Origin of the sequence: Pseudomonas marincola (genome assembly GCF_900116605.1) — a bacterium.
In the GTDB taxonomy this organism is placed as follows: Bacteria; Pseudomonadota; Gammaproteobacteria; order Pseudomonadales; family Pseudomonadaceae; genus Aquipseudomonas; species Aquipseudomonas marincola.
In genome coordinates this window covers 1-57,281 of the sequence record NZ_FPBC01000010.1, presented here as the reverse complement: position 1 = coordinate 57,281, position 57,281 = coordinate 1, and the positions used below count along the sequence as shown (strand labels likewise).

Below are 57,281 nucleotides of genomic sequence, written 5' to 3'. Positions count from 1 at the left end.
CCGTTACGCTGGTTGCTGGCGTACGGCCTGACCATCTCGTTTGGCCAGTTCGCCTTTCTGTTTTCGGCCATGTCTGTGGGCATGCCCGCAGGTCTGGCCTCGTTGGTGTTGCAGTCTCAGGCTTTCTTCACCCTGTTGTTCGCCGCGATGGTGTTGGGCGAGCGGGTGCGTCCGGTTAACGTGCTGGGCATGCTGATTGCCGCTGGCGGATTACTCTTGATCGGCGCACAGAGCGGCACCAGCACGACCCTTGCCGGCCTGTTGCTGACGCTCTGCGCCGCCGCCATGTGGGCCATGGGCAATATCATCACTAAGCGCGTCGGTCAGGTTGATCTGGTGGCCTTGGTGGTGTGGGGCAGTTTGGTGCCGCCATTGCCATTCTTTGCTATGTCGCTATGGGTGGAAGGGCCGGAACTGATCGAAACGTCTCTGCGCAATATCAGTCTCAGCTCGATTGGTGCGCTGGCGTATCTGGCGTTCGCCGCCACGCTCATGGGTTACGGGCTCTGGAGCAAATTGCTCTCGCGTTATCCGGCCAGCCAGGTCGCGCCGTTCTCGATGCTGGTGCCCATTATCGGCCTTAGCTCATCGGCGCTGCTGCTCGGCGAGCGCCTCACACATTGGCAAATGGCCGGCACGGTTCTGGTGATGGCAGGGCTGGCCATCAACGTATTCGGCGGGCGTTTCATCAGCCGTTTCAGCGCTGCTCGCGGTAATGCCCTGTAGCCGGTTAAACAACGCGCAGATGCTTGGCCTGCGCTGACACGCAAGTTCGTAAACACGCCCCTCATACACCCGCTCAACATTACGCGGCGCTCATATCAGCCGCCGTGATAATCACAATCGTGACCATTTACTTCTGCAGATTCAGGCGCCGGTGGATTATCGCTCCACCGGGCAACGCCCGCTCCTACAGAAGGAATATCAGCATGAATCGTTTCGCCGCTATTGCCAGTCTGCTCGCCGCTTCGGCATTCACCACAAGTGTCAGCGCAGAAAGCCAGCGCCAGCTCGATAAGGCGCGTGCCAGCTCTGTGAAAACTCAACCGGCCAGCGAAGCTGCGCGCCCATAAGCGCGCAAACAGCTTCGCCAGATACTGGAGTGCGAGATGACAACTGCCCAATGGTTTGCCGCTAAAGACGTGTATGGCGTGACCTACGCAACGATTAATGAGTGCGGCATTCACTATGAGTCCGAGCTGGCGGTGCAACTCAGTGACGGCCAACTCACCACGCTGAGCATTCCTACTCAACTGAGTGAGCGGTTGGCCATCGAGCAATTGGTTTGCCCGCGCACATGTCAGTAACCGCAGCTTCAGCAACCTCAACCCAACCCTGACCAAGGCCCTTTGAACATCGTCTGGCGCGTGCATCATGAAACTGAAAAATCGCAACATGCTGGTCATCGCCGCACTGGCGATCATGACCAATGGTCTGTCTTTACTCGGCCTGGATTACGGCTCTGCCGGCGCACTGGCGCGCACGATTGAGTGCAAGTCGAACATTGCGCGCAATATCGAGGTCGCCGACCGCCTGAAGAAATTGCTTGGCCAGCCGCCGTGCCGCCCTGAGACTGAATTCGCGCCGCGCTTCAGCCTCGTGTGAGACGCGTGCTCAGGCCCTGTATACGCCTCTGGCTGGCGCGCTGAAGCTGCTGCTTTAGTCGAGATCACGTGGCGTAAATTTGCAGTGCAGCTAATCTTTCTCCTGATATGTCCGGCAACGTCCCGGACATCACTGCCTGATGCAGGAGAGTCATGATGGATATGAACCGTCGACAGTTCTTCAAGGTCTGTGGTGTAGGTCTTGGAACATCGAGCCTGGTTGCGCTGGGAGCCGCCCCAACGGCTGCTTACGCCGATCAGGTCAGACACTACAAGCTCACCCGTACCATAGAAACCCGCAACACCTGCCCGTATTGCTCCGTTGGCTGTGGCCTGCTGATGTACAGCCAGGGCGATGGCGCGAAGAACGTTGCGCAGAACATTATTCACATCGAGGGCGACTCCGATCACCCGGTCAACCGCGGCACGCTGTGCCCTAAAGGTGCCGGCCTGCTCGATTTCGTCCACAGTCCCAGCCGCCTGCAATATCCGCAGGTGCGCGAAGCGGGTTCCACCGAGTGGAAGCGCGTCGAGTGGGATGATGCGCTGGACCGCATCGCCAAGCACATGAAGACCGACCGCGACGCCAACTTTATCGAGCGCAACGAGCAGGGCCAAACGGTCAATCGCTGGTTGAGCACCGGTTTCCTCGCGGCGTCGGCCTCGTCCAACGAAGCGGGCTACATCACTCACAAAGTGGTGCGTTCACTCGGCATATTAGGATTCGATAACCAAGCACGTGTCTGACACGGCCCGACGGTGGCAAGTCTTGCCCCGACGTTTGGCCGCGGCGCCATGACCAATCACTGGACCGACATCAAGAATGCCGATCTGGTTTTGATTATGGGCGGCAATGCTGCTGAAGCGCATCCGTGCGGCTTCAAATGGGTGACCGAAGCCAAGGCGCACAACAACGCCAAGCTGATTGTGGTCGATCCGCGCTTCACCCGTTCTGCCTCGGTGGCAGACTTGTACGCGCCGATCCGCACCGGCACCGACATCGCGTTCCTCGGCGGGTTGATCTACTACCTCATCGAGAACGACAAGTACCAGCACGAGTACGTGCGTAACTACACCGACGTCAGCTTTATCGTGCGTGAAGGTTACGACTTCGAGGCCGGCTTCTTCAGTGGTTACGACGAAGCCAAACGTGGCTATCCGGATAAATCTGGCTGGGGCTACGAGATTGGCGAAGATGGCTATGCCGTGGTCGATCCAACGCTGAGCCACCCGCGCTGCGTATTCAACCTGCTGAAGAAACACTACAGCCGCTACACGCCGGATATGGTCAGCAGTATTTGCGGCACGCCGAAAGCGCAGATGTTGCAGGTATGGGACACCATTGCCGAAACATCTGCACCGGGCAAAGTCATGACCATCATGTACGCGCTCGGCTGGACGCAGCACTCAACCGGCTCGCAGATGATCCGCACTGGCGCAATGTTGCAGTTGCTGTTGGGCAATATGGGTATGCCCGGCGGTGGCATGAACGCCTTGCGCGGCCACTCCAATATTCAGGGGCTTACCGACCTCGGCTTGCTCTCCAACTTGCTGCCTGGCTACCTGACGCTGCCCAGCGATGCTGAGCAGGATTACGCCGCGTACATTGCCAAACGGGCGAGCAAACCGCTGCGTCCGGGGCAGTTGTCTTACTGGCAGAACTACGAGAAATTCCACGTCAGTTTGATGAAGGCCTGGTACGGCAAAAACGTCAGCGCCGAGAACAACTGGGGCTACGACTGGTTGCCGAAACTCGATGCGCCGGCACCCGGTTACGACGTGTTGAAAGTCTTCGACATGATGTACCAGGGCCAGGTCAACGGTTACTTCTGTCAGGGCTTCAACCCGATTGCCTCGTTCCCCAACAAGGCCAAGGTTGGCGCGGCACTGGCCAAGCTCAAGTATCTGGTAATCATGGACCCACTGGCGACGGAAACGTCCGAGTTCTGGCGCAATGTCGATGAGTTCAATGCGGTCGACACCGCCAGTATCCAGACCGAAGTGTTCCGTTTGCCAACGTCCTGCTTTGCCGAAGAAGACGGTTCGCTGGTCAACAGCGGTCGCTGGTTGCAGTGGCACTGGAAGGGTGCCGAGCCACCGGGCCAGGCACGTACCGACATCGCGATCATGTCCGGTTTGTATCACCGCTTGCGCACCATGTACGCGCAGGACGGCGGCAAATTCCCCGACCCGATCCTCAATCTCGACTGGCCGTATTTGCAGCCCGACGAACCTTCACCCGAGGAGGTGGCGAAGGAGTATTCAGGCAAGGCCCTGACTGATCTCAACGATCCAGCTACCGGCGCATTGTTGGTCAAGGGTGGCGAGCAATTGGCCGGTTTTGCCCAATTGCGTGCCGACGGCAGCACCGCCAGCGGTTGCTGGTTGTTCTGTGGTTCATGGACCCAGCAAGGCAACCAGATGGCGCGGCGCGATAACGCTGATCCGTATGGCATCGGTCAGACGCTCGGCTGGGCGTGGTCCTGGCCTGCCAACCGGCGGATTCTCTACAACCGCGCTTCGGCAGACGTTTCCGGCAAACCGTGGGAGGGCCTGAAAAAACCGTTGGTGTTCTGGAATGGCAAGTCGTGGACCGGCGCGGATGTGCCGGACTTCAAAGCCGACTCGCCACCGGATGCGGGGATGAATCCGTTCATCATGAACCCGGAAGGGGTAGCGCGTTTCTTTGCCGTCGACAAGATGGCCGAGGGGCCATTCCCTGAGCATTACGAGCCGTTCGAGACGCCAATCGGGCGCAACCCGTTGCATCCGGATGATCCGCGCGTCACCAGCAATCCGGCGGCGCGGGTGTTCAAGGGCGACATGGAATTGTTCGGCACCGCCGAGGAGTTCCCGTACGCGGCAACAACCTATCGCCTCACCGAACACTTCCACTTCTGGACCAAACATTGTCGACTCAATGCAATTGTGCAGCCTGAGCAGTTTGTCGAAATCAGTGAAGTGTTGGCCAAGCAGCTGGGAATCGGCGTTGGTGATCGGGTCAAGGTGTCGTCCAACCGTGGCTACATCAAGGCGGTTGCGGTGGTCACTAAACGCCTGAAACCGCTAACGGTGGATGGCAAGACCGTGCATCAAGTCGGCATTCCGCTGCATTGGGGATTCTCCGGCTTAACGCGTAACGGTTACCTGACCAACACTCTGACTCCCTTCGTCGGCGACGCTAACACCCAGACGCCGGAATTCAAATCCTTCCTCGTTAACGTGGAAAAGGCATAGGAGCTGACGCATGGCTACTCAAGACATCATCGCCCGCTCCGCCACGACCACCCCCTCATCGTCTGTCCGGCATGTGGACGAGGTGGCAAAACTCATCGACGTATCCAAGTGCATCGGCTGCAAGGCCTGCCAGGTGGCGTGCTCGGAATGGAACGAACTGCGTGACGAAGTCGGCCATAACCACGGCACGTACGAAAGCCCGGCAGACCTCTCGTCCGAGTCATGGACACTGATGCGCTTTGCCGAACACGAGGATGAAGCCGGCAAGCTTGAATGGTTGATCCGCAAGGATGGCTGTATGCATTGCGCCGAGCCGGGCTGCCTCGCGGCATGCCCGAGCCCTGGCGCAATTGTTCAGTACGCCAACGGCATCGTTGACTTCAATCAGGACCATTGCATCGGTTGCGGCTACTGCATCACCGGTTGCCCGTTTGATGTGCCGCGTATCTCGCAAAAAGATAACAAGGCCTACAAGTGCACCCTGTGTTCAGACCGCGTCGGGGTGGGGCAGGAGCCTGCCTGCGTGAAAACCTGCCCAACCGGCGCCATCGTGTTCGGCACCAAGGATGACATGAAAGAGCACGCCGCCGAGCGTATCGTCGACCTCAAATCACGTGGCTATGAAAATGCCGGCCTGTACGACCCCGCCGGGGTTGGCGGCACGCACGTGATGTATGTGCTGCACCACGCCGACTCACCCACGCTGTACTCGGGTTTGCCGGCTAATCCATCGATCAGCCCAATGGTGCAAGTGTGGAAGGGCGTCGCCAAACCGCTCGGTTTGCTGGCGCTCGGCGCAACTGCACTGGTCGGCTTCCTGCATTACCTGCGCGTAGGTCGCAACGTGGTTGAGGAAGACGAGCCGGTAACGGTTGGCGAAGCGGAAACCGTGGTGCACAAGGTTGATCCGTCTGTGCATGAATTTGACCCCAAAGCGCCGCGTTGAAACGGCGCGCAGGAGTTCAAGATGAAACATGACATTCAACGTTACGGCGCAGGCGACCGGACTAACCACTGGCTGGTGGCGCTGCTGTTCATATTGGCCGGGCTTTCCGGGCTGGCGCTGTTTCATCCGGCGCTGTTCTGGCTGACCCATCTGTTTGGCGGCGGGCCGTGGACGCGCATTCTGCATCCGATCATGGGTGTGGCGATGTTCGTGCTGTTTGCCTGGCTGGTGCTGCGTTTTATCGGCCACAACATGATCGACGCTAATGATCGCAAATGGCTCAGCCAGATTGGCGACGTAGTAAACAATCACGAAGAAATGCTGCCGCCAGTCGGGCGTTACAACGGCGGGCAGAAGCTGCTGTTCTGGGTGCTGTTGCTGTGCATGCTGGTGCTGTTGGTCACTGGCGTGGTGATCTGGCGCGAGTACTTCAGTCACTTGTTTGGCATTGAGCTGATTCGCCTGTCGGTGCTGCTGCATGCCCTGGCGGCGTTTGTGCTTATCGCCAGCATCATCATCCACGTGTACGCCGGTATCTGGGTCAAGGGTTCGATGGGCGCGATGCTCACCGGCTGGGTCAGCCGGGGTTGGGCGCGCAAGCACCATGCCCAATGGTACAAGGAGCAGGTCAGTAAGCAGGAACAAAAGCCCTGAGCAATATCTACGGCTCAGGCACTGCTTTATGTGCTACGGCGGCCATTGAGTCACCGACGCCCGCGCAGGGTGAAGTCCCTGCGCGGGCGTAATTTTGAGCTATACCTATGGTTGCAGTTACGGCGAGTTGCCTGCATTAAACTGATCAAGGAGTCCTGCGTGCCAGGCCAGATATTACAACCCGGTCAGATCGAATCTTCGGCGAATATTCCGCCGTTCCTGAATCCCCCCACCGAGCAGTTATTCAAACGTCGAGCCGAGCGTTTCAGCCGATTAGCTGAAGGCCATCCGGTGGCCGCCTACTTGTTGCTGATGGCCGATTTGTGCAGCGCCCAGCAACGCGCGCTGGATGGATTAGCGCCATTGCCCGGGCCGGATGAAGCCGCCGCCCGGCTCAGCATTGAGCACCACATGCCGCCACTGGCCTATGACACGCTGGTGCGTGGCGGTAACTGGCTACCGGCGGTGGATGCGCTGCTTGAGCAGCTGCCCGCGCCGCAAAATCCAGCCGTTGAAGCCGCCCTTGCACAATTGCGCGAGGCCGATAACGGCCAGCGCAAAGCCTGGGCAATTGCATTGCTCAGCGGCCAGTTCGATTTACTGCCGCCCGCTTTAGTGCCTTATCTTGGCGCTGCCTTGCAAGTGGCGTTCAGCCAGTGGCTGCTGGGTTTGCCAGAGGGCCTGTTAACCGAGAGCGAAAGCCGAACCTTGTGTCCGGCGTGCGGTTCGCCGCCTGTTGCGGGCATGGTGCGCCATCGCGGCAAACAGATTGGCCTGCGTTATCTGACCTGCTCGCTGTGCTCGTGCGAGTGGCATTACGTGCGGGTCAAATGCAGCCATTGTGAAGAGAGCAAGCAGCTCGGCTATTTGTCTCTGGAGCAGGCCGCCGATAAACCGGAGAAGGCCGCCTTGCGCGCCGAGGCATGCCCTAATTGTCAGGGTTACCTCAAGCAGTTCTATCTGGAGTACGACAGCGAAGCCGAGGCGATGGCGGATGATCTGGCCAGCCTGGATCTGGACATGCGTCTGGCTGAGGAAGGTTATCAGCGCCGCGCACCCAATCTGCTGTTAGCGCCGGGCAGCGAGTAACTGCCGCCACTCCATGTGCTCAAGGACATGCCATGAACGCCATCCGACTTCCTTCGGTCGATCGCCTGCTGCGCAGCGCGGCGATTGAGCCGTTGCAACAACGCTATGGCCGTGAGGCCATTGTTAAAACCCTGCGCGACCTGCTTGATGAATTACGCGGCCCCGCGCAACTCGGCAGCCTGACTGCCATTGAATTGAGCGAGGCGGTTATCGCCGGGCGAGCCGGCGAGCGGCTGGCTCAGGCGCATTCGAGCAAGGTGCGCCGCGTGTTCAACCTCACCGGCACCGTGTTGCACACCAATCTGGGCCGCGCCTTGCTGCCCGAAGAAGCCATCGAGGCGATCACTCAGGCGGCACGTTATCCGCTTAACCTGGAGTTCGATCTGGCCACCGGCAAACGCGGCGACCGCGATGACCTTATCGCCGGATTGATCCGCGAGCTGACCGGCGCCGAGGCGGTTACCGTGGTCAACAACAATGCCGCTGCGGTGTTGCTCGCGCTCAACAGCCTAGGCGCGCGCAAGGAAGGTGTGATTTCGCGTGGCGAGTTGATCGAGATTGGCGGAGCATTTCGTATTCCCGACATCATGGCCCGCGCCGGGGTAAAACTGGTCGAAGTCGGCACCACCAATCGCACCCACGCCCGTGATTATGAGGCGGTGATCAACCCGCGTACCGGCCTGCTGATGCGCGTGCACACCAGCAACTACAGTGTGCAGGGTTTCACCGCCAGCGTGCCGACTGCCGAGCTGGCAAAGATTGCCCACGCCAACAACGTGCCGCTGCTTGAAGACCTCGGCAGCGGCACGCTGGTTGATCTTACGCGCTGGGGATTACCCAAAGAGCCTACCGTGCAGGAAGCGCTGGCCGATGGCGCGGATATCGTCACCTTCAGCGGCGACAAACTGTTGGGCGGCCCGCAAGCCGGGATCATTCTTGGCAGCCGCGAGTTGATCGGCAAAATCAAAAAGAACCCACTGAAACGTGCGCTGCGTGTGGATAAGTTGACCTTGGCCGCGCTGGAAGCAGTACTCGGTTTATACCGAGATCCGGACCGGCTCGCCGAGCGACTCACCAGCTTGCGCCTGCTCAGCCGTGCGCAGGCAGATATCCACCAGCAGGCCGAGCGCATTGCGCCGCTACTGCGAGCGCAACTCAATGAGCATTGGCAGCTCAGCGTGGAACCGCTTCTGGGCATGATCGGCAGTGGCGCGCAGCCCGTGGCACGGCTGGCCAGCGCGGGGCTATGCGTGCGCCCGCTGCAATCCAAACGCCTGCGCGGACGCGCGTTGCGTGGGCTTGAGGAATGCCTGCGAACGCTGCCGATTCCGGTTCTCGGGCGCATTGATGATGACGCCCTGTGGCTCGACTTGCGCCAACTCGATGACGAGCCCGCATTCATCGCGCAACTGCCGGTGCTGGGCGATTACCTGACGCAAAGCCTATGACTATTCAGCTCGCCGCAATTTCTGCCGGTGTTGGAGCGCGCCCATGATCATCGGCACGGGCGGGCATATCGACCACGGCAAAACCGCCTTGCTGCAAGCGCTCACCGGTATTGCCGGAGACAAGCGCCCGGCAGAGCGTGAGCGCGGCATCACCATCGATCTGGGTTACTTGTACGCCGATTTGGGTGACGGCCAGCTCTGCGGTTTTATCGACGTGCCCGGCCATGAGCGTTTCGTGCACAACATGCTCGCCGGCTCCAGCGGCATCGACTTGCTGTTGCTGGTGGTGGCCGCTGATGATGGTGTCATGCCGCAAACGCGCGAGCATCTGGCCATAGCCGGGCAACTGGGTATTCGCCGGGCATTGGTGGCGTTGAACAAGATTGATCGCGTCGATCCCGAGCGCGTCGTAAATGTGCAGCGGCAGATACGCCAACTGCTGGCAGACGGGCCGTTCAGCGCGGCGCCAATCCTGCCGGTTTCAAGTATCACCGCCAGCGGCATAGAAGAGCTGCGCAGCGCATTACTCAGCGCCACAAACGAGGTGCAATCGCGCAGCAATAGCGGCTACTTCCGTTTGCCGATAGACCGGGCGTTCTCAGTGGCCGGCGCGGGCGTGGTCGTTACCGGAACCGCCTTTGCCGGGCGGGTGCAAGTAGGCGATGAATTGCTGCTCAGTCCCAGCGGCCGCCGCGTGCGAGTGCGTGGCCTGCATGCGCAGAATCAGCCTGCCGAACAGGCAAAGGCAGGGCAGCGCGTAGCCCTCAACATTACTGGCGAGCGACTGGCGTTGGAGCATGTGCGCCGTGGTGACTGGCTGCTGACCGCGGAGCTGCATGCACCCACCACGCGGCTCGACATCCAACTGCAATTGCTGCCCAGCGAGACGCGCGAATTCAGCCACTGGACGCCGGTGCATGTGCACCTCGGCGCACAGGATGTTACCGGGCGGGTGGCGCTGCTTGAAGGCAGTAGCCTGCAACCGGGCCAGCAGGGTTTTGCGCAACTGCTGCTGAATGCGCCGGTGCATGCCGTGCACGGCGATCGTCTGGTTTTGCGTGATCAAGCGGCGCAGCGAACCCTCGGCGGCGGGCGCGTACTTGACCCATTTGCCCCAGCGCGCAATCGACGTTTGCCTGCACGTTTGGCGCAGCTGCAAGGCCTACAAACCGATGTGTTCGAACAGGCGCTGCAAAGCCTGCTGAAGAATGCGCAAAACGGCCTCGATCCGGCCCTGCTCGAACGTCAGTTCAATCGTCCGCGTGCGAGTTGGCAATTGCCGGCAGACACCGTGGAAATCAGCACACGGCTTGGCCCACGGCTATTCACCCAAAGCCACTGGCAAGCATTGGCGGCGCGCCTGCTGGCGGGGCTTGAGCGATTTCATCAGCAATCCGCCGACGAACTCGGGCCAGACCGTGACCGACTGCGCCGCTTCGCACTGGCCGATCTGGAACGACCGATATTTATCACCCTGCTTGAGCAGGCGCTGGCCAGCGGAAATGTCGGCAGCAGTGGGCCGTGGTTGCATCTGCCTGATCACAGTGTGCAGCTTGGCGTCGATGATGAAGCCCTGCGCGACCGGATATGGCCATTGTTGCTGAGCGGAAACTTCGACCCACCGTGGGTACGCGACATCGCCGCGAACTTACAAACCGATGAGGCCGCTACGCGCTTATTGCTGCGCAAACTGGCGCGCCTTGGCGCACTGCATCAAGTAGTCAAAGACCTCTTCTACCCCGAGCAAACCATCCGCCAACTGGCAGCAATCGGAGTTGGCTTGCAACAACAAAACGGCTCGATAAAACCCGCCGTCTGGCGCGACAGCCTGGGCATTGGCCGCAAACGCAGCATCCAGATACTCGAATACTTCGACCGCATCGGCTTCACCCGCCGCTTGGTAGGTGAACGCAAAGTTCGCGAGGAGTCAGCCCTGGCCAATTCAAAACCATCCGAACCAACCACCCAACCGGAGGATGGAACCCCGCAGGGTTTCCGTCACGAAGCCAAACCCGCAAAACAATAACCAGCCCCGCCCCGAATCACCATGACGGAAGCCGCTGCGCAGATTCCATCCTCCATCAAAACCACCAAGCCCAACCGGAGGATGGAACCCCGAAGGGTTTCCGTCACAAGGCCAAACCCGCCAAACAATGACCAAGCCCCGCCAAAATCGCCATGACGGAAGCTGCTGCGCAGATTCCATCCTCCACCCAAAACTCCAAGCCCAACCCGGAGGATGGAATCCCGCAGGGTTTCCGTCACAAGGCCGAACCCGCAAATCAATAATCAAGCCCCGCCCCAAATCGCCATGACGGAAGCAACTGCGCAGATTCCATCCTCCACCTCAAATCTCCAACCCAACCCGGAGGATGGAACCCCGCAGGGTTTCCGTCACAAGGCCAAACCCGCAAAACAATGACCAAGCTCCACCCCAAATCGCCATGACGGAAGCTGCTGCGCAGATTCCATCCTCCACCCAAACCTCCAAGCCCAACCGGAGGATGGAACCCCGAAGGGTTTCCGTCATTGAGGCACCCCAGTTATATTCATGTTGCCCAAGATTGCCCTGCGTAACGGCTCGCACCTTCACCCAAGCAACGGTCAATCTTGAACTCTGGATTAGGCGTCATTCATTAAGGGAATTTCATGGTCACTTGCCATCTGCGCTACATCATCGATGCATACAAACTCAAAGAGTTTGAACATTACGCAAAGCTCTGGATTCCACTGGTAGAAAAATTTGGCGGCCAACATCACGGCTACTTTCTTCCTTCCGAAGGCGCCAACAATGTAGCGCTGGCCATGTTCACATTCCCAAGCCTTAGTGCTTACGAGCAATATCGAGCAGCATCAATGCAAGACCCAGAATGCATCGCCGCCTTCAAATACGCCGAAGAAACCCGCTGCATCATCAGCTACGAACGCACCTTCTTCCGCCCCCTGTTTAACGAAAACGCCAAGCCGTAGACCGGCGAGCACATCACCAAACCAAGGGACAAATCGGCTAAACCTGTTACCCACAAGCTTATGATCATGGGCTATGCTGATCGGGCGTCGAGCCTCACCAATGCCATTGCTGCTAAGGAAGGTTTCACAGGTTTAATCCTCAATACGGAAGGCAATCACGCCCGGTGGCGTGGCCGGGCTTCAAACCCGGTAGGGGACGGCAGCCGTTCCTAGGTAAGTTCGACTCTTACTGCCTTCCGCCATTTACGCCTCCTTTTCCGTACAGGTCGTTAATCCGTACGTTATTCAAATCCTTTGAAACTTTACTGCAGTCCTGTTTTGGATTTTTGCTGCAAATCAGTGTGGCTAATTTTCTAGAGGCTAGTATCAGTGGACCTACTACAAGGAGCAGTTTATGGATTTTTTAGAGCGATTGAATACCTTGTCGGCCAAAATACGCCAGCAAGGTGCCTCAATAAAAACGGAAGAAGCTACAAAAAACGCTTTCGTCATGCCATTTATTAACGCTGTCCTTGGGTATGATGTTTTTGATCCATCTGAGGTGACCCCAGAGTTTGTTTGTGATGTAGGCACTAAAAAGGGTGAAAAAATTGACTACGCAATTCTTAGCAGTGGCGAGGTACAAATTCTAATCGAGTGCAAAAAGATTGGTGAGTCGCTAAGCCTGAATCATGCAAGTCAACTGTTTAGATATTTTCACGTTACTAATGCGCGCATATCGATTTTAACAAATGGTCAGATTTTCAAGTTTTATACTGATTTAGACGCACCGAACAAGATGGATGAAAAACCCTTTCTTGAGTTAGATCTTCTGGATATTGATGAGCATGTGGTTCCAGAACTCCAGAAGCTTACAAAATCTGCTTTCGACGTCGAATCGATCATCAGTGCTGCGGGTGAATTGAAGTACGTCAGCCAGATTAAGAAAGAAATTGGAACTCAGCTGACTAATCCAGATGATGAGTTTGTAAAGTTTTTTGCTACTCGAGTTTATGATGGAATGATCACGCAAAAGGTGAGAGACCAGTTCAGCGTTTTGACACGTAAGGCTGCTTCCCAATTTCTTAGTGATCAAGTTAACGACCGCTTGAAGTCTGCCATGAGTGGCGCGGTGATGCCTTCATATGCACTTGAGGATGCCGGCCCTAAGAGCTTGGATAAAGACTCAGAGGATGCTACAGAGGTTGACGATACTCGAATTGTTACCACGCTCGATGAACTAGAAGGCTTTCATATCGTTAAAGCTATAGTACGCGCAGTTGTTGATGCTAAGCGAATAATCCACCGAGATACGCAAAGTTACTTTGGTGTGTTGCTCGATGATAATAATCGTAAGCCCATCTGCCGTCTTCACTTCAATCGGACCCAAAAATATTTAGGTATTTTTGATAATGAGAAAAATGAAATTCGTCATCCGATTGAGACGCTAGATGATATATATGAATTTTCTCAGCAATTGAAAGACACTGTGGCTTACTACGATTAGACATGTGCAACTGCCCCAATAACAAAAGACCCGGCACTGAGCCGGGTCTTTTGTTTGAGCTGTTTACCGCTGCGTTAGATCTGGAACTGGCCGACCAGTTTTTGCAGGCGGCCGCCGAGGCCGCCTAGTTCGCGGGCGGTGTTGGCGCCTTGGGTGGCGTCGTTGGAGACGACTTCGACGCCTTGGGCGATTTGGTGGACGCTGCGGTTGATCTCTTCGGCGACGGCGGTTTGCTCTTCGGCGGCGCTGGCGATTTGCGCGTTCATTGAGCTGATGGTGCCGATGAGTTCGGCGATGACATCCAGCGATTTGCCGGCCTGATTGGCTTGCTCGGTGGTGTCTTCGCCCATGGCGCTGGCGCGCTGCATGGCTTCTACTGCGTCTTCGGTGGTGGTTTGCAGGCGGTCGATCATGCCCTGGATTTCGCCGGTGCTTTGTTGGGTGCGGCTTGCGAGTGCACGAACCTCGTCGGCGACCACGGCAAAGCCACGGCCTGCTTCACCGGCGCGGGCGGCTTCGATGGCGGCGTTGAGTGCCAGCAGGTTGGTTTGGTCGGCGATGGCGCGGATAACTTCGAGAACGCCGACAATGCCTTGCACGTCTTGGCGCAGGCCATCAATCGAGGCGCTGCTGGTGCGGATTTCGCCGACCAGTTTGTGTGTGCTTTCTACGCTGCGCTCGACCACTTGCTTGGCCGATGCACCTTCCTGATCGGTTTCGCGGGCGGCGTCTGCAGCGCGCTGGGCGCTGGCGGCAACTTCCTGTGCAGCGGCCGACATTTCGTTGATCGCGGTCGCGACCTGATCGGTCTCGTGGCGTTGGCCTTCCATTGCCTGCTCAGAGCGCTGCGCCTGGCTGGATACTTCGCCGACCAGACCGTGCAATTGCGAGGAGGTTGTCGCGACTTGTTGCACCAGCCCGTGAATTTTCTCAATGAAGCGGTTGAACGATGACGCCAGTTCGCCGAGTTCGTCGTGGCTGTCAACGGGCAGGCGATGATTGAGGTTGCCATCACCGGCGGCCATGTCGTCGAGGTTGCTTTTGATGTGCATCAGCGGGCGCAGAATCGAGCCGCTGACGACGCTGGCGAGTAGGCCCATGACCACGAACAGGCCAACGGCTGAGCCAATCATGATCCACAGCAGGCGGTCGATTTGTTCTTCGAATTCGGCACGCGCCGCTTGTACGTCGTTCTCTACGCCGTCGAGGTTGATTGAGGTGCCGAAGGCCATGTCCCACTTCGGCAGGAACTCGGCGTAACCGACTTTGGGCACGACCTTGCTGTCTGCGCCGAGCACGAAGCTGTAATCGACAAAGTGGCTGCCGTCTTTACCGGCGGCAACCAGGTTGCGGATGGCGAAGTCGCCGCTGGAGTCTTTGTAGGTTGAGAAGTCCTGGCCAATCTTGTCTTCGGTGTCGCCCTGAAACAGGCGAATGCTGGCACCGTCGTAACCCCAGAAATACCCATCCTTGCCGTAATTGAGGTGCTTGAGTATTTCGACCGCCTGAGCACGTGCAGCGGTGTCGCCTTGGGCAGATTGCTCGTAGAGCGGGGTGATGGCGCGCTTGGCCAGGGTCACGTAATTTTGAATATTGTTGCGATGTTCGCTGATCAGTTTGCTGCGCGTGTGTTGTTCTTGATCATTGGCGAGGTTTTGCAGGAGGACTACCGAGATCGCACTGATCATCAGGCACAGCAATAAAATGGGCACTAATGTGAGCAGCAGCAGTTTGGTCCGAAGCCGGAGGGACGATAGCACGGCGGTAAATCTCCTAAAAAACCAAGAAGCGAGAAATATCTGACGCCAATTTGTCGACCAATAATTCCGATACTTGAGACTTTCTAGCATTAATTTGCCATCACTCACTCCGAAACCATCATTTCGGGGGTTGTGCTGGCGCCTCGGATACTTTTTCTGCCGGGTAGTGTTGCCCTAAAAACGCCAGCAACCGGGCGTTGACCTCGGCAGCTTTCTCGCTCTGTATCCAGTGACCGCAGTCGGTCAGTTGATGCTGTTCAAGGTTGCTCACCCGGCTTGGCATCTTGCTGATGGTGTAAGCCTCCAGTGTGGCCACCGGGTCTTGCTCGCCGACCATGAACAGCGTCGGTTGGTGGATGACAACATCCTGCAGGAAATCGGTGCGCTGCCAGTTACGCTCGAAGTTGCGATACCAGTTGATCGCGCCTCTGAAACCTTTGTCGGCAAAGGTTTCGACGTACACGGCGAAGTCTTCCGGAGCGCACCATTCGGGTAGCTGTGCGGGCGTCTCGATACCGGCAAACAGTGTTGAGTCCTTGCTGCGCGGTTGCAGCAGTAAGTCGCTCGAGCTGGCGCCTTGCATGAATATGCGCAGGCTGCGGGCAATGTCGGCATCCAGTTCCTGTTCGGCAACGCCCGGTTGCTGGAAGTAGACGATGTAGTTGAAACGGTCGCTGAAGACTTCGCGCATAATTTCAATGGCCGGGCGTTTGCCGCGACCGGCAAAGGGTACCGACAGGGTCACCACGGCGCTGATGCGTTCCGGCTCAAGTTGCGCCAGGTGCCAGGCAATCATGGCGCCCCAGTCGTGGCCGATCATGCACACGTCGTGCTGGTCGAGTGCGGTCATGCTGACCTGAATGTCTGCGCAAATGGTCAGTACGTCATAGGCTTCGATGTCTGCCGGTGCGTCGCTGGCGCCATAGCCGCGCATTTCGGGGACGAACACCCGGTAGCCAGCGGCTGTAAGCGCAGGGATCTGCTCGCGCCATGAGTGCCAGCATTCGGGGAAACCGTGCAGTAACCACACCGGCCGACCTGTTTCAGGGCCTGCGACGTGCACGCAAAGGCGGATGCCATTTACCGAAAGGAACTGCGTGTGAAGTGCTTGCATGGTTTCGCCCTTAGCTGTGGATAACCCGAACTTAGCAGAGCGGGCCACTCACGCTAAGCAGCATTCATCAGGCGAATAGAGGCTGCTTGCGAGGCGCTGGATGCTCTGGAATGGCTGTTTTGGCGCGCTGATCAATCGTGCAGCGGTTGTTCGTCGGTTTTAACCAGCTCGTATACTCGTGACTGAGGTCAGTCCTTGACAGGCCTGCGCTCTGTAGTCTTTTGTCATTACAGGTTATGGGGCCATTAGGGCGCCTGTGCAGGGACTGGCTAAAGGGACGCGCCATGACTTTCATACGGATTTTTCAGGCAACGCTGGGTGCGCTGGTGATGCTTGCGGCTCATGCGCAAGGCAGTGAAACCGCAGCAGGCACAGACTCTGCGCAGATCAAACGCGGGGAATACATTGCCCATCTGGGTGATTGCGTGGCGTGCCACACCGCGCCCGGCGGCAAGCTCATGGCCGGTGGCCTGGAGCTGAAAACGCCGATGGGCACAATCTATTCGAGCAACATTACCCTGGACCCTGAAACCGGCATCGGCAAGTACACCTTTGAAGAGTTTGCTCGCGCGATGCGTGAAGGTGTGAATGCTCAAGGGCAGAATTTGTACCCGGCGATGCCTTATCCGTCTTACGCGAAGATGACGGACGATGACCTCAAGGATTTGTTCGCTTATCTGCTGGGCGGTGTGCCGGCGGTAAAAGAGCCGAATATCGACGCAGACATGAGTTTTCCATTCAACCTGCGCTGGGGCTTGATGTTCTGGAACATGGTGTTTGTCGACAGCGAGCCATTCACCCCGGACCCGAACAAGGATGCGGTGGCCAATCGCGGGGCGTATCTGGTGCAGGGCCTGGGGCATTGCGGCTCATGCCATACGCCGCGCGGGTTGGCGTTTCAGGAGAAGGCACTGAGTGATACCGACAGCCGCGGCGAATACTATCTGGCCGGTGAGAATGTCGAAGAGTGGCGTGCGTTGAGCCTGCGCAATTTGTGGACGGTCAAAGATACCGTGCAGTTGCTGAAGACCGGGCAGAATCGTTTCGCCACGGTGTCTGGCAACATGGTTGATGTGATTCACCACAGTACCCAGCACTTTACTGATGATGATTTGGTGGCGATTGCGACCTATTTGAAGTCGCTGCCGGCGGGTGAAAACGATCTGCCGATGCCGTCAGTTGCCAAGGGGCCGGCAGCATTGCCGGACACATTGTTCAGCAGCCGAGGCGGGTTGGCGTACACGCAATTCTGCGCCGATTGTCACCGCCCTGATGGCGGCGGCGTGCCGGGTATCTTCCCGGCGCTGGCGGGTAACCCGACCACCGCCTCTGAGGTGCCGACGACTCTGTTGCATATCACCCTCACAGGCTGGCAGACGGCCAAGACTGCTGAGCATTCGCGGGTCTACACCATGCCTGGATTCTCGCGGCTGGATGATCAGGAAGTCGCTGAAATTCTCACGTTTATTCGCAGCAATTGGGGCAATAACAGCTCCGCGATATCGGCGGATCAGGTCAAGGAAATGCGCGATCAACTCGACCCGCAGACCACCGATAACTCGACCTTTGAAACACCGCGTCTGGCGAAAATGCTTGATGAGCCGAATGCCGAGCAAGTTGTGCGCGGCATGCGTCTGCATCTGGATACGCGGGCGCTGTTGCCGGATAACGTCGGTGATGTGCTCAACTGCACCAGTTGTCACCTGAATGCCGGCACTGTGGCCGAGGGCTCGCCATTTGTGGGGCTGAGCTCCAAATTCCCGGCGTATCAGGCGCGCTCCGGCAAGGTGATCACGCTGGAGGAACGGATTAATGGCTGCTTCATGCGCTCGATGAATGGCAAGGCGTTGCCAGTCGATTCAGCTGATATGCAGGCGATGGTCGCGTACTTCGACTGGATGCGGATGAACATCAAACCGGATGACAATATTGAAGGGCGCGGGGTCGGCAAGATTGATACCTCGATCCAGCCAGACATGGCCAACGGCAAAAAGGTCTACGACCAGCAGTGCTCGGTCTGTCACGGCAAGGACGGCGAAGGCTTGGCCCGCGCCGACGGTACGCCGATTTATCCACCGCTTTGGGGCGAGCACTCGTTCAACGTGGGGGCCGGTATGGCGCGTACCTACACGGCTGCGGCGTTTGTGAATCGCAATATGCCGGTGGGTTTCCGCGACAAGTTCCCGTTGGGGCAAGGCGGATTGTCGGTGCAGGATTCGGTTGATGTCGCCGCGTACTTTTCTCATCAGCCACGGCCGGATTTCCCGGGCAAAGACAAGGACTGGCCAAAGGATAAAAAACCGGTCGATGCGCGTTACTGATATGCGCTAAGGAAGGTCAGGTACATCATCTCTGCGATGTACCTGATTGCCGTGTGATTACTCGTCGCGCGTGAGGACTTCGAGCAACTCGATTTCAAAAATAAGATTGGAGTTCGGCTTGATAAACGGGCCGAACTCACTCTCGCCGTAAGCCAGATGCGCCGGTACGAAGAGCTTGCGTTTACCGCCGACCTTCATGCCCATCATGCCTTGATCCCAACCCTTGATGACGCGGCCGGTGCCGATCACGCACTGGAAGGGTTTGCCGCGTTGATAGGAGGAGTCAAACACGCGGCCGTCTTCGAGAAAGCCGTTGTATTGGGTGGTGATTAACGCGCCTTTGACCACGGCTTTGCCGTCGCCGACCTCGATGTCTTCAACTATCAGTTCTTTGTTCATGATGCGCTCGTGCTCTTGGCTGTCGGGTTACGGTGGTCTGCAGGCTTTCGCTCAGACGAATCGGCGTGCGGTGTGTTTGTCAGCGCGTGTGGCTGAAGGTTCGCCGGCGATTGTATAAACCCTGTGTATTTGAAACTAGGCGAGGCTGGGCGATTTTGCCATTCGCCTGTTGTTTGCAGGGCTCAATGCGGATTGCCGCGCAGCGCCTGTACGCCATCGTCGTGCGGGTTGTAGTCGTCCAGACGCATGCGTTCGGCAAACGCCTCAGCCGCTGCCTGACCGCTGAGCAAGCGGGCTTGGATGGCGGGCCAGTCATCCGGCTTGATGCGGATCAGCCAGCCGCTGGCGTAGCAGTCCTTGTTGATAAGCGCGGGATTGCGCACCACGTTGTGATTGCTGGCCAGCATAATGCCTGCCAGCGGCGAGCGCGCCGATGAAGCTGCCTTGGCGAACTCGACCACACCAAAGCTGCGGTCACACTCGATGTGTGCGTTGTCGCGCTTGGGCGTGAAGGCGAATATCTGCCCGTAGAGTGCACAGCCATAGGCGGTTAGACCAAGGGTGACACTGCCATCGGGTTCTTCGCGTAACCACAGGTTGTGTTCGGCGGCGTAGAGCAAGTCGTCCGGGAACTCGAGTCCGTTGACGTTCACAGGCTCACGACCCGGTCGTATTCGAGAATCATCTGCGCCAGTTCGCCGCCGCTGGCAATCTCGTCGAGTTCAGGAATCAGGCGTTCGGGTTCAAGCGTAACGCCAGGCGCCCGGCATAACAGAATGCGTACGCCTGCTTGTTTGGCTTGTTGAATGAAGTGGCGAACGGGCTCGCCGCCGGCCACTGCACACAAGTTGTCGGCCACCTCGGTGATCGCCAGTTGCCCGGCTTCGCCACTGAGAAACAGGGTGACTTCGGCCTCCATGCAGGCCAGCAATGTGGCAGTGTAAAACGGCGCAGCGCAGCGGGCCGGGGTACTCGGGCCGCTGCTGACCAAAACCAATACTCGCTGAACAGGTGTTGCCGTCATGTCAGTCCAAAATCAAGTTCCGGGCGCGCGTGGGCTTGTCCCTGCGCAGGCAGCTTAAGCCTAGCGAGCGGCCCATGCTCTGGCAAATACGCGGCGCTCAGCAGGCGACATAAATCGGCGCTGGCACCACCTTGAGCTAGAGTTGATTAGGGCGGGTGTTAAGGCGCTCAGGCAAGTCCGGGCTAAAGATGTGCCTGGGTCAATAAGGTTGGTCTGCGCGGCCTAGTGTTTTACCCTGCAACGCGTACATGGAGTGTCAGGCTGAAACGCGTGGGGGTAAACGCTCGCGGATTCGGCGCATTTGGCATCCTTTATTTCAGCAGTGTGGCCGGTTGTCACGCTCAAGATGTCTAGGTAACAAGGGGTCGTACATGTCATTTTCCGAGGGTTATCGCCGTCGACTAACGCGTCTGGTTGCGGGCGTGTTTTTGTGTCTGGGCATGGGCAGTGCTCATGCGGATGAAGCGGTTGTGGTCTCGTCGAAGATCGACACCGAAGGCGCCGTGCTGGGCCAACTGATTGCGCAAACGCTAAAGCGCGGCGGTGTGCCGGTTAAAGAGCGCCTGCAACTCGGCGGCACGAGCATTGTGCGCAACGCCCTGATTGCCGGTGAAATTGATATTTACCCGGAGTACACCGGCAATGGCGCGTTCTTCTTCGACCGTGGCGACAGTCCGGTGTGGAAGGATGCGCAAAAAGCCTATGACACGGTGAAAAAACTCGACGCCGAGGCCAACAAGCTGGTCTGGCTGCAACCGGCAGACGCCAATAACACCTGGGCCATGAGTATTCGCGGAGATGTTGCCCGCGCCAATAAGCTGGTCACGCTGGAAGATCTGGCCAAGTACCTGAATGACGGTGGCGAGTTCAAGTTTGCTGCAAGCTCCGAGTTCGTCGAGTCGGCCAGTGCCTTGCCAGCATTTCAGAAAGCTTATGGTTTCAAGCTCAGCCCCGAGCAGCTGGTTATTCTTTCGGGCGGCAACACAGCGGCCACCTTACGCGCTGCGGCGCTGCAAACCAATGGCGTTAACGGCGCCATGACTTACGGTACTGATGGCGGCCTGAGTGCTTTGGATTTGCAGGTGCTGGAAGACACCAAAGGCGTGCAGCCGGTGTATCAGCCTGCGCCGCTGGTGCGTACCGAGGTGCTGAAAAAATACCCGCAGATCGAAACCTTGCTGGCGCCGGTGTTTGCCAAACTCAACCTGCAGGTGCTGCAAAAACTCAATGCCGATGTTGCGGTGAATGGCGCCGACCCACGACAGGTCGCCACTTTGTTTCTGGACGGCATCAAACCCTGAGTGAGCGGGCTAATGGAGTCTCCCCGCTCGACGCCTAATCGGGTGGTTCTAACCTTGGTGTGTATTGTGCTGGCGGTGTTGCTGCTGGCGGACTTTGCCAGTGTGCAGGCCAATCGCATTGTGCCGGGCCAAGGCCTGGGGTTGTTCAAGGCATTGGGCTCTGTGTGGGCCAGCGGCTTGATCGCAGGCTTGCTGGCTATTGCCGCCCTGGCTTGGCGGCCCAATCCACTGCGCTATCGCCTGATGCTGGCGCTGGTCGTGCTGCTGCTGTGCCAGTTACCCCTGAGTCTGGCCTGGTTCATTCATCTGCATATCGCTGACGATCAGCCGTACGCGCGGGCGGGTATTGCCGCAGGCGGTTGGACCTTGCTGTTTATCGGCTCTTTGCTGCTTATCGAGTGCCGCCAACGCATGCAGCCCGCGCCCTTTTGGTGGCGCGCGGCCCCGTTGGGTCTGGTGTTGATCAGCGCCTGGCTGATTTATAGCGGCGATCTGGCCGCGTTATCGTTGTTGCGCGAGTACAGCAGCCGCCGTAGTGAGTTCTGGCAGGCGCTTGCCGGGCACCTGAGTCTGGTCGGCGGTGCATTACTTGGCAGCCTGATTATCGGCCTGTTGCTGGCGTGGCTGACGCTGCGAGTGCCGCGTTTGCAGCGGCCAATTTTTGGGCTGCTGAATTTCTTTCAGACCATCCCCAGCCTGGCGTTGTTTGGCTTGCTCATCGCGCCGCTGAGTTATCTGGCCAACAAGTACCCGGTGCTGCAGGGACTCGGTATTCATGGCATTGGTTGGGCGCCGGCGATTATTGCGCTGGTGGCTTACAGCCTGCTACCGGTGGTGCGTAATACCAGTGTCGCGCTCAGCGGGGTAGCGCCTGCAGTTATCGAGTCTGCCCACGGCATGGGCATGAGTTCATGGCAGGTGTTGCGTCAGGTGCGCGTGCCGTTGGCCCTGCCGGTGATTATCGAAGGTATCCGTATCACCACCATTCAGGCCATCGGTCTGGTGGCAGTTGCCGCCCTGATTGGCGCCAGTGGTTTTGGCAGCTTTATCTTTCAGGGGCTGGGGCAGGGGGCAATGGATCTGGTGCTGCTGGGCGCCCTGCCGACAATTTTTCTAGCACTGTTGGCCGACGCACTGTTCAGCGCGCTGGCCAGACACTGCCAACCAGGAGTCCGGGCATGACGCCGACCCCGATGATCGAGTTAAGCCACGTCAGCCGCCTGTTTGATAACGCGGTGGCGGTGGATGATATTTCCCTGCAAATCAACAGCGGCGAATTGTGCGTGATCGTCGGCACATCGGGGTGCGGCAAGTCGACAACCCTGCGCCTGCTGAACAAATTGATCAGCTGCTCCAGCGGCAATATCCGTATCGACGGCGAAGACATTGCCGGGCTCGATGCCAAATTGCTGCGTCGGCGCATGGGCTACGCCATCCAGAACACGGGCTTGTTCCCACACTGGAGTGTCGAGCGCAATATTGGAGTGGTGCCTACGCTGCTGGGCTGGTCACCGGAGAAGATCAAGGCACGGGTGCATGAGCTGCTGGAATTGCTGTCGCTGCCTTACGCCGAGTTCGCGCACAAGTTTCCCAGCCAATTGAGCGGTGGTCAGGCGCAGCGGGTTGGGGTTGCCCGGGCGCTGGCGGGCGATCCGGATATTTTGCTGATGGATGAGCCGTTCGGTGCGCTCGACCCGATTACCCGCGACTCGTTGCAAAACGAGTTGCTGCGCATTCAATCGCAGATCAACAAGACCATTGTGTTTGTCACCCACGATATTGATGAAGCGCTGAAACTGGCGACGCGGATTGTAGTGATGGACAAGGGCCGTATCGTTCAGCATGACACGCCGGCCAATCTGCTCGATCGTCCGGTGAATGAGTTCGTGCAGAGTCTGCTCGGGCAGAACGAGCGCGGCCTCAAACGTGCCAGTCTGGAACCGGTGAAAACCCACATGCAAGCACTAAGCGGTGATCTGCCGGAGCATTCGGTGAACGTCGATGACACGCTGCGCCAAGCCATGTCGCTGATGTACTGGCATCGCACCGACATTCTCTGTGTGCGCGATGCCGACAACCACGCGGTGGGGCTGCTGCCCATGCGCGCCTTGCTCGACAGCCCGACTGCATGAGGCGGTTGCTGGCGATGCTACGCAATGGTTGGGTGCCGCTCATGTGGTTGCTGCTGTTGCTGGTGGCGGTGTTTTCGATGGATCAGTTCGAGGGCTTTTTTCGCCAGATCGAACCGGATGCCCGCGCGGTAATTTATCAGCGCAGCAGCTTTGCGCAATTGCTGGGTAAGCACCTGCTGATTGTCGGGGCTGCGTCGCTGGTGTCGGTTATCGTCGGGGTTGCAGCCGGAATTCTCGCGACGCGGCGCTGGGGCCGCGACTTCCTGCCACTGGTGAGTCAGGTGGCGTCTATCGGTCAGACATTCCCGCCTGTTGCGGTATTGGCATTGGCCGTGCCGCTGCTCGGCTTTGGCAGCCTGCCGACCATATTTGCGCTGGTGCTGTATGGCTTATTGCCGGTGCTGCGCAACACCCTCGCCGGGCTGCAGGATGTTTCACCAACGGTGATCGAAGCGGCGCGGGGCATTGGCATGAGCCCATTGCAGAGCTTGTTCAAGGTCGAATTGCCGCTGGCAAGTGTGGTAATTCTGGCGGGCATTCGCACCTCGGTAACGGTGGCGATTGCCACTGCCGCAATCGGCTCGACCATCGGCGCCAGCACGCTGGGTGATCCGGTGATTGCCGGGTTGGTGAATGGCAACACTGCCTACGTGTTACAGGGCGCCATCTTGATTGGCCTGCTCGCGGTGTTGATCGACAGCCTGTTTGAATGTGTGCAGCAGTGGTTTGCTGTACGGCAAGGGCGGGCGCAATAGCTGGCAATTACGCCGGCTCATGATTGCGCTCAGCGGTATCGGGTTTTTGCGGGCGCTTGGGTGATGACATAACGGTGCAGTTGCGGCCGTTGAACTTGGCTTGATACAGCGCCTCGTCAATGCGCCGGACAAACTGATTCGGGCTTGAATCGAGTTCAATCTCCATGCAGCCAACGCCCAGGCTTGAGGTGATGCGGATGGACTGCTCGCCAATCGGCATATCATGCTCACTCAGGGCTTTGCGGAAATTCTCGGCCAGCACATAGGCGTTGTTATGCGAGGTGTTGTGCATGAGCACCGCAAACTCTTCGCCGCCCAAGCGCAGCAGTGTGTCGCTCTCGCGGCGGAAAACATTGCGCATTACATCGGCAAATCCGACCAGGCAGATATCCCCGCACGAATGACCGTAGCGATCATTCACTGACTTGAAATGATCGATATCCAGCATCACCAGCGACAGCGGCACCCCCTGACGTTTGGCGTTGTTCATCATGTTCGCCAGCAGGCTGTCGAACTTCAGCCGATTACCAAGCTGCGTGAGGCTGTCGGTCAGGCTCAGGTGTTTAAGCGCTTCCTGACGTTTGATCAATTGCAACTCGATAGCCAGAGTATGCCGATACTCGCGGTGGCTACTGCTGAGCAGCAACAGCAAAAAACTCAGGTAGAACATCAGTGTGATCAGGGTCGAGAGGTTCTGCTGTCCCTGATGCAACATCACCAATAATGTCGGTATATAGAGCATCAGCAGGGCGAGTCGCGCGCGCCTCAGGTTCATGGAAAAACTGAAGGCGTGAACAGTGCTGAAGGCGATGGTCATCAGCGTAACCAGAGCCCAGGTTTCATCAAAGCTGGGTTGCAGGCGCGCCCACGCAGCCGTTGCTCCCCACAAAAAGGCGCTGGCCAGAATGATCGCCCAGTGCAGGTTCAGCCAACGCTTGAGGTTTGGTACTGTCAGCTCGACCGGCAGGGTGTGGCGTTTGCGTAATTGCATCAGGCCGAAAAACAGAGCGCTACCGGTCAAGCCTGCCAAGGTGTGATCGCTCATGCCCGGGCCTAGCAGCCAAACCAGCAACCATGCGCTCAGGTAATAACAGCCGCCGAGCCGGGCTCGGAGTTGGGTGTCTTTGGCTTCACGCCACAATACGAAAACCCGTGGGCTGCTGGGGACGTCGGGCTCTTTCATTGGCGTCAAATACTTGTGGTCAATAAGGCGATAACTATGACCACTGTGCTATGACGCTGCTCAGTGCTTTTGTTGTAGTCCCGGCCCAAACTTGTCTTTCTGAACGAAAGTTAGGCTACAGAAAGCGCCGGTTGCGCCGGTGTACCGCTCAACCACAGGCCCGCTGTGATTGGCGGCGCAGTTATCTAGCGCAGTATCAGCAGGGCGCTGGTGCTGGAACGGAGCAAATTGGTCGTGGTGCTGCCGACGAAGAACTGACGGATTCTTGAGTGGCCATAAGCGCCCATCGCCAGCAGGTCGATGTTGTGCTCGGCCTGATACGCGTGCAGAGCCGGTTCAACCTCGCCTGCGACAATCGCCAGATGCACTTCACTGGCTGTCTTGAGCAAGCGATGCTGAGCGGTTTTCAGTTGTTCGCGCGTGGCATGGCTGTCTGCGCCGACCATTACCAAGTGGCAAGGCAGACCTTTGATTAGCGGGCTGTCGGCGAGCATTTCAACGCTCTTGTGCGCAGTCGCGCTGCCGTCGAACGCCAGCATGATTTGCTGGGGTGCCGTGAACGTGTCGCCAGCCACCAGAATCGGTTTGTGCAGGGTGCGGATTACGCTTTCAAGATGGCCGCCCACCTGATGCTCGGTGCTGGCACTGCGTTCGCCCTGGCGGCCGATGACCAGCAGGCGCATCTCGTTTTCGAGTTCGCTGAGGCAGGCGATCAGGTCGCCGTGACGTTGGCGCAACATCGGCTCAGTGATGCCTGCTGCCTGCACGCGGCTTTGCGCCGCCTGAAGAATAATCCGGCCTTCCTCAAGTGCGACCTTGCTGCGCTGCTGATCAAGTGCTGCCAGTTCAGTCAGCAAATGCTCGCGGCTGCCCAAGCCGATAGTGCCGCTGAGATCGCCCGCTTGTGGATAAAGCGTACGGTCGAGAATATGCAGCAGGGTCAGCGGCGCTTGCAGGCGCTGGCTGGCCCATGCGGCGTAATCACACACGCTTGGTGCTGCGGCTGATCCATCGATGCTGGCGAATACTTGGCTCATCTGACGTGTCCTTGTGGTTGGCAGCCGCTTCGGGCTGCGCAGCGTATTTCGCGACTTTTTAGTGGCCCATCAGGTTATCCACGGCATCGGGTTTGTCATGCACGCCAAACCGGTCGACGATGGTGGCGCTGGCCTGATTGAGCCCGATTACTTCAACTTCGGTGCCTTCGCGGCGCAATTTCAGCACCACTTTATCGAGCGCCGCTACGGCGGTGATGTCCCAGAAATGTGCGCGGGACAGGTCTATACAGACCTTATCAAGCGCCTCGCGGAAATCAAATGCATTGATGAATTTGTCGGCGGACGAGAAGAACACCTGGCCGACAATGTTGTAGGTGCGTTGCGTACCGTTGGCATCAATTTCAGAGCTGATGAACAAGAAGTGGCCAATTTTGTTGGCGAAGAACATCGCCGCCAACAGCACGCCAGCCAGCACCCCGAACGCCAGATTGTGGGTAAACACCACCACCGCGACGGTCACCAGCATGACGATATTGGTCGAGAGCGGGTAGTGCTTGAGGTTACGAATCGAGTCCCAGCTAAAGGTGCCGATCGACACCATGATCATCACCGCCACCAGCGCAGCCATCGGGATCTGGCTGACCCAGTCACTCAGAAATACCACCATGATCAGCAGCACCGAACCGGCGATCAAGGTCGACAAGCGGCCACGGCCACCCGACTTAACGTTGATTACCGACTGGCCGATCATTGCGCAACCAGCCATGCCGCCGAGCAGGCTGGAGGCGATATTGGCTACGCCCTGACCCTTGCATTCGCGGTTCTTGTCGCTGGAGGTGTCGGTCAGGTCGTCGACAATGGTCGCGGTCATCATCGACTCAAGCAGGCCCACCACGGCCATCGCGGCGGAGTAAGGGAAGATGATCTGCAGGGTTTCGAAGGTCAGCGGGACATCCGGCCAGAGGAAGATTGGCAAGGTGTCGGGCAACTCGCCCATATCGCCCACGGTGCGAATGTCCAGGCCCAGGGCAATGGCCACGGCGGTCAGCGTGAGAATGCACACCAGCGGAGACGGGATAACCTTGCCAATCACCGGCACATACGGGAACAGGTAAATAATGCCCAGTCCAGCGGCGGTCATGGCATAAACATGCCAGGTTACGTTAGTCAGTTCCGGCAGCTGCGCCATGAAAATCAAAATCGCCAGCGCGTTGACGAAGCCGGTCACCACCGAGCGCGAAACAAAACGCATCAGCGAGCCAAGCTTGAGGTAACCCGCCCCGATTTGCAGGAGGCCGCAAAGCAGCGAGGCCGCCAGCAAATACTGCAACCCGTGATCCTTGACCAGCGTCACCATCAGCAGCGCCATGGCTCCGGTGGCGGCTGAGATCATGCCCGGGCGGCCGCCGACAAAGGCGATAACCACGGCAATGCAGAAAGAGGCGTACAGACCTACTTTGGGATCAACGCCGGCGATGATCGAGAACGCAATGGCTTCCGGGATCAGTGCCAGTGCAACGACCAGCCCCGCCAGGACATCGCCGCGTAAATTAAAAAACCAGGTGTTCTTGAGTGACTGCAGCATGCTGTTTTCCACAATGGTTGTGAGCCTGGCCGGTGGGCACGACGTCGGTTCGGGTAAGCGTAGCGTTAGCGGTGCGCCGTTGACCTCGGCGGCCATGCGCAAGGTGCACAAGGCACGTTGGTGGTTTAACGCAGCGAATGGCCAAGCGGGCTGGCCGCACAGGCGAGGCGAGGCTCGCGCGGCTGCCGAGCGTTGCGCGGCAGGTGCAAAAAAGGCGGCAAAGGTAACACGATATATCTTTGAGATCACCCCGCAGGCCTTGCCAATACGGGGTGTGGCGGTTATCCGCGACGAATGAACCAGATGCCGCCAACGATCAGCAACAAACCAATGACCTTGCTCGCGCTGATGGGTGCTTCACGAAAACCAGCCCAGCCGAAGTGATCCAGGGTCACGGCCATGGTCAATTGCCCGGCGATCACCAGCACCATGAACAGAAGTGCACCCACTCTGGGACCGGCGAAGGCGGCGGTGGCGATAAACATCACACCGAGGAAACCGCCACACCAATGCCACCAGGTCAGGCCTTTGAGGCTGGCAAAACCGGGAAGCTCGCGCTGGATCAACACCAGCAGGAACAACGCCACGGTGCCCACCCCGAAGGAAATGAGCGAGGCGGCCAGAACGCTGGAAACTTGCTTGGCCAGTTGGCCATTGATCCCGGCTTGTAGGGGCAGGCAGGCGCCTGCGACAAATGGCAATGCAAGTAACCACCAGATAGGGGCGGGCATGGCTGACTCCTGATTATTTCAGCCGCGCATTATGCCGCAAAACGCGAAGTATTGGGGCGCGAATCAGTGAGACAACGAAGAGTCGGCTGTTTATAAATTATTGTTTTGAATAACGGCACCAATAATTAGAGTGTTCCTGTTCTGTTGTCGCCAAATAAAGACGAAATACAATGAGTAGGTATTATAACTTTGTAATTATTGTGCTCGGAATTTATGCAGGATATATAAAGGGTTAATACCAAGTTCAGGGTTGTAGCCAGTTAGTCGTTGATCTTTGATGTAGACACATTAAACGTTGCAATTGTTGATTGAGTTAATTGCATTCAAGCGTCTACAAGGATTGAGAAAATGAATAACACAACCCGGATCACGTCGTGCACAGCTCTCGCATTAGTCATGTTGGTTTCAGTAGTAGGTTGCAGCAGTGGCGGTGGTGGATCAAAGAGCTTTGTCGACAGCGCCTCGAGTGACGGTACTGCCGTTGATGGCACTGCAACCGATGGAACCGACGGTACAAACGGCGGTACTGGTGCAACGGGGGGCACCGATACTTCGGGCGGCACAGCTGGGACTGGCGGCAATGGCGGAACTGGCGGTGACGGAACAGGTGGCGACGGAACCGGCGGCGGTGGTACTGAGCCGCCAGTCGATCCGGGTGAAGTAACGCCTCCCGGATCGACCGTGACCCCGACCGTCACGGGCCAGACTATAGGCACTGTGGGCGATACGGTTACGGCGGCAGGTGATGGTGTGAGCCAAATTGGTGGAACAGTCAAAAATATCAAGGTTCTGGGCAGTAACGATCTGACCTCGGGGGTCGGTGATCTGGTGACCTCGACCGGCAACGCGGTTAGTTCGGTGGGCGATGGCCTTAATGACGGGCTTGGCCAATTGGGCACCGGCAACAATTCACTCGGTGTTACGGCGGCGAGCGTTGGCACTGCGACTAACGATCTGGGGCAGGGCGTATCAAGCGTTGGCGCCTCTCTTGCCGCCGTGGGTGGCAGCGAAAAAATACAGCGGTTGCCTCTGGTTGGCGGCGTGGTCACCCACGTTGGCAACTTGGTCGATGGCACCGGTGAGCGCGTCAGCATGCTGGGTGACACGCTGAGCCAAGTGACGACTCAAGGCCCGTTGGGTGATCTGACCGACTCGGTAAGCAACGATCTGCTGGTGCCGGTCATCCGAATAGTTGAAGGCACAACCCAGCAGGCGGGTCATACCACCAAGCTAGGTACGCCAGTTGATCAGGTGTTGGATAAAGCCGGCAACACGCTCGCCGTGGTGGGCGGCAAGGTGATTGGCGCGGGCAATGGCAATCCGTTGACCAATACCGTTGGCGGCGCACTGGCTAATGTCGGCGGCACGCTCGGGGTTTCTGGTGGATACCTGCAAACCTCGGAAACCAATGAGTCCGGCGCGCCTCTGGCCGCCAATGGTCTGGGTGCGCTGACAACAACGGTGGGCGGGCTGACCAATAGCGTTGCCGATAAAACCAAGTTGGGTACGCCGGTGTTTGGCGTGGTTGAAACAGTCGGCGGTGTGGTTGCAGGTGTAGGCAGCGGCCTCACCGCAGGGACCAACAATGCGGTGCTCGGGTCTGCCGGAGTGAACGCCGCAGCGGTGGGCGGCACAGTTGCATCGCTGGGCACGCTGGTTGGTGGAACTGGCGCGCCGAACACCAGCGCTGGGGCGCCATTGGCCGCGGTAACCAGTTCGCTCGGAACGGCAGTAACGCCGGTGGTGAATACAGTGGGCGGTTTGACTCAGAAGGTCGGAGCGGCAACCCAGCTCGGCGCGCCAGTCAGCGGCTTGCTTAATCAGGTGGGCGGTGTGGTGACCAGCCTGGGCAACCAAATCAATGCGGGGACCCCCAATCCGGTTATCAGTCAGGTGGGTTCAACGCTCGGCACTGTCGGTCAAACAGTCGGACAGGCAGGCACGCTGGTCAATGGCGCCACGGGAGGTACTGGCTCGGGTGTGCTGAACGGCGGTGTTGCCGATGCCACGCAAACAGGCGGTTCGCAGCGCGGTGGTTTGCTGGGAGGGTTGCAAGGCTTGCTCCGCAAGTAATGGTGTTCCCTTTCGCGCCGGGCTTCATGCTGACCCGGCGCGCTTTTTTTTGCATAAAAACGTGTCAGCAGTTTGGTCAGGGAGTGTCCTATGCGCGCTTTAGTCGTTATGTCTGCACTGGGGTTGGTTTGCGCTCAAAGCGTTATGGCGCAGCAATTGCCCGGATTTCTTAATAGCAATGACAATCAGCAGAATCTGCCGCTGCCCAACTTGCCGGCCGACGCCTATCGCCCGTCTTCGGTCGACATGAAGTTGCCTGAGCCGGCGGCGGACTCACCGCAGCAAGCCTTGCTGATGAGTACTCCGGTGGAGGTGCGCGGCATCGGGATCGAGGGCGGTACGGTTTACTCGCTGGAGGAGCTGGCGGCGGTCTATCAGCCTTTGATTGGGCGCAGCGTAAAATTGGCAGACCTTATCAAGGCCACCCGCAAGATCACCCAGCGTTATCAGGCTGATGGTTATCTGCTCTCGTACGCCTACTTGCCGCCGCAGGACTTTACTCAGGGCCAGATTCGCGTCGTGCTGGTTGAGGGTTACGTTAAAGACAGCGAGTTGCGCGGCGACCTGGGTTCGGTCGCAAGCTACGTTGAGCAGTTGATGGCCAAAATCGAAGCCGAACGCCCACTCACGCGCAAAACATTCGAGCGTTACACCACACTCATGAGCATGATTCCGGGCGTAACCCTGCAAGCTCAGGTCCCGCCGCCAGGCACCACCGACGGCGCCAGTCACCTGATCGCCAGCGCATCGCGCAAGCCCTTCACCAGCAGCCTCAACTTGAGTGATAGCAGCCGCGATGAGCTGCAAGCGGTAGTGTCTGCCAGCAGTAATTCACAGACTTCCTTCGCTGAGCAGGTCACCCTGAGCGCGCTGTTCCCGCCGGGCGAAGATGACGAGCGTTACTACAGGCTCGATTACTCGCAGTTCATTGGTACTGAAGGCACGCAGTTGAGCTTGTTTGGCTCGACCTATTCGAGTGAGCCAAGCGAGCGGATTAATCTGGGCAATGGCATTGAGCTGCGCAACAAACGTGACAATCAGCGGGTATCCGTTGGCTTGAGCCATCCATGGATCGCCTCGCCCAATCATTGGCTGGGCACTACCGCGCGGGTTTATGCGGTGGACGACAAAACTGAGTTCGACGTTGTCGGTTATCCGCTGAGTTTTGAGAGCAACACCGAGATGCGTGCATTGGCACTTGAGGCGGACTGGCGTCAGGCTGACGAGTCGCAATTGCGCATTCTCAGCGGCGGCCTGTATCAGGGCATCGACAGCTGGGGCGCAGAAACGGACAACCCGTTAATCGACCTGGACTTCTTCCGCCTGCGCGTTTCCGGGGTGCAGAGTGACAAGTACACGGTGGCGCTGCAGGGCGTTGTCTCGGCGGCGCTGTACTGGAGTGATGACTCGCTGCCGGATGCCGAGCAAGCGGTGTTTGGCGGCCAGAACTTTGCCCGTGGCTACCCAGGCGATCAGGCATCGGGCGATAAAGGCTGGGGCGCGTCCTACGAGCTCAACTACAGCTTCACGCGAGACAGTAACTGGCTGCGGTTGATGCAACCCTACGCCGTAATTGACGCGGCGCGTACGCGTTTCAATGCCTCGCAGTTGCCTGAGTCTAAGTTGTCCTCGGCGGCATTGGGCCTGCGTTTCGGTGATGCGCGTTACTACAACGTCTCGCTGGAAGTGGCCAAGCCAATGTCTGATATCGCCCTCGACAGCCGCAGCCGCGACCCGCGCATCAACCTCAGTTTCAGCTACCAGCTGTAAGGCCAGATCAGCACCGTGCAGCAATTGCACGGTGCTCAAACAGGTTGATCAATTGCGGGAGTGGGCTGTTTCTGCGGCGCAACAGGCGTTGTGGGGGGGGGCTTACTTGGCCAGGTGCAAGAGCGTGGAGGGGAACAGGCGCTCGATGCTTTCGAGCAGGCGCTCGTGGTAAATCGGCTTGATGAAGAAATCGACTGCTTGCAGGCGCATGGTGTCGATCACGTCATTCATGTCGGCGTGGCCTGACGCCACAATCACCGGGAGTTGTTTGCGGCTGCTGCGAGCGCGCAGCTGCTGAATCAAGCGCAGCCCGCTTTCTTCGGGCATACGCAGATCCGTGATGATCAGCGCAATATCAGGATGCTGGCTGAGTTGCTCAAAGGCTTGAGCAACCGAATTGGCCAGGATACAGCGATACCCTTCGAGCTCGAGCATCTCGGCCAATTCAAGAAGAATGTCCTGTTCATCGTCGACCAGAAGAATCGTCTGGCGGGTTGCTAACTTCGAGGACATATTGATTCCTTAGTTCTTAAACTAATGAATGCAAGTGGTGTTAATTTTTAAGTGTATTTACTTATGCGGGGTTGGCCGCAGACGATAGCTCATTTTTTATTGACGTGAATATTGAAGTGATGCTCGAGCTGATGTCCGGTATGAACACAGCTAAAACAACAGCAACCATTGCCGCAATGATTGCGTACTCGATCCCCGAGGCGCCTTCATTGTTTTTCAGGAATATATAAACTTTCAGCATTGCATCATTAAGGGACATCGCAATCTCCTTGCGTGAGGATGTGTTGGCGATCTCAGGTTTGATCAGAAAGTTCAACGCTTCAATCATTAAATATGACTAATCAGCAATGACTATTACTTTGTATATAGTCGTTTGGAAATAGTTGTAAGTGCCTAGTGGCGATTCGCTTTTGTTCAAGTTAACAATGCAGCAAGACCGTTGTAATGCTGAGCCAGTCAGGTATTGGCGATGCACGTTGGTTAGCTGCGAAGGCTTGTGCAACTGACCTTCCGGCAGCGCCAGTGATTCGTTGTAGAGCCGCCGCCTATCGAGGCTGGCTGCTCTGAGTTTCAGGGCAAGGGAGTAGGCCGAAATGGATAGCCGGGTAACCATGGCATTGGCTGCAGTGATGTTGCTGGGCGCTGTTGCTGCGGGGTATTGGGGGGTGGTAATGAGTTCGCCACCTGCCACCGAGAGCGTTGCCGCAAACAGCGCGCCTGCAGTGTCGCCAGTCACGCAGCGCGTCAGCAAACTCGCGGACGACGTTAAACGTTCGCCGGTGGTTGTGGCCGTGCGTGAAATCTCACCGTTTGTGCCGGTGGTTGCCGAAGATCTGGCGATTGAGCAGCTGCAAGTTGCGCCGGCCGGTAGCTTTTCCAGCATCGAAGAAGTCGTTGGTCGCAAGGCCTGGAATCCAATTCCGCCAGGTGATTGGCTGGATCAGGCCAGTTTTGAAGCCGGTGGCCCGCTGGCGCAAATGATTCGTCCCAATGAACGCGCCGTTGCGGTGCCGGTCGACGAGGTAGTTGGCGGCGGCGGTTATCTGCGTCCAGGCGACTTCGTTGATGTGTTGCTGTTCATGCAGGAAGACGGCGACCAACGCTTGCGTACCGCTCAGGTTGCGCTGCCCGCCGTGCGTTTGTTGAGCATGGGCAAAACCCTCGGCCCGAGCAACGAAGGCCACGCGACTCAAAGCAAAACCGACGACGATAAAAAGACTCGCGAGAAACCCGCGCGTACGGCTGTGCTGGCAGTGCCTGAGCAACTGGTCACGCGCCTGCTGCTGGCGAGCCAGGCAGGCACTTTGCGTCTGGCGGTGCGCAGCGCCGATGAGCAATTGCAGAAGCGTTATCTGGATGGCGAAACCACGCTGGTCGCGCTGAATGAGCAAACCCGCAGCCTGATCCCGCTGGACAAACTCGCAAGTCAGGTAGCGCCGCAACCGGGCGTGGCCGCAAAGCCACGCCCGCGTGCAGTGGCAACCTCGCCGAAAATAGAAATTTATCGTGGTGTGCAAAGCACCTGGCAAGCCCCATAACTGACAAGGACGTTAAAGCATGGTCTGTATCAGCAGTCGGATCGTAGGTGGTGTGGGATCTGTGGTCATAGGTGCTTTGCTCAACTCAACTGCAATGGCGGCAACTCCTTCGGCATGCTCGACATTGCAACCTGCACCCGCGGTGCTCGAAGTGGCTCAGGGCACACAGCAGCAATTGCAGTACCCGGTTTCGATCAAGCGCATGGCCGTCGGTGATCCGGCCGTGGCCGATGTCAGCTTGACCGGACGCGATGGTTTTCTGATTGTCGGCAAGAAAGCCGGCACCACCAGCTTGATGGTCTGGACAGCCTGCAGCAACGAGCCACGGCGCAGCATGGTTTACGTCCAGGGCCTGGCAACCGGAGCGCTCGGGCAGGCCACTCCAGCGCTGATCGACACGCTACCCATTGCGCAAGTTCAGACCGATATCCGCTTTGTGGAAGTCAGTCGCGGCAAGATGAAGCAAGCGAGCACCTCGATATTCGGCACCGGCTCCAACAACTTCCTGTTTGGCGCGCCGGGCACCACGGGCGGGATCAATGTTTCACCGGGACAGGTCGGCGGCATCAACGCGAGTATTCCGTTGGTCAATGGCGGCTTCAATATTGTCTGGGGCGGCGGCAGCAGCAAGGTGTTGGGGATTATCAACGCGCTGGAAAACAGCGGTTTCGCCTACACCCTGGCCAAGCCCAGCCTGGTGGCCCTGAGCGGGCAGAGCGCGAGTTTTCTTGCCGGTGGCGAGTTTCCGATTCCGGTACCCAGCGGCAATGGCGAGAACATTGGCATCGAGTACAAGGAGTACGGCGTGCGCCTGACGCTGACGCCGACTGTTGTAGGTTCCAGTCGGATCAATCTCAAGGTGGCGCCAGAAGTCAGCGAGCTGGACTTTAACGCCGGCGTCAGAATTGCCGGCACTGCGGTGCCGGCTCTGAATGTGCGCCGCACCGATACCAGCATCACCCTGGCCGACGGTGAAAGTTTCGTCATCAGCGGCTTGATCAGCAGCCGCAATAGCGCCGCTGTGGATAAGTTTCCGGGCTTGGGTGACATCCCGGTGTTGGGCGCATTGTTCCGCTCGACGCAGATAGATAGAGAAGACAGTGAGCTGCTGATGATTGTCACCCCGCATCTGGTTCAGCCGTTGGCCGCCGATGCGCGCCTGCCAGAGTTGCCGGGCGAAGGTCTGCGCAACTACGACCCGAATTTTTTCAAGATGTACCTGTTCGAAAACGGTCGTTTCGACCGCCGTTCCGGTCTGTCCCAGTGAGGTTCGCATGAGTCAGACATTTCTTGCCCTCACCCGTAACTCAGCTGATCTTGAATGGTTGCAAGGATCGCTCAGCAGCCTCGGGCATGTGTTGCAGGCCGGGCAGGGCGCGCTCGACGAGTTGCTCGCGTTGGTTGATGTGACCGGCGCCGGTCTGCTTTTTGTCGGTCTCGACCGCGACAATCTGATGAGCCAGAGCGCGCTGATTGAAGGCGTGTTGGCGGCCAAACCGATGCTGGCGGTGATTGCGCTGGGAGATGGCCTGGACAATCAGTTGGTGCTCAGCGCCATGCGTGCCGGTGCCCGCGACTTTATCGCTTACGGTGCGCGCACCAGTGAAGTGACGGGGCTGGTGCGGCATATGAGCAAGCGCATGCCGAATCTGCAGCCAAGTGCTGACAGGGGCAAACTCAGCGTGCTTTATTGCCGCCAGCAAGATGCCGACGCCGGCATGCTGGCCGCCCATTTGGCGCTGGCCATTGAACAAAATGGCCGGCGCACCTTGTTGCTGGATCTGGGCTTGCCCTATGGCGAGAGCCTCGGTCTGTTTGCGCTGGAGTCATCGTTCAACTTCAGTGATGCCCTGCGCAATTTGCGCAGGCTCGACTCCAGCCTGATTGACAGCGCCTTCTGCGAAACACGCGGCGGCCTGCGTGTGCTCTCGCTGACTGAGCAAGAGCAAACGCTCGAAAAAGTCAGTGCCGCCGAGCTGTATCTGCTGATGGGCACTTTGCGCCAGCATTTTCAGCACATCGTGGTTAATCTCGCCGGCCAGCCGGACAGCGAAGCCTTGCGCTGGTTTGCCACCCACGCGGAGCAATTGCTCTGGTGCAGCGACCAGAATGTGCCGAGTTGCCAGCGCAATATCGAGCTGCTGGAACAGTGGCGCGAGAGCGGAATGAAACTGGCACACGCAAGCCTGTTGGTTGATCGGTTTCTGCGCAACGTGGCACCGGACAGCCCGACGCTGGGCAAGTCGTTCGGTTTGCCGGTGATTGAGACCCTGCCGTTCAACCCTGAGTTGCGCATGAATGCGCGTAATCAGGGCCGCAGCCTGTTTGAGATTGCCCCGCGTGATCGTCTTTCGCAAAGCCTCAAGCAGTTGGGCTGTCGGTTGGCGGACCGACGCAAAAAAAGTTCGGCCTGGCGTTGGCCCTGGAAACAGGCTGAGCGGCGTGAGCAGGAGGAACTGGCATGAGCGGCGAGGCGCTGTTTGGCGGAGCCGTTCGCTACACCGCGGATACCGAACAGGACAGCCGCGGTCTCAAGCTGACGTTGCACCGCTACATCATTGATTCGATCGACGATGAGCAAGTGAATATTCTTGAAGGCCCGCGTCCGTCGGTTTCGCGCTTCGTCACCGATCAGGTGGTGGATTACATCAACCGCCATCACTTGCCGGTTTCGCGATACGAGATCGAGCGCTTGGCCGAAGAACTGGTCGATGAATTGACCGGGTTCGGCCCGCTTGAGGTGTTGCTGCACGATGCCTCGGTCAGCGAGATTCTGGTTAACGGGCCGGATCGCATCTTCATCGAGCGTGCAGGTGTGCTGTACCAGAGTGACCTGCGATTTATTGACGACCAGCATGTGCACCGGGTGATTCAGCGTATTCTCGCGCCCTTGGGACGGCGGCTCGATGAGTCGTCGCCAATGGTCGATGCGCGCTTGCCCGATGGCAGCCGGGTTAACGCGATCATTCCGCCAATCGCATTGGATGGCCCGTGCATTTCAGTGCGTAAATTTCATAAGGATGTGCTCAAGAGCGCCGACCTGCTGGCCTATCAAACGCTCGATGAAAGCATCCTGCAGTTCATCAACATGGCCGTTGCCCAGCGCTGCAACATCATGGTCAGCGGCGGCACGGGGACCGGCAAGACCACGCTGTTGAATGTCATGAGCTTGCTGATCGACAGCCACGAGCGTCTGGTAACCATTGAAGATACTGCGGAATTGCAACTCAACCACCCGCACGTCGTGCGTCTGGAAACCCGCCCGCCGAATGCCGAAGGGCACGGTGAAGTGCCGTCCTGTGCGTTGATCCGTAACGCCCTAAGGATGCGCCCCGACCGGATTATTCTCGGTGAGATTCGCGGCGCCGAAGTGATCGATGTGCTGCAGGCGATGAACACCGGTCACGACGGTTCGATGAGCACGGTGCACGCCAACAGCGCGCAGGATGCGCTGTTGCGGTTGGAGACGCTGGTGGGTTTGTCGGGCCGGCAGATTGCCGAGCGCACATTACGCCAGATGATCTGCGCCGCGCTCGATGTGGTTATCCAGCTTACCCGTCTGCCCAATGGCCGCCGCTGCATCAGCGAAGTGGTTGAAGTGGTTGGCGTGCGGGACGATGTCTACGTGACCAACACCCTGTTCAGCCTGGATCGTGCGAGCGGCCGGTTCAACCGCGAAGCGCACAACCCGGCCGGACACAAACTGCAAGCTGCCTGGCGGAACGCGTTATGAAACCGCTGCTGTTGCTTGGCTCGATTAGCCTGGTAATGGCCTTGCTAGCGGTGGTCATGTTCCGGCATGGCTGGAAACAAGCCCGCACCCAGCGGGTGTTGGAGCGCCTTGGCCAGCGTCAGGAAGCGCCTGCGGCCAGCACGTATTGGTCCTATGTTGAGCGCATGTTTTTGCGTGCCGGGTTGAGCGTGCCCAAGGACAAACTGGCTCTGGTCGTCGTTGTCTGGCTTTTGGCGATATTGCTCGGCGCCTCGGTGGGCGGCTGGATGCTGCTGTTGCTGGCGCTGCTGGTGCCGCCGTTGGTGCTTCGCGTGGTGCTGAGTTTTCGCTATCGCAAACGCTTGCGGCGCATCGTCCAGCAGTTACCGGCGATGCTGGATCAGGTAATGCGTAGCCTGCAAACCGGACGCACGCTGGGCGACGGCATTATCCACGCTATCGAGGCGTCGCCGCAGCCATTGCAGGGAGCGCTGTCGCGGGTGCCGCGCGACATTCGACTAGGCGTGGATCTGGCCAAATCACTGGATGACGTCGCCGAGTTGTATGAGCAGGAGGAGCTGCGCATTCTGGCCCTTGGGGTGAAGGTCAATCAGCGCCACGGCGGCAGTGCCATCGAGTTGCTCGCCAGCCTGATTAAGGTGATTCAGGAGCGCGAACAGATTGCCCGTCAACTGCGCGCCATGACCGGTGAAACCCGGCTCACTGCGCTGGTGTTGGCTGCTTTGCCAGTGGCGTTGGCGGCTTACATCATGGCCGTCAATCCCGGTTATTTGATGAGTCTGTGGACCGAGGCCAGCGGCCAGAAAATGTTGATTACCGCGTTCTGCATGCAGGTGATTGGCTGCGTGCTGATGTGGCGCATGCTGAGGAGTATATAAATGGCCTGGCTGGTGATGACTGTCTTGCTGCTGATGGCCACAGCGCTTTTGGTCATCAATCTGGCGCGTGAACGGCAGATCCAGCATCGGGTCGCCAAACGATTGCTCGGTTCGCAGCGGTTCGCGCAACACCATGAGCCGTCTCGTGAGCGCTGGCTGCAACAGTTCGCCGGCAGCCGTCTGGGGCGGCGAGTGTTCAGTCTGGATGGTGAAACCCAGCAATTGCTGAGTCGTATCGGCTGGCGCCGCACCCGTCAGCGCGCCCGATTTTTTGCCCTGCAATTACTCTCACCGCTGCTGATGCTGGCCTTGGCTGCGCTTGTCCAATCGCTGCTGAGCAAGCCCGTTGAGCCGGTGTGGGTGATCTTGCTGCTCGCCGCGGGTTGCGGTTACTTGCTGCCCAAGCGTGTGCTGGCCGTGGTCGCGGCTCGCCGGCAAAAGCAATTGGCCGATGAGGTCTCGGTATTTCTACCGTTGCTGCGCATCCTGTTCGATGCCGGCCTTACTGTCGAGCAAGCGTTGCGGGTGCTCGGGCAGGAGAGTCGGGCCTTGTTACCGGCACTCACCCGTGAGCTCAACGGCATGCTCAAACGTGTCGATTCCGGCTTGGATCTGGCGAGCGAACTGCAACAACTGGGGCGCTTGCTCGAAGTCGATGAGTTCTCCGATTGCGTAACCATTCTCTGTCAGCTGATTCGGCAGGGCGGCGGGGCGATGAGTTCGTTGCTGGCGTTGAAAAAGGTGCTCGACGATCGGCGTCTGACGCGTTTGCAGGAATACATCTCGACCCTGTCCGGCAAGTTGAGCGTGGTGATGATGGTGTTCCTGTTCCCCGCCTTGTTAATCGTTTTGGCCGGTCCCGGCTTGAGTGCAATCGGGCGTGCCCTTGGAGGTATCGGATGAAATCGGTCTGTGCAGTCGCGATCATGACAATAGCCCTTACTGGCTGTGCGTTGAAGCCGCTTACTCAGGGTTATGACGGCGGCGCCAGTTGCAGCGCCACGCCAGACAACGAGCATGAGCTGAACCTCAATCTGGCTCGGCAGATGGTCGATGAAGGGCGCTTGTACGCGGCGCTGGCCAATCTGCAAGGCATGGCGCAAGACGCTCCGGAAGTGCGTCTGGCAGAAGCCAAAATCATGCGCAAGATCGGTCGCCCAGAGGCGCAGGCGCTTTATCAAAGCCTTGCCGGAACCTGCTTGGCGGGTGCCGGTGAACATGGTCTGGGCCAACTGGCAGTAGCCAGCGGCGATACAGAGGAAGGCTTGCAGCGCATGCAGACAGCAGCGCGCATGATGCCAACCGATGCGCAGGTGCGTAACGATTTGGGCGTGGTGCTGATGCATCTGGGGCGCACCGACGAGGCGCGTTTCGAGTTTCTCACGGCTATTGAACTGAGCCGAGCCGACACGCTGCCAGCGCTAAATCTCACGGCGCTGATGTTCTATGAAAACATGTGGCAAGAGGCCGGCGAGCTGGCCTCGCGCTTTTCTCTGAGCGCCGATCAGGTGCGTGAAGCCGAGGCCCGGGCGCGTGAGCTGCGGGGCAATTCCAGCGCCCCGGTCCAGCTGGGAGATAACAACGCCGCGCAACCCAACGCAGTTGCCGGGCTGCAACAGGCCGCCGTACAGATTGAACAGGGAGTGGAGTAATGCAACGGATACTTATGGCAGTGATCATCAGCAGTGCTTGTCTGGCAGCCGGGGCGGCGGAGACGGTTCAACCACAGCCTCGCGAACAGCGGCAAGTCGCTTCACAGGCGGAAAGCTGGCTGGCTATTCAGCGGGACGGTGCGGCCGCTTCAAACCATAAACAAGTGCTGACTTCGGCCGAGCGCGAGCGCAGTTACCAGCGTTGGCTGGACAGTTATCAGCACCCCATCCCCGAGTTCTTCGAGCAGAAGCAAGACGACATGGGCAGCGATTAGCCATGACAGTTTCGTCACGATCAGTCGCCTTTAGCCTGCGCAATAAGTCTGCGCAGCGCGGCGCTATTGGTCTGATGGCGACGCTTTTGCTGATTCTGGTGCTGGGTTTTCTGATGCTCGCGGTGGATAGCGGCAGGCTATACATGGAAAAACGCAGTGTGCAACGCATCGCGGATATGGCAGCGCTGGAAGCAGCGGCCCGTGGCGGTAATTGCCTGGGCAATGCCCCAACCACTGCGCAAACTTACGCCGAGCAAAATGCCTCCGCGCGCAATAATTTCAGCCTTGATAGCGCACGCAGCCTGAGCGCGGTGTGCGGCAACGTGACGACCGTGGCTGGCCACCGGCAATTCACGGCAGACGCCGATGGTCGCGCGATTCAGGTCGCTGTCGCGCATACCGTGCCCGCCAGTCTGGTGCTGGGCGGGTGGTTCGGCAATAACGTTCAGTTGTCTGCAACGGCGACTGCCGGAGTGAGCAATCCATTGGCGCAACTGACCTTGCGCACCAGTTTGGTGAGCGTCGACTCAGCCCAGTCGGCATTGCTCAACACGCTGTTCTCGGGCTTGCTCGGCGGTTCGGTGAATCTTGATGTGTCGGGCTGGCAAGGGCTGGCTAATACCGATATCGACCTGCTCGGTTACCTCGATCAACTGGCGCTTGATCAGGGCCTGACAATTGGTGACTACCAGTCGGTACTTGATACCGGCGTCAGCGCTGGCGCGTTGCTGGATGTGGCGGCGACTGCATTGCAACTCGATGCACGCACCGCCGATGCCGATGCGGCGATAGCCGGGCTCGAGTTACTGGCTGCGGCGGTGCCGGGAGGCGACCTGCTGATGCTGGGCGATTTGTTGAATATGCAGAGTGGTTTGCCAGTCTCGGGGCTGGCGATGAATTTGAATGCCTTGCAGTTGGTGCAGGGCATCGTGCAACTGGCCAACAGCCAGAATGCAGCAGTGGCCACTTTGCCTATCAGCGTTCCGGGTGTGGCCGGGGTTACCTTGCAAGTGAAGGTGATTGAGCCGCCGCAGTTGTCGGCGATTGGTGATCCCGAACTGGCCAGCCTCGACCCCGAAGGCCCCGATCAAATCTATGTGCGTTCAGCGCAAGTGCGCGCGCTGGTCAGCGTGGCGCTGCCGGTTAATGGCGGCGTAGTCAGCGGTTTGGTCAATACCGTCACTTCGAGCTTGGGACCTGTTACCGGTTTTTTAAGAGATGCGTTGAGCCTGAATTTGGTTAGCGGGTTGGGTGATCTGCTGAGCTCGTTAGGCTGTCTCAATGAAACCTGTAAGACTGGCGACTTCGCCTACGCTAAATTACTTGGCTCGGAGCGGCTGGATATCGGGCTGGACCTCGGCTCAGCCGATGCGCGCGTCACCGATTACAGCTGCTCTGCAGATGGCAGTAAATCGTTGCTGGTAGATGCGGCGACCTCTGCTGTAAACCTGCGGTTAGGGAGCTTCGGCAAAACTGCGACAGATGCTAAGAACGCCGTGTTCTCATCGAATCAGCTGCCAGTAGTCGCCCCAGCATCCGTGCTGGCGCTGGGTACTCAGGTTGGGCGTCCATCAAGTTGTACGTTGCTGTTTTGCTTTGACCTCAAGTGGAAGGTCGGTGCCAATACATGGGTCGAAGATCGGAGCGCTGCGGATTTTATAGTCAAGTCCGGCTTCGGCTTGAAAGTCGACAGTTCAGTAGTCGCGGACTCGCAAACCCTGACCTTCAGTGCGCCCGATGCTGAGCAATTGCCCGAGCTTGGTTTACCGGCCAACTTCATTGCGGTTAATGCCAATAACGATATTCTCGATAGCCTTGGCGGCGCATTGTCGGGCGTCGAGATCGAGCCCTACACCAGCAATCAGAGCGGGATTCTGGGCGGCCTTTTGACCACTGGCGTCTCAGCAATCAATGGCGTGTTGAGCAGTGTCGAAGGGCTTATCGACGGCCTGTTGGCGCCACTGCTCGATCCGGTGCTGAGTCAGCTGACGAATAGCCTGGGGATTGATCTGGCGAAGGCGGATGTCGGCGCCAATCTGAGTTGCGGCGGCCGTGGTCGGGCGGAGTTGCTGCTATGAATGGATTGAGCTGTGGGCAGGATCGCTGCCCAGACACTCGGCTCCCGGCGGGGTATTGGGGCCGAACTCATTCTGTCTCGAGTCAATCAGTGCACAAAGCGGCTGTCGCTGTGCTGGCGGTTCGGCGAGAGGGCCAGGGCCAGTTGGGTGCGGTTGTGCATGTGGGTCAGGCGCAGAACCTGGGACACGTAGAGTTTTACCGTGTTCTCGGTAATCCCCAGTTCACAGGAAATCTGGTAGTTGGTCATGCCTTTGCCGATCAGCCGGGCGACATCCAGTTGGCGTGGCGACAGCTGGTTGAAGTTACTCGGGATTTCGCGTTCGAGTACCGCTTCGCTGGCCTTGGCTGGCGGCTGGCTGCAGCGGTTACGCATCTGATGAATATCGTGGTGCAACTCGCCCAGCGATTCGGAGAGCAGCTGCAATTTCTGATTGAGTTGGTCGAGGCGTTGCGCATCCTGCAGGCGCTCGTTGCGATGGCGCTCAAGGCGCTTGATGGTGAGCAGTACTTCTTCCAGATCAATCGGTTTTTGATGGTAGTCGGCAATGCCGGCGCGCATGGCTGCGATCACGTCGCTGCTCTCACTCTGGCCGGTGAAAATGACCGCCTCGAAAATACGTTCGCCAGCGCTCAGGCGCTCCAGCTCCTTGACCAGCTGCAGGCCGTCGAGCCCGGGCATGTGCAGATCGCTGAGGACAATACCGATGGCAGGGTCTTGCTGAAACAACTCGATGGCGTGCCCGGCAGAGTGACTGACCTGACACGCATAACCGCAAGCACCGAGGTACTCACTAAGCTCGTCGACAATAATTGGGTCATCGTCGACGATGAGAAGTTTTACCGCCCCGTAATGCAAAGTCATGTCGTCCATTCCTGTTTTTATTGTGACTACCTAGTCTATACGCGAATAATCGCCGCCTATTCTAAGCAATTCAGTGTACATTCGTACACTTCATTCCTTTGTCCAGTTACTGCTTTGGGTATAGCATATTTTGTTGAAGCATCACATTTCAGTCAAAAAAATAGCCGTCAAGAATCCGGCGAGAATGAATGGCGCAAACGGGTAGGTCTTAACCTGCGCGGGCGCCATGTGACCGAGATGGTTTTGCGCGGTTTCACTGAGCAATGGCCAGACTGGCTTGGCAGCCAACACCCAGCCCGCGTAAGCGAGCCCTGCGCCTGCGATACAAAGCAACAGAAGTTGGCTGCTGCCGGCCAAACCGATGAACAGCAGCAGTTTGACATCTGCACCGCCAAACTTGCCGAGGGCATATCCGGGAAGGCTGAGCAGCAATGCGAATGTGGCTGCCAGCGCTGCGTCAAGAGGCGGCGCGCCGAGCCAGGATCGCTGAAATACCAACAGATACGCCAGCGCGGCAACAATTGCACTCAGCGTCAGCCAGTTGCTGATGCGTTTGTGTTTGATGTCTTGCAGCGCACAAATGCCGAGAAAAACAGCAACAACGAAGCTGCTCATTGCAGTGGCCTGATGATATCGAGTTGGTACGATCGTACTTTTAGGCTAGTTTCAATGCAACATCTATTACCGCGTGTTACCCCTGCATTTAATAAGGATATGAACATGAGCAGGATTGCTAGCAAGGGCTTCGCTGGTGGCCAGCGCGGCGCCGCAGCGATCGAATTCGCGATTGTGTTTGTGGTTTTCTTCGCCATTTTCTATGGCACGGTCAGTTACAGCTTGCCGCTGTTGATGATGCAGTCGTTTAACAACGCCGCTGCCGAAGTGGCCCGTCAAGCCGTGGCACTGGTGCCGGAAGAAGTCTCACCTGAGGATTATCAGGCGCTTGCAGATTCAGTCGCCAGCGAGCAACTCGCCTGGCTCCCCGCTACCGTCAGCAGCGCGTTGGTGGTCGAGGCCACAGCGCCTGGCAATGATGGGGTTTTCAATGTGCGCATCGCGTATCCCTACAAGTTGAAGCCATTGGTGCCTGCACTGATTCTGCCTGGCGTTGGGGCCATCCCGCAGTTGCCGGATGAGTTAGTGGCATCGTCGAGCATCAAACTGCACAACTGAGGACGCGCTATGGCTAACTGGTTTGGTAGACGCGAACGGCCTGCGACTGCGACGGAGCAAGCCGCGCAATTGAATGTCGTTGAACAGCAGCCGCCACACGCACTCATCATCAGCCTGAATGAGCAGGGCATGGTCGTCGCGGCCAGCGGCGATGTGCTTCGTGACCTCAAGGTGCAGAGTATTCCGAGCCCGCTGGCGGACTGGTTATGCACGACCAGCGCACGTTCGGTGCCAGCTCAGCTTGATGAGTGGCAGGGGCAGGTGATTGATCTCGATTTTCTGGCTGCCACCGGCAAACTGATTGCAATGCGCGGCTGGTTGCACGTTGCCGAAAAGGTCTGGACCCTGCGCATGATGGGTGTGGGCGACTTGCTGGAGCAATCGCATATTGTCGATGTGCGCCGCCATTGTTTGTCGCAGGGCGCGTTGTTTGCTGCGCGTATTCGCAGTGAGTCGGCCGGGCGTCTGCCTCAGGCGATGGGCGAAGTGTTGAGTACCCTGGCCCATAGCTGGCAGGTGCCCAATCTTGCGCTGGCGCTGCCATCACCGGGTGGCGACTGGCAGGTGTTTGCCCGCCATCAAGGCTTTCAAGCGCCCGAGTTGTGGCGTGAGCAGCAATCGCTAGGCGTCGCCCTGGCCTTGCTCAAGGGTGATCGACCGCAGCAACTGACCGCGCGAGAGTTGGCGGACTCACCGGACTTGCGCTCTGTTTTTGGCAGCCAGCCAGCCTTTGCGGTGCCTTATCAGCGCCCCGGCAGCGCGTCAGTCTGGCTGTTATTCGGGGGATATTGCGCTGCCGAGCAAGTTCCGGCCTTGCGGGTAGGCGAGTGGTCACAACTGACAAGCCTGATCGCTGAGGCGTTGCTGCAACGCCTACATGCGCAGCGGGTTGAGCAGGAGCGTGATCGGCTTACGGTGTTGCAGGGGTTGTTGGGCACGGGCTGGTGGGAGTTCACCAGTGGCAGCCAATTGTTCGAGCTGTCACCTACGCTGGCCAAGGCCTTGGCGTTATCCCGAGTTGGCGGTGTGCTCTTGGCTGATTGGTTGTCGGTCATTCACCCGGCAGATCGAGATGAGTTCCGCCTGCGCCTCACCGGCTTGAGTGTCGAGGGGCAGAGTTTTGTTCAGTGCTTGCGAATCCTCGAGCCGGGTAAGGCAAATGAGTACCGCTGGTACCGTGTGCAGGCCGAGGCCAAGGGGCACGCTAATGCGTTGCGGGTCTGTGGTTTCCTGCTCGATATCAGTGACATCAAGCAGCAGGAGGCACTGGCTTCGGCCGCGCATGCTCGCTTGAGTAATCTGATTGCCAGCTCGCCAGCGGCTATTTATGTGCAGGCCTATAACGACGGTGCGCTGGAGTTGGAGTTTTGCAGCGCAAGCTTGCAGCCTCTGTTCGGCTGGAGCCTTGAGCAACTGACGGGCGGGCAACTCGCCGAACAGGTGTACCCGGATGATTATCAGGTGTTCTTTGACCGTGCCCGCCGCTTGCTGCGTGATGGCAGCGTCAGTTGCCGTTACCGGTTGCGCGACAAGCACGGTGCTTATCACTGGTTGCTGGATGAGGCGAAATTACTGCGAGACGATCAGGGCCAACCGCTGGAGGCGGTCGGGCTCTGGCTGGATGTTACCGAGTCGACGCTGGCGGCCGAGCGGATTCGCGAGAGCGAGGAACGTTATCGGGTGCTGGTTGAAGATTCCCCCGCCATGATATGCCGCTACAAACCTGATCTGATCCTGAGCTTTGCCAACCGGCCACTGGCGGCTTACCTCGAAGCTGAGCCAGATGAACTGGTTGGAAGTAATCTGGGCAGTTGGTTGTCGGCAGAGCAACTGCTTGCGTTTGAACAGCGCTTGGCAGGACTGACCGCCGAGCAGCCGCTGAGCACCGCCGAGATCTGCCTGCAACTGCAAGGCCGTGAGCATGCATGGTGGATATGGGCAGATCGCGGGATTTTTGATGAGCACGGTCAGCTCATTGAAGTGCAGGCGGTCGGGCGCGATAACACCGAGGTACGCAAGGCCCAGCAGCAGCTGTTTCAGGGCGCAAAAATGGCCACACTGGGCGAAATGGCCACAGGCATGGCGCATGAGATGAATCAGCCGCTGAATGTCATGCGCATGGCCGTGGCCAATGTGCTCAAGCGCCTGTCGATGGGCGAACTGCCCAATGAATACCTGCAAGAAAAACTTATGCGTATCGAGTCGCAGGTTCAGCGCGCCGCGCGTCTGGTCGATCACATGCGTGTGTTTGGTCGTCGCTCCGAGGCCGAGCAGCAGTTGTTTGACCCGCTGCAAGCGGTTGAAGGAGCGGTTTCCATGTTGCGCGATGGCCTCAGCAGTAAAGGTGTTGAGGTGCAGGTGGCTGAGCAGTCGATTGCGGTGGCAGTGCGTGGCCATGCTGATCAACTGGAGCAGGTGCTGATCAATCTTATGGTCAACGCCCGTGATGCCATGCTCGATAAGCGCGAGAAAGAACCGGACTTTTCACCCTGTATTTGCGTTGAAGCCGAGCAGGAACCTGAGTGGCTGAAAGTTCATGTTGCAGATAATGGCGGCGGGATCGAGCCACGCATAATGGAGCGGATCTTCGAGCCGTTCTTCACCACCAAGGAAGTTGGCAAAGGCACGGGGCTGGGTTTATCGGTGAGTTACGGAATCATCGAGCAAATGGGCGGGCGGTTGAGCGTCGAAAACCAAGCGGGGGGCGCACGCTTTACCATTTGCCTGCCGATCGCCAGTCAGGTCAGGTCGCCGCAAGCAGAGACTTGCTGAACTGGATCAGGGCAACACGTTGTCCTTGGTGATTCTGGCGCTCGACGATGGCCTCGACCGTATAACCCAGCTTGGGGTAAAGCAGCAGCCCGGCGCTGTTCTGGTTGAAGCATGAGGCCCGTAAGAAGCGGGCGTTGAATTGCTCGCGGGCGAGCCGTTCCATCGCCCCGATCAACACTTGCGCAACGCCCTTGCCCCGCGCCCAAGGGGCAATCATCAGATTACCCAACGCGCAGAATTCATCGGTTTGGCATTGGTAGAAATTGGCGAAACCGGCGATCTCGCCATCAAGCACAGCCACCGTGCTGCCCTGGCGGGTTGCCATTGCCTCGGCCAGTTGCTCAAGGCTGAGCGGCCAGACCGCCTTGGGAAAGCTGAAATACAGCTCTTGTTCGGTTTGCGCAAAACCGACAACGCTCGGCAGGTCCTCCGGCAGTGCTGGGCGTATGTTCACCGAAATGCTCAACGCGGCGGATATTGGCTGAGAATACGCCCGACCGACTGACGAATTTCAGCATCGCGCTGGGCTGGATTGAGTGCCCTGTCATTGAGGATTTTCTGGCTGCTGGCGCGCCAGACCAGCTTGCCGTCTTTGCTGTCGAACATGTCGATTTGCAGCGTGCCGACCTGATAGTCCACCGTGCGCGTGTCGATATAGGCCGGGCCGCCGTAAGCGCCTCCCCACGGGCCGCCCCAGTAACCGCCACCACCGTAGCTGGTGCTGACTTGCTGCTGTTTGTCATCGACAATCATCCAGGCCTGTACCTGCAAGTCGCCACTGCTGTTGTTGGCTGCCATGCGCAGGCCGCGCTGTTCCAGTTGCTCGTTGATCGCGCCGCGAATGCGCGAATCCGTCAGGTCGCTCTGCAGGCGCGGGTCTTGCGGGCGATACTGCACCGCCGGCTCCTTCCAGCTCCACGTGCGGTAAGCGCCGAAGTCCTTGCTGGTGTCGTAGTCGCGGTTGGGCTGCGGCGCCTGACACGCGGCCAGCATTAATAACAGGGGCAGTGCGAATAACTTCATACGCATGATTGACTCCTCGACCTCGGTGTTAATGCATCAAGGTGAATTAATAGGGTGGATAGGTGATGAGCGCGCCTTGTACCGCGTCGCGCAGTGCGTCCGCCTGATCTGCCCGGCTGCCAGCGCTTGAGCTTTCGGCAGTGGCGCTCCAGACGCGTTGCTTATCCTTGTTGTCGTAGAGGTCTATCTGCACCACCACGACTTCCTCTTCATAGGTGCGAACCAATGGCACACCGGCTCCGACGCCAAAACCGTCGTTGTAGTAACCCCCGCCGTAATAACCGCCTGCATAGCTATCGGCTACCTGCCGGAGTCGCCGCTCGATGCGCATGTCGGTGCTCACGCTCAGGTCTGCTGTCTGGCCCGGTTGTGCGGGGCGTAAGCCACGTTGGTCGAGTGCACTGCTGACGGCTTGTTGCACCAGATCGGGGGTAGCCCAACCCATACCGGGCGGCGTCTGGCCATTGAGCCAACCCCAACTTTTATATTGGCCGTAGTTTCGTGCTGGCACAGGGTAACTGCTGAGATCTGCCTGATTTGCAGCCTGGGGCGGAGCGGGCGGGAGCGGTAATGATTGCGCACGATAGGGGTTCTGGCTCTGACACGCGACCAAAGCCAGGCACGCTATCGCTAGGGTGATGCGTCTCATCATCGTCTCCGCTTAACGGGGCCTGCAAATCCAGTGCAGGTAACGCCCCAGTCCTGCAAACGCAGGGTGCCGCCGGTAAGCCAATTCCATTTCAAGCAAGTCGATCAATTCGGCCTTGGCCTGAAACTCGTGCGGCATGTAGTCGTGGAAAACCCGTATCCCACTTTGACTTTCGACCTGCCAAAGCTCTGCGAGTTGCGTGGCCATCTCTTCTGGGTCGAGCGGTTGTTGCGGGGTCAGGCTTTGCTTCTCACCCGCGAACTCAGCCTTGCGCAATTTACGGAAGTGGCCCTTGAGCAGGTTACGGTAAACCAGTGCGTTCTTATTATAGAACGCCAGCGATAGCATGCCGTCTGGCGCTGTAAGTTGGTGTAACACGGGCAGAATGCTCGCCGGTTCTGCCAGCCACTCCAGCACGGCATGGCACACCACCAAATCATAGCGTTGGTCGAGTTGGCCCAGTAAGTCCTGCCACGGTGCCTGTATAAACGTGGCTGTTTGCCCCGCCTCGGCAAAACGCGCGCGTGCGCCTTCGAGCATCGGCCCAGCCGGTTCGGCGAGTGTTACATCGTGGCCGCGCTCGGCCAGCCACAGCGACATATGGCCCAGACCCGCGCCGACATCGAGCACGCGCAGGGGTTTATCCGGCAAGGCTTCTGCGAGGTCGGCCTGTAACACCGCAAGGCGAATCGCGCCCTTGGCTCCACCGTAAATTTTTTCAGCGAAGCGAGTCGCCAGCTCATCGAAGTGGCGGTCAGTCATTGCAGAATCGCCTCTCGCTGTCGGCGAGCTTGGCCCGCACCACCTGATCCATATCGAGCCCCAACTCGCTGCACAGCAATAGTAGATACAACACAATATCGCCGACTTCCTGCCCCGCATGCTCCAGCACGGCGGGATCCAGCTGGCGCGATTGGTCCTCGCTCAGCCACTGGAATATTTCAACCAGCTCAGCCATTTCGACACTGGCAGCCATGGCCAGGTTCTTCGGGCTGTGAAATTTACGCCAGTCGTTACGGTCACGAATGGCGTGCAGACGTTGAGTCAACTCTTGGATGTTCATGCGCGCTCCTTGGGGGCGCATAGCTTCGGATGGATCAGGCAGCGACGCAAGAGGGCGCGTCAATCAGCTTTGCTGGTCTGCTCACGGTCAAGCAGCGCTTGCTTGCGCTCAATGCCCCAGCGATACCCGCTAAGGCCACCCGCCGCATTGATAACCCGATGGCAGGGGATCAGAAGTGCAAGTGAGTTACTGGCACAGGCGCGCGCCACGGCCCGTGGGTGGCTGTCGAGTTTCAGGGCCAGTTGTTGATAATTGCGCGTCTGGCCGCAAGGAATGCTCTGCAGGGCGCGCCACACCTGTTGCTGGAAGGCTGTGCCGCGAATATCCAGCGGCAATTGCACAGCCCGCTGCGGTTCAACAATCTGCTTGAGCACGGCCTGCAACCAACTGCCCAGTCCAGCCGGATCTGGCTGCAAGCTTGCTTGAGCGAAGCGAGCATGCAGCTCTGTTTCCAACGCCTCTGTGCTGTCGCCCAACCACAAGGCGCAGACACCTTTATCGCTGGCGACCAGAAGTACTTGGCCGAGGGTCGATTGACCGAATGTGTAGCGCAGCGTTTCGCCCCGGCCTTGTTGACGTCGTTGGCTGGGGCTGAGTGCTTGTGGCTGCTGATAAATCGCCCGCGTGCCGGAGTACCCGGCAGTGAGCGCGGCCTCGAGAACCGAGTCTGCCGTCGGGATCAGCGTCTCGAAGCGTGCTTTACGCTGCGCAGCAAGCCACGCTTTAGGTGTGAGCCCGGTGCGCACTTTGAATGCGCGCACCAAGTGCGATGCACTGACGCCAATACGCTCGGACAATTGCGCCAGCGTTGGCGCAGGGCTTGATTCGAGTAAAAGCCGACAGGCGGCAGTTACCAGTTGATCCATCTGTTGAGCGGGGCTTTGGCCGTGTGGCGAACAGCGTTTGCAGGGGCGAAAACCGGCGCGCTCGGCCTCCTCGAAACTGCCATGAAAGCTTACGTTAGACGCCTTCGGTCTGCGTGCCGGGCAACTGGGGCGGCAGTAGACGCCGGTGCTGCTGACCGCGAATACAAACTGGCCGTCATAGCTTGCATCACGCTCGCACACGGCTTGCCAATAGCGAGATAAATCGGGCATCAACGGGCTCCTCGGACGATACTGAGATTATCGGAGCTGCTGCCTTGAGTGCCAATCCGATTCTGACTTTTAAACTGCTGGCATAAATCAGGTGGGTGATAGTGCGCAATGGAAGGGCGACAATGCTCCGGGTGTGGATGTTTTCAACGCTATGGTTACTGGCATTTTCGCTGGCTGCTGCACCCCGGATATTGCTAACCGAAGATGAACTTGCCTGGGTTGAGGCGCACCCGGTCATTCGTGTCGGCGTTGAGCAGCAAGGTTGGCCGCCCTTCGATGTGATGGACCCGCAGGGCCGGCATACTGGCATCAGTGGTGATTACCTGACGTTGGTTGGCGAACGGCTAGGTGTGCGCTTTCTGCCGGTAATCGTCGACAGTTGGGTGGGCGCTCTGGCGGACTTGGAAGCTGGCAGGCTGGATGTGCTGCCCTCGGTTGCGATCACCCCAAAGCGGCTGTCGCGCATGTCGTTCACCAGCCCCTATTTAAGAAGCAGCAGCCTCCTCATTACCCGCGCAGACAAATCGTACCAGCGTGCTGATGCGCTCTCCGGCGCCCGCGTTGCGGTAGAGAAAGGCTTTGCCGCCGAGTACATGCTGAAAACCCGGGTGCCGGATGTGATTATCCAGTCGGTCGGCTCCAGCGAGGAAGCGCTGCGCGCCGTGTCTTCGGGGCGGGCAGATGCCTATATCGGCGACATGATCGCGGCCAGTTACCTGATCCGAAAACTTAACCTCAACAATTTGGAGTTGCGCGGCGAGGCGGGTCTGAACACCAGCGAATTCCACTTTGCCGTGCGTAAGGACTGGCCAGAATTGCTGGTGTTGATGGACAAGGCGTTGGCCAGCCTGACCAATGATGAGCAGCAAGAGGTCAAGGACCGTTGGTTGCCGCACCTCACCGAGTTCAACTGGCACCGTTTGCTGCAACTCGCCTGGCCGTATCTACTCGGTACGCTGGTGCTGATCACGCTCATTCTGTTCTGGAATCGCCGGTTGGCTGAGCAGATAGCCGAGCGCAAGGCCGCCGAAGCCGAGGCCGACCTGCAACGCACCAAGTTGCTGACGCTGATAAATGCGATTCCCGATCCCATCTGGTTCAAGGACTCGGCTGGGCGCTATGCAGGGCTTAACATCGCCTGTGCCGAGCTGTTCGGGCTATCGCGTAAGGCAATAATCGGCAAAACCGACCAGCAACTGCTGAGCACTGATTGGGCGACGATGCGCGCGCAGGATGATCGTGAGGCGTTGAGCGATGAGCAGCCGAACAATCGTGAAGAACCGGTGGTTTATCCCGATGGGCGCAGTGTCATCTTCGATACGGTGCGTACGGTTATCCGCGATGAACAGGGCGCCTCTTTAGGTTTGGTAGGCATCAGTCGTGATATCACTGCGCGCAAGCAGGCAGAAGAAACTGTGCTTGCCGCCAAAGAGATGGCTGAGCAGGCTGCACGTATGAAGTCCGACTTTCTGGCCAACATGAGCCACGAAATTCGCACGCCGATGAATGCCATCCTCGGTATGTCACATCTGGCGTTGCGCGGGGCTACCGAGAGTCGGCAGCGCAATTATCTGAGCCAGATTCAGCAGGCCGGCCAGCATCTGCTGGAAATCATTAATGACGTTCTCGACTTCTCGCGGATTGAGGCTAATGGCTTGCGCATCGAACATGTCGAGTTCGAGTTGCAAACGGTGCTTGAGAATCTGGCCACGCTGCTGGGTCATAAAGCAGGCCAGAAGGGCCTCGAACTGGTCTTCGATATTGAGTCGCAAGTGCCGGAAAAGCTTGTGGGCGACCCATTGCGAATCGCACAGATACTGATCAACTTCTGTAACAACGCGATCAAGTTTACCCCGCACGGCGAGGTCTGCCTGAGCGTGCGAGTGGTGCGCAGCGAAGCAGGAGAGCAACAGCTTGAGTTTGCGGTTAGCGATACCGGGATCGGCTTGACCGAAGAGCAGATCTCGCGCTTGTTTCAATCCTTTCAGCAAGGCGACTCTTCAACCACGCGCCAATATGGCGGCACCGGCTTAGGGCTGGCGATCAGCAAGCGCTTGGCCGAAGCGATGCACGGCGCTGTCGGCGTTAGCAGCAAGGTTGGCGAAGGCAGTGTTTTTTGGTTCAGGCTGGCACTTGAAGCGCAAAGCATTCAGCCCTCGCGCCAGGCGCTGTATCAAGGTTTGCGGGTGCTGTTGCTGGATGATCATGAGCGGGCACGTGCGTGCGTGACGCGATTGCTGCAGCAGCAAGGCTTCGAGGTGCATGCTGTGGGTTCTCACGCCGCTGTTCTGCAGGCTTTACAGGTCGCCGAGTCGTCCTACGATCTGCTGATCATTGACTACGATGTGGCGGGCATGGACGCCATCGACCTTGCCCGGCAAATCCAGGCGCTGAACCTGCAGTCTGTCGCGCCGATGTTGCTGATGAGTGGGTATTGCGAGGACAGTGTTTTCATCCGCGCGGAATCGGCCGGCTATGTCAGTGTATTGGCCAAGCCGGTGCTGGCAAACATGCTGCAAGAGGTGCTGGGCACAGCGCTTAATCTGCAATCGTCCGATGACGGTCAAATGACCATTAACCCGCAGCCTCAGACGGCAGACTTCTCCGGGTTGCGGATACTGCTGGTCGAAGACAACCCGATTAATCGCGAACTGGTGATCGGGCTGCTGCAGGGTACCGGGCTGCACATTGATCAGGCTGAGAATGGTGCGGTGGCGCTCAGTCGCATGCGCGCAATGGGGGCTGATTATTACGACTTGGTGCTGATGGACATGCAGATGCCGGTGATGGACGGTATTCGCGCGACTCAGGCCATACGGCAGATGTTCGAGTTCGAGCACCTGCCAATTGTCGCCTTGACCGCCAATGTGCAGGCTGAGGACGAAGCGCTGTGCCTGCAGGCGGGCATGAACGACTTTCTCAGCAAGCCGCTTGAGCCCGAGTCGGTCGAGTCCTGTTTGCAGCGCTGGTTAAGGCCTCAGGCAAGCTTATCGCCGAACCAGCAACGCCAAGCCGACCTGCCGTCTGAACTGGTATTGCCAGGCGTGAATATCGCCGCAGGCCTGCGCAGGGTTCAGGGTAATGTCGAGCTTTACCTGCGGTTACTGCTGCGATTCGCCATCAGTCAGGGCCGTTTCCCCGAACATTTAAGGGCTGCATTGGCTGAGTCTGACCAAGCCTGCGCCGCGCGCCTCACCCACACATTCAAAGGCCTGACGGGCAGTTTGGGCGCGACCAAACTGCAAGGTCAGGCCGTTGCGCTGGATGCTGCGTTGAACGATCCGCAGGGTGATTCGGTTACACCATTACTGACCGCTCTGGAGGTTGAACTGACCAGCCTGTGTGGCGCCATCATCCACGCGTTTCCGAGCCATCAGGCTGTCGTAGAGCCGGCAGAACCCGTTGATGCCAAGCAGGTCATTGAGGTGTGTGAGCAAATGATCAGCCTGCTGGAGGCGGACGATCCGCGGGCCTGCAAGGTGTTCGAACACCAAGCCGCTATATTACAAAGTGTTTTGGGTAATCAGCAGGGGCTGTTTTACGCCGCTATCAATAGCTACGACTTTGCTGCGGCGCTGGTTCAATTGCGCGGTGCAATGAGCTTACGCGGCCTCAAGATGTAAGCAGGGAGTTTTGCAATGCGCGATATGCTTGAGCAACCCGACCAACCGTTGATTCTGCTGGTCGATGATACCGCCGAAAACCTGCAATTGATGAGCGAACTGCTGTTCGATCATTATCGCCTCAAGGTCGCCACCAGCGGTGAAAATGCCCTGAGAATCGCCGCCGGTAGCGTTGCTCCGGATTTGATCCTGCTCGACATCATGATGCCGGGTATGGATGGCTATGAAGTGTGTCGCCAACTCAAGGCCGATCCGCAAACTGCCAATATTCCGGTCATATTTCTCACTGCAAAAAGCGATGAAGCCGATGAGCAAAAGGGCTTCGATCTGGGCGCCGTTGATTACTTCACCAAGCCGATAAGCCCTGCGTTGATACTGTCGCGTATCAATGCCCACCTGCAACTCAAGCTGAATGCGGATTTTCAACGTGACCGCAACGAATACCTCGAGCTTGCCGTACGCCGCCGCACCCGCGAACTGGAGCAGTTGCAACAGGTGACGATTGAAACGCTGGCCAATCTGGCGGCGATGCGCGATAACCCGCGTGGTAATCACCTGGCACGGGTTGAGCGCTTCATGCGCGTGCTGGCTCAAGCACTGGTGCGCCAACAACCCGGCCTGGAAGACGAAATGAGCGAGGAGGCCATTGAACGGCTGGGCAAATCTGCCTTGTTGCATGGCATCGGCAAGCTGGTGTTGCCAGACCGTTTGCTGCTCGCCCCGCAGCAGGCTTCGGACGATGACCTCAGGCTGCTGCATCAGCATACCGAAGCCGGTCGCGCGGCACTGGAGGCGGCAGAAGCGAAACTGGGCAGCCAGATTACCTTTCTCACCGATGCCAAGCACATCGTCTACAGCCAGCACGAACACTGGGACGGCAGCGGTTATCCACAAGGGTTGCGCGGCGTACAAATTCCACTGTCCGCACGTTTGATGGCGTTGGTCGATGCGTATGAAGACCTGACCAGCCGGCATCCCTACCGCCAAGTCGTCAGCCATGCTCAGGCGACGGCACAAATCACCAGCAGCAGCGGGCACATTTTTGACCCCTCGGTGGTGCTGGCCTTTATCGAGGTCGCCGATGAATTTGCCAGTATCGCCCTGGAGCTGGCCGACGACGCCGAAGCTATACGCTATGAATTACAGCGTCTGAATGACTCGCTTGGTGAGCCAATCGAACTGGGGTTGCCCCAGAGCGATCCCAGCGCGCTGAAATAAACTCATTGGCGTGTCGCAAGGCTGCACGTTGTGCGGCCTTTGTTGCTTATTTCCGCATATTTCAAGGCTCTGGAATCAGGCTCGGAGGGACTAATCATTCTGTCAGGGTGGGCGCTACGTCTCGATTGCCGTATAAGAGGCCCTTGAAAAGCAAAGTGTTTTGCCATCAGATACGCGAGTAACACGCTAACGACAATTCAGGCCATACAGGACCCTTAAGGAAACTCTGAAGAAGACTTCCTTATTTTGGCAAAATGCCCGGACTCCACCCGCCGAGTTTTCCGATGAAGCAGATGACCTTCGCCGACGCCGAGTACGCCGGCAAGCGCAAACAGACCCGCAAAGAGCTGTTCCTGATCGAGATGGATCGGGTGGTGCCGTGGAAGGGTTTGGTTGCCTTGATCGCCCCGCATTATCCCAAGGGCGAAGGCGGTCGTCCGGCGTATCCGCTGATGGCGATGCTGCGGGTTCATCTGATGCAGAACTGGTTTGGCTACAGCGACCCGGCGATGGAGGAAGCGCTGTACGAGACCACCATCCTGCGCCAGTTTGC

Annotated in this window: 53 protein-coding genes, 1 tRNA gene and 1 pseudogene (1 of these 55 running past the window's edge); 35 read left to right on the top strand and 20 right to left on the bottom strand. The window is 58.3% G+C overall.

Annotated elements, in window-relative coordinates; translation table 11 throughout:
- The 13 genes from BM395_RS16180 to BM395_RS16120 form a co-directional block, all read left to right on the top strand.
- Positions 1-726, top strand: partial view of an EamA family transporter gene (locus BM395_RS16180; protein WP_090513713.1) — the 3' portion only. 168 nt of this gene lie to the left of the window's left edge; the window shows 726 of its 894 coding nt (coding positions 169-894); its start codon lies off the left edge, out of view; the stop codon is at positions 724-726.
- Between the two features lie 203 nt (positions 727-929).
- On the top strand, positions 930-1,073 hold the full coding sequence (locus tag BM395_RS23395; RefSeq protein WP_170827806.1) for a hypothetical protein: 144 nt from the start codon (positions 930-932) through the stop codon (positions 1,071-1,073).
- 36 nt (positions 1,074-1,109) lie between these two features.
- On the top strand, positions 1,110-1,307 hold the full coding sequence (gene ptrC / locus BM395_RS16175) for a type III secretion system co-regulatory protein PtrC (protein ID WP_069902497.1): 198 nt from the start codon (positions 1,110-1,112) through the stop codon (positions 1,305-1,307).
- Positions 1,308-1,374: 67 nt separating this feature from the next.
- Positions 1,375-1,605, top strand: coding sequence for a hypothetical protein (locus BM395_RS16170; protein ID WP_090513709.1), 231 nt, complete (start codon positions 1,375-1,377; stop codon positions 1,603-1,605).
- 155 nt (positions 1,606-1,760) lie between these two features.
- Positions 1,761-4,841 carry a formate dehydrogenase-N subunit alpha gene (gene fdnG, locus BM395_RS16160; RefSeq protein WP_141124101.1) on the top strand — a complete coding sequence of 1,027 codons (3,081 nt, stop codon included), beginning with the start codon at positions 1,761-1,763 and terminating at the stop codon, positions 4,839-4,841.
- A gap of 10 nt (positions 4,842-4,851) precedes the next feature.
- Positions 4,852-5,787, top strand: a complete 936-nt coding sequence (fdxH, locus tag BM395_RS16155; RefSeq protein WP_090513703.1) for a formate dehydrogenase subunit beta — start codon at positions 4,852-4,854, stop codon at positions 5,785-5,787.
- A gap of 21 nt (positions 5,788-5,808) precedes the next feature.
- A complete protein-coding gene (locus BM395_RS16150) occupies positions 5,809-6,441 on the top strand; it encodes a formate dehydrogenase subunit gamma (RefSeq protein ID WP_090513700.1) in 633 nt (210 codons plus the stop codon).
- A gap of 159 nt (positions 6,442-6,600) precedes the next feature.
- Positions 6,601-7,530 (top strand): formate dehydrogenase accessory protein FdhE, encoded by a 930-nt coding sequence (gene fdhE / locus BM395_RS16145; protein ID WP_090513697.1) that lies wholly within the window; start codon positions 6,601-6,603, stop codon positions 7,528-7,530.
- A 32-nt stretch (positions 7,531-7,562) separates the two neighbouring features.
- Complete coding sequence (selA, locus tag BM395_RS16140) at positions 7,563-8,978, top strand: L-seryl-tRNA(Sec) selenium transferase (RefSeq protein ID WP_090513694.1); 1,416 nt, start codon at positions 7,563-7,565, stop codon at positions 8,976-8,978.
- 43 nt (positions 8,979-9,021) lie between these two features.
- Positions 9,022-11,004, top strand: a complete 1,983-nt coding sequence (selB, locus tag BM395_RS16135; protein ID WP_090513691.1) for a selenocysteine-specific translation elongation factor — start codon at positions 9,022-9,024, stop codon at positions 11,002-11,004.
- A gap of 623 nt (positions 11,005-11,627) precedes the next feature.
- Positions 11,628-11,948, top strand: coding sequence for an NIPSNAP family protein (locus BM395_RS16125; RefSeq protein ID WP_090513684.1), 321 nt, complete (start codon positions 11,628-11,630; stop codon positions 11,946-11,948).
- 146 nt (positions 11,949-12,094) lie between these two features.
- Positions 12,095-12,190: transfer RNA gene (locus BM395_RS23390), tRNA-Sec, on the top strand.
- Positions 12,191-12,342: 152 nt separating this feature from the next.
- Positions 12,343-13,434 (top strand): type I restriction endonuclease, encoded by a 1,092-nt coding sequence (locus BM395_RS16120; RefSeq protein WP_090513682.1) that lies wholly within the window; start codon positions 12,343-12,345, stop codon positions 13,432-13,434.
- Between the two features lie 74 nt (positions 13,435-13,508).
- Here the strand turns inward: BM395_RS16120 and BM395_RS23870 are convergent, their stop codons facing one another.
- The 3 genes and pseudogenes from BM395_RS23870 to BM395_RS16110 all read right to left on the bottom strand — a co-directional run bounded on the left by BM395_RS23870 (position 13,509) and on the right by BM395_RS16110 (position 16,308).
- Entirely contained in the window at positions 13,509-14,264 is a 756-nt protein-coding gene (locus tag BM395_RS23870) for a methyl-accepting chemotaxis protein (RefSeq protein ID WP_371850781.1), read from the bottom strand.
- Between the two features lie 102 nt (positions 14,265-14,366).
- Positions 14,367-15,122: pseudogene (locus BM395_RS23865) on the bottom strand (cache domain-containing protein); the annotation flags it as partial.
- 190 nt (positions 15,123-15,312) lie between these two features.
- Positions 15,313-16,308: an alpha/beta fold hydrolase gene (locus tag BM395_RS16110; protein WP_090513675.1), complete on the bottom strand. Its 996-nt coding sequence runs from the start codon at positions 16,306-16,308 to the stop codon at positions 15,313-15,315.
- A 284-nt stretch (positions 16,309-16,592) separates the two neighbouring features.
- Between BM395_RS16110 and BM395_RS16105 the strand changes: the two genes are divergently transcribed.
- On the top strand, positions 16,593-18,629 hold the full coding sequence (locus tag BM395_RS16105; RefSeq protein ID WP_090513672.1) for a c-type cytochrome: 2,037 nt from the start codon (positions 16,593-16,595) through the stop codon (positions 18,627-18,629).
- Positions 18,630-18,686: 57 nt separating this feature from the next.
- Here the strand turns inward: BM395_RS16105 and BM395_RS16100 are convergent, their stop codons facing one another.
- The 3 genes from BM395_RS16100 to BM395_RS16090 all read right to left on the bottom strand — a co-directional run bounded on the left by BM395_RS16100 (position 18,687) and on the right by BM395_RS16090 (position 20,052).
- Positions 18,687-19,028: an FKBP-type peptidyl-prolyl cis-trans isomerase gene (locus BM395_RS16100; protein WP_090513669.1), complete on the bottom strand. Its 342-nt coding sequence runs from the start codon at positions 19,026-19,028 to the stop codon at positions 18,687-18,689.
- Between the two features lie 182 nt (positions 19,029-19,210).
- Positions 19,211-19,681 (bottom strand): glycine cleavage system protein H, encoded by a 471-nt coding sequence (locus BM395_RS16095; protein WP_090513667.1) that lies wholly within the window; start codon positions 19,679-19,681, stop codon positions 19,211-19,213.
- On the bottom strand, positions 19,678-20,052 hold the full coding sequence (locus BM395_RS16090) for a DsrE family protein (RefSeq protein WP_069902510.1): 375 nt from the start codon (positions 20,050-20,052) through the stop codon (positions 19,678-19,680). Before BM395_RS16090 ends, BM395_RS16095 begins: the two co-directional genes overlap by 4 nt.
- Before the next feature lie 371 nt (positions 20,053-20,423).
- On the opposite strand from BM395_RS16090, the gene osmF reads away from it, so the two are divergent.
- The 4 genes from osmF to BM395_RS16070 are packed head-to-tail and all read left to right on the top strand — an operon-like array spanning position 20,424 to position 24,240.
- Positions 20,424-21,353 carry a glycine betaine ABC transporter substrate-binding protein OsmF gene (osmF, locus tag BM395_RS16085; RefSeq protein ID WP_090513663.1) on the top strand — a complete coding sequence of 310 codons (930 nt, stop codon included), beginning with the start codon at positions 20,424-20,426 and terminating at the stop codon, positions 21,351-21,353.
- Between the two features lie 12 nt (positions 21,354-21,365).
- Entirely contained in the window at positions 21,366-22,535 is a 1,170-nt protein-coding gene (locus BM395_RS16080; protein WP_090513660.1) for an ABC transporter permease, read from the top strand.
- Positions 22,532-23,485, top strand: coding sequence for an ABC transporter ATP-binding protein (locus tag BM395_RS16075; protein WP_242454855.1), 954 nt, complete (start codon positions 22,532-22,534; stop codon positions 23,483-23,485). Before BM395_RS16080 ends, BM395_RS16075 begins: the two co-directional genes overlap by 4 nt.
- 41 nt (positions 23,486-23,526) lie before the next feature.
- The gene (locus BM395_RS16070; protein WP_335723560.1) at positions 23,527-24,240 is read left to right on the top strand and encodes an ABC transporter permease; all 714 of its coding nucleotides are present in this window, start codon (positions 23,527-23,529) and stop codon (positions 24,238-24,240) included.
- 7 nt (positions 24,241-24,247) lie between these two features.
- Here the strand turns inward: BM395_RS16070 and BM395_RS16065 are convergent, their stop codons facing one another.
- The 3 genes from BM395_RS16065 to BM395_RS16055 all read right to left on the bottom strand — a co-directional run bounded on the left by BM395_RS16065 (position 24,248) and on the right by BM395_RS16055 (position 28,006).
- Positions 24,248-25,423, bottom strand: coding sequence for a GGDEF domain-containing protein (locus BM395_RS16065; RefSeq protein WP_090513656.1), 1,176 nt, complete (start codon positions 25,421-25,423; stop codon positions 24,248-24,250).
- Positions 25,424-25,608: 185 nt separating this feature from the next.
- Complete coding sequence (locus BM395_RS16060; protein WP_069902515.1) at positions 25,609-26,460, bottom strand: universal stress protein; 852 nt, start codon at positions 26,458-26,460, stop codon at positions 25,609-25,611.
- A 58-nt stretch (positions 26,461-26,518) separates the two neighbouring features.
- Positions 26,519-28,006, bottom strand: a complete 1,488-nt coding sequence (locus BM395_RS16055; protein ID WP_069902516.1) for a SulP family inorganic anion transporter — start codon at positions 28,004-28,006, stop codon at positions 26,519-26,521.
- Here BM395_RS16055 and BM395_RS16050 point away from each other — a divergent pair.
- Positions 28,005-28,304, top strand: a complete 300-nt coding sequence (locus BM395_RS16050) for a hypothetical protein (protein WP_090513653.1) — start codon at positions 28,005-28,007, stop codon at positions 28,302-28,304. The genes BM395_RS16055 and BM395_RS16050 overlap by 2 nt on opposite strands.
- On the opposite strand, the gene BM395_RS16045 is transcribed toward BM395_RS16050, so the two are convergent.
- Positions 28,288-28,737, bottom strand: coding sequence for a DMT family transporter (locus BM395_RS16045; RefSeq protein WP_069902518.1), 450 nt, complete (start codon positions 28,735-28,737; stop codon positions 28,288-28,290). The genes BM395_RS16050 and BM395_RS16045 overlap by 17 nt on opposite strands.
- 348 nt (positions 28,738-29,085) lie before the next feature.
- Between BM395_RS16045 and BM395_RS16040 the strand changes: the two genes are divergently transcribed.
- Together BM395_RS16040 and BM395_RS16035 are read left to right on the top strand one after the other, a co-directional pair.
- Complete coding sequence (locus tag BM395_RS16040) at positions 29,086-30,810, top strand: collagen-like triple helix repeat-containing protein (RefSeq protein WP_090513649.1); 1,725 nt, start codon at positions 29,086-29,088, stop codon at positions 30,808-30,810.
- Positions 30,811-30,900: 90 nt separating this feature from the next.
- The gene (locus tag BM395_RS16035; RefSeq protein WP_090513646.1) at positions 30,901-32,580 is read left to right on the top strand and encodes a ShlB/FhaC/HecB family hemolysin secretion/activation protein; all 1,680 of its coding nucleotides are present in this window, start codon (positions 30,901-30,903) and stop codon (positions 32,578-32,580) included.
- Between the two features lie 102 nt (positions 32,581-32,682).
- Here BM395_RS16035 and BM395_RS16030 read toward each other — a convergent pair whose 3' ends face one another.
- Complete coding sequence (locus BM395_RS16030; RefSeq protein ID WP_069902521.1) at positions 32,683-33,093, bottom strand: response regulator; 411 nt, start codon at positions 33,091-33,093, stop codon at positions 32,683-32,685.
- 61 nt (positions 33,094-33,154) lie between these two features.
- Complete coding sequence (locus tag BM395_RS16025; protein ID WP_090513643.1) at positions 33,155-33,352, bottom strand: Flp family type IVb pilin; 198 nt, start codon at positions 33,350-33,352, stop codon at positions 33,155-33,157.
- Between the two features lie 334 nt (positions 33,353-33,686).
- On the opposite strand from BM395_RS16025, the gene cpaB reads away from it, so the two are divergent.
- Genes cpaB through BM395_RS15985 form a run of 9 tightly spaced genes read left to right on the top strand, consistent with a single transcriptional unit; the run spans position 33,687 to position 43,247 of the window.
- Entirely contained in the window at positions 33,687-34,631 is a 945-nt protein-coding gene (gene cpaB / locus BM395_RS16020; protein WP_090513640.1) for a Flp pilus assembly protein CpaB, read from the top strand.
- 19 nt (positions 34,632-34,650) lie between these two features.
- Positions 34,651-35,898, top strand: a complete 1,248-nt coding sequence (locus tag BM395_RS16015) for a type II and III secretion system protein family protein (RefSeq protein WP_090513637.1) — start codon at positions 34,651-34,653, stop codon at positions 35,896-35,898.
- Positions 35,899-35,905: 7 nt separating this feature from the next.
- Positions 35,906-37,096 carry a CpaE/TadZ family protein gene (locus tag BM395_RS16010; protein WP_069902525.1) on the top strand — a complete coding sequence of 397 codons (1,191 nt, stop codon included), beginning with the start codon at positions 35,906-35,908 and terminating at the stop codon, positions 37,094-37,096.
- Positions 37,093-38,364 carry a TadA family conjugal transfer-associated ATPase gene (locus BM395_RS16005; RefSeq protein WP_069902526.1) on the top strand — a complete coding sequence of 424 codons (1,272 nt, stop codon included), beginning with the start codon at positions 37,093-37,095 and terminating at the stop codon, positions 38,362-38,364. The genes BM395_RS16010 and BM395_RS16005 overlap by 4 nt, the downstream gene beginning before the upstream one ends.
- Complete coding sequence (locus BM395_RS23460; protein ID WP_212633028.1) at positions 38,361-39,242, top strand: type II secretion system F family protein; 882 nt, start codon at positions 38,361-38,363, stop codon at positions 39,240-39,242. Before BM395_RS16005 ends, BM395_RS23460 begins: the two co-directional genes overlap by 4 nt.
- On the top strand, positions 39,243-40,145 hold the full coding sequence (locus BM395_RS23455; RefSeq protein WP_212633027.1) for a type II secretion system F family protein: 903 nt from the start codon (positions 39,243-39,245) through the stop codon (positions 40,143-40,145). It begins immediately after the preceding gene.
- Complete coding sequence (locus tag BM395_RS15995) at positions 40,142-40,894, top strand: tetratricopeptide repeat protein (protein ID WP_090513633.1); 753 nt, start codon at positions 40,142-40,144, stop codon at positions 40,892-40,894. Before BM395_RS23455 ends, BM395_RS15995 begins: the two co-directional genes overlap by 4 nt.
- Positions 40,894-41,169: a DUF3613 domain-containing protein gene (locus BM395_RS15990; RefSeq protein WP_244528994.1), complete on the top strand. Its 276-nt coding sequence runs from the start codon at positions 40,894-40,896 to the stop codon at positions 41,167-41,169. Before BM395_RS15995 ends, BM395_RS15990 begins: the two co-directional genes overlap by 1 nt.
- A 2-nt stretch (positions 41,170-41,171) precedes the next feature.
- The gene (locus tag BM395_RS15985) at positions 41,172-43,247 is read left to right on the top strand and encodes a pilus assembly protein TadG-related protein (protein ID WP_090513630.1); all 2,076 of its coding nucleotides are present in this window, start codon (positions 41,172-41,174) and stop codon (positions 43,245-43,247) included.
- A gap of 86 nt (positions 43,248-43,333) precedes the next feature.
- Here the strand turns inward: BM395_RS15985 and BM395_RS15980 are convergent, their stop codons facing one another.
- Both BM395_RS15980 and BM395_RS15975 read right to left on the bottom strand, forming a co-directional pair.
- The gene (locus tag BM395_RS15980; RefSeq protein WP_418889792.1) at positions 43,334-44,110 is read right to left on the bottom strand and encodes a response regulator transcription factor; all 777 of its coding nucleotides are present in this window, start codon (positions 44,108-44,110) and stop codon (positions 43,334-43,336) included.
- A 141-nt stretch (positions 44,111-44,251) separates the two neighbouring features.
- Positions 44,252-44,725 carry a prepilin peptidase gene (locus BM395_RS15975; RefSeq protein ID WP_069902531.1) on the bottom strand — a complete coding sequence of 158 codons (474 nt, stop codon included), beginning with the start codon at positions 44,723-44,725 and terminating at the stop codon, positions 44,252-44,254.
- Positions 44,726-44,830: 105 nt separating this feature from the next.
- Between BM395_RS15975 and BM395_RS15970 the strand changes: the two genes are divergently transcribed.
- Positions 44,831-45,283, top strand: a complete 453-nt coding sequence (locus BM395_RS15970) for a TadE/TadG family type IV pilus assembly protein (protein ID WP_090513625.1) — start codon at positions 44,831-44,833, stop codon at positions 45,281-45,283.
- 9 nt (positions 45,284-45,292) lie between these two features.
- Positions 45,293-48,055: a PAS domain-containing sensor histidine kinase gene (locus tag BM395_RS15965; RefSeq protein WP_090513622.1), complete on the top strand. Its 2,763-nt coding sequence runs from the start codon at positions 45,293-45,295 to the stop codon at positions 48,053-48,055.
- On the opposite strand, the gene BM395_RS15960 is transcribed toward BM395_RS15965, so the two are convergent.
- The 6 genes from BM395_RS15960 to ada are packed head-to-tail and all read right to left on the bottom strand — an operon-like array spanning position 48,027 to position 51,887.
- Positions 48,027-48,509: a GNAT family N-acetyltransferase gene (locus tag BM395_RS15960; RefSeq protein WP_425287628.1), complete on the bottom strand. Its 483-nt coding sequence runs from the start codon at positions 48,507-48,509 to the stop codon at positions 48,027-48,029. The genes BM395_RS15965 and BM395_RS15960 overlap by 29 nt on opposite strands.
- Positions 48,510-48,517: 8 nt before the next feature.
- A complete protein-coding gene (locus BM395_RS15955) occupies positions 48,518-49,084 on the bottom strand; it encodes a DUF4136 domain-containing protein (protein WP_090513619.1) in 567 nt (188 codons plus the stop codon).
- Between the two features lie 40 nt (positions 49,085-49,124).
- On the bottom strand, positions 49,125-49,730 hold the full coding sequence (locus BM395_RS15950) for a DUF4136 domain-containing protein (protein ID WP_090513617.1): 606 nt from the start codon (positions 49,728-49,730) through the stop codon (positions 49,125-49,127).
- Positions 49,731-49,739: 9 nt separating this feature from the next.
- On the bottom strand, positions 49,740-50,489 hold the full coding sequence (locus tag BM395_RS15945; protein ID WP_090513614.1) for a methyltransferase domain-containing protein: 750 nt from the start codon (positions 50,487-50,489) through the stop codon (positions 49,740-49,742).
- Complete coding sequence (locus BM395_RS15940) at positions 50,482-50,790, bottom strand: MazG-like family protein (RefSeq protein WP_090513611.1); 309 nt, start codon at positions 50,788-50,790, stop codon at positions 50,482-50,484. Before BM395_RS15940 ends, BM395_RS15945 begins: the two co-directional genes overlap by 8 nt.
- A gap of 59 nt (positions 50,791-50,849) precedes the next feature.
- Complete coding sequence (gene ada, locus BM395_RS15935) at positions 50,850-51,887, bottom strand: bifunctional DNA-binding transcriptional regulator/O6-methylguanine-DNA methyltransferase Ada (RefSeq protein WP_090513608.1); 1,038 nt, start codon at positions 51,885-51,887, stop codon at positions 50,850-50,852.
- 122 nt (positions 51,888-52,009) lie between these two features.
- Here ada and BM395_RS15930 point away from each other — a divergent pair, with 122 nt between their 5' ends.
- The 3 genes from BM395_RS15930 to BM395_RS15920 form a co-directional block, all read left to right on the top strand.
- Positions 52,010-55,510, top strand: coding sequence for a response regulator (locus BM395_RS15930; protein ID WP_090513605.1), 3,501 nt, complete (start codon positions 52,010-52,012; stop codon positions 55,508-55,510).
- Between the two features lie 15 nt (positions 55,511-55,525).
- The gene (locus BM395_RS15925; protein ID WP_069902541.1) at positions 55,526-56,728 is read left to right on the top strand and encodes an HD domain-containing phosphohydrolase; all 1,203 of its coding nucleotides are present in this window, start codon (positions 55,526-55,528) and stop codon (positions 56,726-56,728) included.
- Positions 56,729-57,012: 284 nt separating this feature from the next.
- Positions 57,013-57,281: transposase (locus BM395_RS15920; RefSeq protein ID WP_141124100.1), on the top strand; the 269-nt coding region annotated here is incomplete at its 3' end.

Coding starts and splice junctions, on each gene's coding strand:
- BM395_RS23395 (WP_170827806.1), top strand. CDS start 930: ATGAATCGTTTCGCCGCTATTGCCAGTCTGCTCGCCGCTTCGGCATTC.
- ptrC (WP_069902497.1), top strand. CDS start 1,110: ATGACAACTGCCCAATGGTTTGCCGCTAAAGACGTGTATGGCGTGACC.
- BM395_RS16170 (WP_090513709.1), top strand. CDS start 1,375: ATGAAACTGAAAAATCGCAACATGCTGGTCATCGCCGCACTGGCGATC.
- fdxH (WP_090513703.1), top strand. CDS start 4,852: ATGGCTACTCAAGACATCATCGCCCGCTCCGCCACGACCACCCCCTCA.
- BM395_RS16150 (WP_090513700.1), top strand. CDS start 5,809: ATGAAACATGACATTCAACGTTACGGCGCAGGCGACCGGACTAACCAC.
- selA (WP_090513694.1), top strand. CDS start 7,563: ATGAACGCCATCCGACTTCCTTCGGTCGATCGCCTGCTGCGCAGCGCG.
- selB (WP_090513691.1), top strand. CDS start 9,022: ATGATCATCGGCACGGGCGGGCATATCGACCACGGCAAAACCGCCTTG.
- BM395_RS16125 (WP_090513684.1), top strand. CDS start 11,628: ATGGTCACTTGCCATCTGCGCTACATCATCGATGCATACAAACTCAAA.
- BM395_RS16120 (WP_090513682.1), top strand. CDS start 12,343: ATGGATTTTTTAGAGCGATTGAATACCTTGTCGGCCAAAATACGCCAG.
- BM395_RS23870 (WP_371850781.1), bottom strand. CDS start 14,264: ATGGAAGGCCAACGCCACGAGACCGATCAGGTCGCGACCGCGATCAAC.
- BM395_RS16110 (WP_090513675.1), bottom strand. CDS start 16,308: ATGCAAGCACTTCACACGCAGTTCCTTTCGGTAAATGGCATCCGCCTT.
- BM395_RS16105 (WP_090513672.1), top strand. CDS start 16,593: ATGACTTTCATACGGATTTTTCAGGCAACGCTGGGTGCGCTGGTGATG.
- BM395_RS16100 (WP_090513669.1), bottom strand. CDS start 19,028: ATGAACAAAGAACTGATAGTTGAAGACATCGAGGTCGGCGACGGCAAA.
- BM395_RS16090 (WP_069902510.1), bottom strand. CDS start 20,052: ATGACGGCAACACCTGTTCAGCGAGTATTGGTTTTGGTCAGCAGCGGC.
- osmF (WP_090513663.1), top strand. CDS start 20,424: ATGTCATTTTCCGAGGGTTATCGCCGTCGACTAACGCGTCTGGTTGCG.
- BM395_RS16080 (WP_090513660.1), top strand. CDS start 21,366: ATGGAGTCTCCCCGCTCGACGCCTAATCGGGTGGTTCTAACCTTGGTG.
- BM395_RS16075 (WP_242454855.1), top strand. CDS start 22,532: ATGACGCCGACCCCGATGATCGAGTTAAGCCACGTCAGCCGCCTGTTT.
- BM395_RS16070 (WP_335723560.1), top strand. CDS start 23,527: ATGTGGTTGCTGCTGTTGCTGGTGGCGGTGTTTTCGATGGATCAGTTC.
- BM395_RS16065 (WP_090513656.1), bottom strand. CDS start 25,423: ATGAAAGAGCCCGACGTCCCCAGCAGCCCACGGGTTTTCGTATTGTGG.
- BM395_RS16060 (WP_069902515.1), bottom strand. CDS start 26,460: ATGAGCCAAGTATTCGCCAGCATCGATGGATCAGCCGCAGCACCAAGC.
- BM395_RS16050 (WP_090513653.1), top strand. CDS start 28,005: ATGCTGTTTTCCACAATGGTTGTGAGCCTGGCCGGTGGGCACGACGTC.
- BM395_RS16055 (WP_069902516.1), bottom strand. CDS start 28,006: ATGCTGCAGTCACTCAAGAACACCTGGTTTTTTAATTTACGCGGCGAT.
- BM395_RS16045 (WP_069902518.1), bottom strand. CDS start 28,737: ATGCCCGCCCCTATCTGGTGGTTACTTGCATTGCCATTTGTCGCAGGC.
- BM395_RS16040 (WP_090513649.1), top strand. CDS start 29,086: ATGAATAACACAACCCGGATCACGTCGTGCACAGCTCTCGCATTAGTC.
- BM395_RS16035 (WP_090513646.1), top strand. CDS start 30,901: ATGCGCGCTTTAGTCGTTATGTCTGCACTGGGGTTGGTTTGCGCTCAA.
- BM395_RS16030 (WP_069902521.1), bottom strand. CDS start 33,093: ATGTCCTCGAAGTTAGCAACCCGCCAGACGATTCTTCTGGTCGACGAT.
- BM395_RS16025 (WP_090513643.1), bottom strand. CDS start 33,352: ATGTCCCTTAATGATGCAATGCTGAAAGTTTATATATTCCTGAAAAAC.
- cpaB (WP_090513640.1), top strand. CDS start 33,687: ATGGATAGCCGGGTAACCATGGCATTGGCTGCAGTGATGTTGCTGGGC.
- BM395_RS16015 (WP_090513637.1), top strand. CDS start 34,651: ATGGTCTGTATCAGCAGTCGGATCGTAGGTGGTGTGGGATCTGTGGTC.
- BM395_RS16010 (WP_069902525.1), top strand. CDS start 35,906: ATGAGTCAGACATTTCTTGCCCTCACCCGTAACTCAGCTGATCTTGAA.
- BM395_RS16005 (WP_069902526.1), top strand. CDS start 37,093: ATGAGCGGCGAGGCGCTGTTTGGCGGAGCCGTTCGCTACACCGCGGAT.
- BM395_RS23460 (WP_212633028.1), top strand. CDS start 38,361: ATGAAACCGCTGCTGTTGCTTGGCTCGATTAGCCTGGTAATGGCCTTG.
- BM395_RS23455 (WP_212633027.1), top strand. CDS start 39,243: ATGGCCTGGCTGGTGATGACTGTCTTGCTGCTGATGGCCACAGCGCTT.
- BM395_RS15995 (WP_090513633.1), top strand. CDS start 40,142: ATGAAATCGGTCTGTGCAGTCGCGATCATGACAATAGCCCTTACTGGC.
- BM395_RS15990 (WP_244528994.1), top strand. CDS start 40,894: ATGCAACGGATACTTATGGCAGTGATCATCAGCAGTGCTTGTCTGGCA.
- BM395_RS15985 (WP_090513630.1), top strand. CDS start 41,172: ATGACAGTTTCGTCACGATCAGTCGCCTTTAGCCTGCGCAATAAGTCT.
- BM395_RS15980 (WP_418889792.1), bottom strand. CDS start 44,110: ATGACTTTGCATTACGGGGCGGTAAAACTTCTCATCGTCGACGATGAC.
- BM395_RS15975 (WP_069902531.1), bottom strand. CDS start 44,725: ATGAGCAGCTTCGTTGTTGCTGTTTTTCTCGGCATTTGTGCGCTGCAA.
- BM395_RS15970 (WP_090513625.1), top strand. CDS start 44,831: ATGAGCAGGATTGCTAGCAAGGGCTTCGCTGGTGGCCAGCGCGGCGCC.
- BM395_RS15965 (WP_090513622.1), top strand. CDS start 45,293: ATGGCTAACTGGTTTGGTAGACGCGAACGGCCTGCGACTGCGACGGAG.
- BM395_RS15955 (WP_090513619.1), bottom strand. CDS start 49,084: ATGCGTATGAAGTTATTCGCACTGCCCCTGTTATTAATGCTGGCCGCG.
- BM395_RS15950 (WP_090513617.1), bottom strand. CDS start 49,730: ATGATGAGACGCATCACCCTAGCGATAGCGTGCCTGGCTTTGGTCGCG.
- BM395_RS15945 (WP_090513614.1), bottom strand. CDS start 50,489: ATGACTGACCGCCACTTCGATGAGCTGGCGACTCGCTTCGCTGAAAAA.
- BM395_RS15940 (WP_090513611.1), bottom strand. CDS start 50,790: ATGAACATCCAAGAGTTGACTCAACGTCTGCACGCCATTCGTGACCGT.
- ada (WP_090513608.1), bottom strand. CDS start 51,887: ATGCCCGATTTATCTCGCTATTGGCAAGCCGTGTGCGAGCGTGATGCA.
- BM395_RS15930 (WP_090513605.1), top strand. CDS start 52,010: ATGCTCCGGGTGTGGATGTTTTCAACGCTATGGTTACTGGCATTTTCG.
- BM395_RS15925 (WP_069902541.1), top strand. CDS start 55,526: ATGCGCGATATGCTTGAGCAACCCGACCAACCGTTGATTCTGCTGGTC.